Source organism: Streptomyces sp. NPDC038280 (genome assembly GCF_055600045.1).
In genome coordinates, this window is sequence record NZ_JBVJYZ010000013.1 from 167,706 (window position 1) to 209,605 (window position 41,900).

Annotated in this window: 37 protein-coding genes and 2 tRNA genes (1 of these 39 only partly in view); 14 read left to right on the top strand and 25 right to left on the bottom strand. The window is 71.1% G+C overall.

From position 1 onward, the window contains the following. On the bottom strand, nt 1-626 hold the 5' portion of the coding sequence (ehuC, locus tag ACZ7J0_RS24580; protein WP_470890697.1) for an ectoine/hydroxyectoine ABC transporter permease subunit EhuC. The gene continues 34 nt to the left of window position 1, outside the view; 626 of the gene's 660 nt are visible here — the first part of the coding sequence; the start codon lies at nt 624-626; the stop codon falls past the left edge of the window. Next, entirely contained in the window at nt 623-1,498 is an 876-nt protein-coding gene (gene ehuB / locus ACZ7J0_RS24585; RefSeq protein ID WP_470890699.1) for an ectoine/hydroxyectoine ABC transporter substrate-binding protein EhuB, read from the bottom strand. The genes ehuC and ehuB overlap by 4 nt, the downstream gene beginning before the upstream one ends. A 106-nt stretch (nt 1,499-1,604) precedes the next feature. Between ehuB and ACZ7J0_RS24590 the strand changes: the two genes are divergently transcribed. Further along, a complete protein-coding gene (locus tag ACZ7J0_RS24590; protein ID WP_470890701.1) occupies nt 1,605-2,678 on the top strand; it encodes an LLM class flavin-dependent oxidoreductase in 1,074 nt (357 codons plus the stop codon). A 221-nt stretch (nt 2,679-2,899) separates the two neighbouring features. Beyond that, a complete protein-coding gene (locus ACZ7J0_RS24595) occupies nt 2,900-4,588 on the top strand; it encodes a glycosyl hydrolase family 18 protein (protein WP_470890703.1) in 1,689 nt (562 codons plus the stop codon). 175 nt (nt 4,589-4,763) lie between these two features. Here ACZ7J0_RS24595 and ACZ7J0_RS24600 read toward each other — a convergent pair whose 3' ends face one another. Further along, nucleotides 4,764-6,695: a putative bifunctional diguanylate cyclase/phosphodiesterase gene (locus tag ACZ7J0_RS24600; protein WP_470890705.1), complete on the bottom strand. Its 1,932-nt coding sequence runs from the start codon at nt 6,693-6,695 to the stop codon at nt 4,764-4,766. 344 nt (nt 6,696-7,039) lie between these two features. Between ACZ7J0_RS24600 and ACZ7J0_RS24605 the strand changes: the two genes are divergently transcribed. Continuing rightward, nucleotides 7,040-8,284: a M6 family metalloprotease domain-containing protein gene (locus ACZ7J0_RS24605; protein WP_470890779.1), complete on the top strand. Its 1,245-nt coding sequence runs from the start codon at nt 7,040-7,042 to the stop codon at nt 8,282-8,284. Between the two features lie 109 nt (nt 8,285-8,393). Here the strand turns inward: ACZ7J0_RS24605 and ACZ7J0_RS24610 are convergent. From ACZ7J0_RS24610 to ACZ7J0_RS24640, 7 genes are all read right to left on the bottom strand, one after another. Beyond that, nucleotides 8,394-8,467: transfer RNA gene (locus ACZ7J0_RS24610), tRNA-Lys, on the bottom strand. Then, nucleotides 8,458-9,114 (bottom strand): bifunctional DNA primase/polymerase, encoded by a 657-nt coding sequence (locus ACZ7J0_RS24615; protein WP_470890707.1) that lies wholly within the window; start codon nt 9,112-9,114, stop codon nt 8,458-8,460. Before ACZ7J0_RS24615 ends, ACZ7J0_RS24610 begins: the two co-directional genes overlap by 10 nt. A gap of 145 nt (nt 9,115-9,259) precedes the next feature. Then, nucleotides 9,260-9,610, bottom strand: a complete 351-nt coding sequence (locus ACZ7J0_RS24620; RefSeq protein WP_470890709.1) for a hypothetical protein — start codon at nt 9,608-9,610, stop codon at nt 9,260-9,262. Between the two features lie 152 nt (nt 9,611-9,762). Further along, the gene (locus tag ACZ7J0_RS24625; protein WP_470890711.1) at nt 9,763-11,091 is read right to left on the bottom strand and encodes an AAA family ATPase; all 1,329 of its coding nucleotides are present in this window, start codon (nt 11,089-11,091) and stop codon (nt 9,763-9,765) included. Then, entirely contained in the window at nt 11,088-12,680 is a 1,593-nt protein-coding gene (locus ACZ7J0_RS24630; protein ID WP_470890713.1) for a hypothetical protein, read from the bottom strand. The genes ACZ7J0_RS24625 and ACZ7J0_RS24630 overlap by 4 nt, the downstream gene beginning before the upstream one ends. 34 nt (nt 12,681-12,714) lie before the next feature. Continuing rightward, complete coding sequence (locus ACZ7J0_RS24635) at nt 12,715-13,875, bottom strand: hypothetical protein (RefSeq protein ID WP_470890714.1); 1,161 nt, start codon at nt 13,873-13,875, stop codon at nt 12,715-12,717. Then, nucleotides 13,799-14,761 carry a phosphatase PAP2 family protein gene (locus ACZ7J0_RS24640; protein WP_470890716.1) on the bottom strand — a complete coding sequence of 321 codons (963 nt, stop codon included), beginning with the start codon at nt 14,759-14,761 and terminating at the stop codon, nt 13,799-13,801. Before ACZ7J0_RS24640 ends, ACZ7J0_RS24635 begins: the two co-directional genes overlap by 77 nt. Before the next feature lie 144 nt (nt 14,762-14,905). Here ACZ7J0_RS24640 and ACZ7J0_RS24645 point away from each other — a divergent pair, with 144 nt between their 5' ends. Further along, nucleotides 14,906-15,511, top strand: coding sequence for a histidine phosphatase family protein (locus ACZ7J0_RS24645; RefSeq protein WP_470890717.1), 606 nt, complete (start codon nt 14,906-14,908; stop codon nt 15,509-15,511). Nucleotides 15,512-15,637: 126 nt separating this feature from the next. On the opposite strand, the gene ACZ7J0_RS24650 is transcribed toward ACZ7J0_RS24645, so the two are convergent. Continuing rightward, nucleotides 15,638-16,984, bottom strand: coding sequence for a tetratricopeptide repeat protein (locus ACZ7J0_RS24650; protein WP_470890719.1), 1,347 nt, complete (start codon nt 16,982-16,984; stop codon nt 15,638-15,640). 237 nt (nt 16,985-17,221) lie between these two features. Between ACZ7J0_RS24650 and ACZ7J0_RS24655 the strand changes: the two genes are divergently transcribed. Both ACZ7J0_RS24655 and ACZ7J0_RS24660 read left to right on the top strand, forming a co-directional pair. Then, nucleotides 17,222-17,692: a hypothetical protein gene (locus tag ACZ7J0_RS24655; protein WP_470890721.1), complete on the top strand. Its 471-nt coding sequence runs from the start codon at nt 17,222-17,224 to the stop codon at nt 17,690-17,692. A 45-nt stretch (nt 17,693-17,737) separates the two neighbouring features. Then, entirely contained in the window at nt 17,738-18,604 is an 867-nt protein-coding gene (locus ACZ7J0_RS24660) for a spermidine synthase (RefSeq protein ID WP_470890723.1), read from the top strand. A gap of 27 nt (nt 18,605-18,631) precedes the next feature. Here the strand turns inward: ACZ7J0_RS24660 and ACZ7J0_RS24665 are convergent, their stop codons facing one another. After that, nucleotides 18,632-19,189, bottom strand: coding sequence for a hypothetical protein (locus ACZ7J0_RS24665; protein WP_470890725.1), 558 nt, complete (start codon nt 19,187-19,189; stop codon nt 18,632-18,634). Nucleotides 19,190-19,257: 68 nt separating this feature from the next. On the opposite strand from ACZ7J0_RS24665, the gene ACZ7J0_RS24670 reads away from it, so the two are divergent. From ACZ7J0_RS24670 to ACZ7J0_RS24680, 3 genes are all read left to right on the top strand, one after another. Further along, complete coding sequence (locus ACZ7J0_RS24670) at nt 19,258-19,968, top strand: response regulator transcription factor (RefSeq protein ID WP_470890727.1); 711 nt, start codon at nt 19,258-19,260, stop codon at nt 19,966-19,968. Next, complete coding sequence (locus tag ACZ7J0_RS24675) at nt 19,965-21,365, top strand: sensor histidine kinase (RefSeq protein ID WP_470890729.1); 1,401 nt, start codon at nt 19,965-19,967, stop codon at nt 21,363-21,365. The genes ACZ7J0_RS24670 and ACZ7J0_RS24675 overlap by 4 nt, the downstream gene beginning before the upstream one ends. A 135-nt stretch (nt 21,366-21,500) precedes the next feature. Then, complete coding sequence (locus tag ACZ7J0_RS24680; protein ID WP_470890730.1) at nt 21,501-22,997, top strand: glycoside hydrolase family 18 protein; 1,497 nt, start codon at nt 21,501-21,503, stop codon at nt 22,995-22,997. A 103-nt stretch (nt 22,998-23,100) separates the two neighbouring features. Here ACZ7J0_RS24680 and ACZ7J0_RS24685 read toward each other — a convergent pair whose 3' ends face one another. The 4 genes from ACZ7J0_RS24685 to ACZ7J0_RS24700 all read right to left on the bottom strand — a co-directional run bounded on the left by ACZ7J0_RS24685 (nt 23,101) and on the right by ACZ7J0_RS24700 (nt 28,048). Next, on the bottom strand, nt 23,101-24,513 hold the full coding sequence (locus tag ACZ7J0_RS24685) for a GH1 family beta-glucosidase (RefSeq protein WP_470890731.1): 1,413 nt from the start codon (nt 24,511-24,513) through the stop codon (nt 23,101-23,103). 107 nt (nt 24,514-24,620) lie between these two features. Next, nucleotides 24,621-25,466: a carbohydrate ABC transporter permease gene (locus tag ACZ7J0_RS24690; protein WP_470890733.1), complete on the bottom strand. Its 846-nt coding sequence runs from the start codon at nt 25,464-25,466 to the stop codon at nt 24,621-24,623. A 4-nt stretch (nt 25,467-25,470) separates the two neighbouring features. Then, nucleotides 25,471-26,535 (bottom strand): carbohydrate ABC transporter permease, encoded by a 1,065-nt coding sequence (locus tag ACZ7J0_RS24695; RefSeq protein ID WP_470890735.1) that lies wholly within the window; start codon nt 26,533-26,535, stop codon nt 25,471-25,473. A gap of 178 nt (nt 26,536-26,713) precedes the next feature. Further along, nucleotides 26,714-28,048 carry an ABC transporter substrate-binding protein gene (locus ACZ7J0_RS24700; protein ID WP_470890737.1) on the bottom strand — a complete coding sequence of 445 codons (1,335 nt, stop codon included), beginning with the start codon at nt 28,046-28,048 and terminating at the stop codon, nt 26,714-26,716. A gap of 249 nt (nt 28,049-28,297) precedes the next feature. Here ACZ7J0_RS24700 and ACZ7J0_RS24705 point away from each other — a divergent pair, with 249 nt between their 5' ends. Both ACZ7J0_RS24705 and ACZ7J0_RS24710 read left to right on the top strand, forming a co-directional pair. Beyond that, nucleotides 28,298-29,320, top strand: coding sequence for a LacI family DNA-binding transcriptional regulator (locus ACZ7J0_RS24705; RefSeq protein WP_470890739.1), 1,023 nt, complete (start codon nt 28,298-28,300; stop codon nt 29,318-29,320). 484 nt (nt 29,321-29,804) lie between these two features. Beyond that, nucleotides 29,805-30,023, top strand: a complete 219-nt coding sequence (locus ACZ7J0_RS24710) for a helix-turn-helix domain-containing protein (RefSeq protein WP_470890741.1) — start codon at nt 29,805-29,807, stop codon at nt 30,021-30,023. Between the two features lie 58 nt (nt 30,024-30,081). Here ACZ7J0_RS24710 and ACZ7J0_RS24715 read toward each other — a convergent pair whose 3' ends face one another. The 7 genes from ACZ7J0_RS24715 to ACZ7J0_RS24745 form a co-directional block, all read right to left on the bottom strand. Beyond that, a complete protein-coding gene (locus ACZ7J0_RS24715) occupies nt 30,082-30,558 on the bottom strand; it encodes a DUF6415 family natural product biosynthesis protein (RefSeq protein ID WP_470890743.1) in 477 nt (158 codons plus the stop codon). 118 nt (nt 30,559-30,676) lie between these two features. Beyond that, complete coding sequence (locus tag ACZ7J0_RS24720) at nt 30,677-31,900, bottom strand: helix-turn-helix domain-containing protein (protein WP_470890745.1); 1,224 nt, start codon at nt 31,898-31,900, stop codon at nt 30,677-30,679. 119 nt (nt 31,901-32,019) lie between these two features. Continuing rightward, complete coding sequence (locus ACZ7J0_RS24725; protein WP_470890747.1) at nt 32,020-32,472, bottom strand: hypothetical protein; 453 nt, start codon at nt 32,470-32,472, stop codon at nt 32,020-32,022. Nucleotides 32,473-32,817: 345 nt separating this feature from the next. Next, a tRNA-His gene (locus tag ACZ7J0_RS24730) sits at nt 32,818-32,890 on the bottom strand. A 91-nt stretch (nt 32,891-32,981) separates the two neighbouring features. Beyond that, a complete protein-coding gene (gene orn, locus ACZ7J0_RS24735; protein WP_469118734.1) occupies nt 32,982-33,584 on the bottom strand; it encodes an oligoribonuclease in 603 nt (200 codons plus the stop codon). Nucleotides 33,585-33,683: 99 nt separating this feature from the next. Then, entirely contained in the window at nt 33,684-34,892 is a 1,209-nt protein-coding gene (locus ACZ7J0_RS24740) for a helix-turn-helix domain-containing protein (RefSeq protein ID WP_470890748.1), read from the bottom strand. Nucleotides 34,893-35,244: 352 nt separating this feature from the next. Then, nucleotides 35,245-35,625, bottom strand: coding sequence for a hypothetical protein (locus ACZ7J0_RS24745; protein ID WP_470890750.1), 381 nt, complete (start codon nt 35,623-35,625; stop codon nt 35,245-35,247). 393 nt (nt 35,626-36,018) lie between these two features. On the opposite strand from ACZ7J0_RS24745, the gene ACZ7J0_RS24750 reads away from it, so the two are divergent. Beyond that, entirely contained in the window at nt 36,019-36,540 is a 522-nt protein-coding gene (locus tag ACZ7J0_RS24750; RefSeq protein WP_469118731.1) for a universal stress protein, read from the top strand. A gap of 304 nt (nt 36,541-36,844) precedes the next feature. Beyond that, nucleotides 36,845-37,411: an acetate uptake transporter gene (locus ACZ7J0_RS24755; RefSeq protein WP_470890752.1), complete on the top strand. Its 567-nt coding sequence runs from the start codon at nt 36,845-36,847 to the stop codon at nt 37,409-37,411. Nucleotides 37,412-37,637: 226 nt separating this feature from the next. Here ACZ7J0_RS24755 and glmS read toward each other — a convergent pair whose 3' ends face one another. Beyond that, nucleotides 37,638-39,455 carry a glutamine--fructose-6-phosphate transaminase (isomerizing) gene (gene glmS / locus ACZ7J0_RS24760; RefSeq protein WP_468710694.1) on the bottom strand — a complete coding sequence of 606 codons (1,818 nt, stop codon included), beginning with the start codon at nt 39,453-39,455 and terminating at the stop codon, nt 37,638-37,640. A 35-nt stretch (nt 39,456-39,490) separates the two neighbouring features. Continuing rightward, the gene (locus tag ACZ7J0_RS24765; RefSeq protein WP_470890754.1) at nt 39,491-39,766 is read right to left on the bottom strand and encodes a hypothetical protein; all 276 of its coding nucleotides are present in this window, start codon (nt 39,764-39,766) and stop codon (nt 39,491-39,493) included. A 196-nt stretch (nt 39,767-39,962) separates the two neighbouring features. On the opposite strand from ACZ7J0_RS24765, the gene ACZ7J0_RS24770 reads away from it, so the two are divergent. Then, the gene (locus ACZ7J0_RS24770; RefSeq protein WP_470890756.1) at nt 39,963-41,576 is read left to right on the top strand and encodes a beta-N-acetylhexosaminidase; all 1,614 of its coding nucleotides are present in this window, start codon (nt 39,963-39,965) and stop codon (nt 41,574-41,576) included. Nucleotides 41,577-41,900 lie beyond the last annotated feature (324 nt).

Consider the following 41,900-nt stretch of genomic DNA (forward strand, 5'->3'; position numbering starts at 1 on the left):
TTCCGTTCGAGGGCCTTCATCGAGCGTGTGAGGACGAACGCGATCACGAAGTAGATCACCAGGGTCACCGTGTAGATGCCCGCGCTCTCCTGGGTGGCGAGCCGCACCAGATAGGCGGCGAAGGACACATCGCCGACGCCGAGCAGCGACACCAGCGCCGTGCCCTTGAGCAGCTCGACCAGCAGGTTGCAGAAGGGCGGGATCATCTCGGGCACGGCCTGCGGCAGCAGGACCAGCCGCATCCGCTGCCAGGGCGTGAAGCTGAGGGCGACACCCGCCTCGCGCTGGGCCGGGGGTACGGACTTCAGGGCGCCGCGGACGACCTCGGCGCCGTACGCCCCGTACGACAGGCCGAGTGCCAGGATCGCGGCCCACATCGGGACGAGCTGCCAGCCGATGAGCGGCGGCACGACGAAGAACAGCCAGAACATCAGGATCAGCGCGGAGGTGCCGCGGAAGATCTCGGTGTAGAGGCCCGCGGCGAAGCGGACGGCGCGTGAGCGGTGGGTGCGGGCGATGCCGACCGTGAAGGCGACGAGCGCGGCGAGGGCGGCGCTGCCGACGAGCAGCTGGAGGGTGATCCAGATGCCCGGGAGGATCCAGTTCTGCCAGAGTCCGGCGGTCATCGGCACAGCTCCTCGGCGGTGAGCGTGGTCATCTCCGCCTGGGAGAAACCGAACGTGCGGAGGATCCGGAAGAGTTCGCCGCTCTTCTTCATCCGGTGGATCTCGGCGTTGAAGGCGTCGCGGAGGGCGGTGTCGGTCGGGCGGAAGGCGAAGCCGCCACCGTCGATCTTCTTCTTCCCGTCGACGACGGCGGCGAAGGGCTCGGTGGCTTCGGCCCGGCTGCTCTTGCGCACCACCTCGCGGATGGTGAGGGCGGTGCCGGCGAAGACGTCGACCCGGCCGGTCTCGACCGCGTTCAGGCCGGCGACCTGGTCCTGGAGGATGACGATGTCCTTTTCGGGGTATCCGGCGGCCATGGCGTACTCGATCTCCGCGTATCCACTGCCGGTGGCGAACCTCGCTCCGGTGCGGACCACGTCCTCGTACGAGCGCAGGTTCTTCGGGTTGCCCTTGCGGACGATGAAGGCGTCGAGCATCTGGTACTCGGGATCGGAGAAGATCACCTGCTCGCAGCGCTGCTTGTTGATGTACATCCCGGCCGACACGACGTCGAACTGCTGGGAGTTCAGGCCGGGTATCAGTGAGGCGAAGTCGGTGGCCACCGGCTGGACTCGCGCGATGCCGAGTCTCTGGAAGACGACCTTGGCCAGTTCCGGCGCCTCCCCGGTGAAGGCACCCTGGTCGTCGACGTATCCGTAGGGCACCTCCCCGGCTATGCCCAGGCGCACCGTGCGCTGCGATCTGAGCCGGTCGAGTGCGTCACCGGAGGCGACCCGGGAGCATCCGGCCGCGCCGATCGCGGCGGCCGTGCCGAGGAGCAGCGTGCGGCGCTGGAGATGGTGCGTCGTTCTCGTACGAGCTGTTCGAGCCATGGGCGCGCGGCTACCCGGCCGCCCGCAGACCATGCCAGGAATAAACGGAGACACCCTCCTGTTGTCGGGCGTTGTACGTACTTCATGCGCAGGAAGGTCTTCACCGGTGAGCGACGCGATTCGAGGCACGGCGAACGGCACCGCACCCGTTCCCCTGTCCGTACTGGACCTGGTCACCGTCGGCAGCGGACGGACCGCCACCCAGGCGCTGACCACCAGCGTCGACATCGCCCGGCTCGCCGAGCGGCGCGGCTTCCACCGCCACTGGGTCGCCGAGCACCACTCCATGCCGGGCGTCGCCTCGTCCTCGCCGGCCGTGATCCTGGCGCACCTGGCCGCCCACACCGAGCGCATCCGGCTCGGCTCGGGCGGGGTGATGCTGCCCAACCACGCTCCGCTGGTGATCGCCGAGCAGTTCGGCACGCTGGAGGCGCTCGCTCCGGGCCGGATCGACCTGGGCCTGGGCCGCGCGCCCGGGACGGACGGCGCGACGGCGGCCGCGCTGCGCCGCACGGACCGGCCGCACGAAGGCGCCGACGACTTTCCCGAGCAGCTCGCGGAGCTGACCCGGTTCCTGGACGACGACTTCCCGGACGGGCATCCGTACGCCCGGATCCACGCGGTGCCCGGGCCGGTCCAGGGGCCGTCGGGCCGGCCGCCGATCTGGCTGCTGGGCTCGTCCGGCTTCAGTGCCCGGCTGGCCGGTGTCCTCGGTCTGCCCTTCGCCTTCGCACACCACTTCTCGGCGCAGAACACCGTTCCGGCGCTCGATCTGTACCGGGATTCCTTCCGGCCCTCGGCCGTGCTGGACGCGCCGTACGCACTGATCGGCGTCTCCGCGCTCGCGTCGGACGACGAGAAGGAGGCCCGCCGGCAGGTGATGACCGGCGCCCTGTCGATGATCCGGCTGCGGACGGGCCGGCCGGGTCTGGTGCCGACGCCGGAGGAGGCGGAGGCGTACCCCTTCAGCCCCCTGGAGCGGGAGTTCGTGGACGGCTGGCTGAAGAACATCGTGCACGGCACCGCGGACGCGGTCCGCGCCGGCCTGGACGAGCTGCAGAAGCGGACGGGCGCGGACGAGCTGATGATCACGGCGAACGCGCACGGCGCAGAGGCGCGTGTACGTTCCTACGAACTCATCGCCGATGCCTATGACTTGCCCGGAGTGGTCCAGTCCTGAATCATCCCGCACAAGATCCATAAGAGAGCCTTAAACCGCTCGTCACCGATGGTGGCGGGCGGTTCTTCTGTATGTCCCGACGCCTCCGCACCCCTCTGACAAGGGCTTTCTCAAGAGAATTGGTCTAGTCCTCAATTTGGTTCAGACCATTGACCGGGTGTTCGTCCGGCGGTTATCACTTCTCCAACTCCCGTACCGCGCATCCCCTTCGGAGGCCGCTCGTGCACCGCCGCAGACCCCTCATCGCCGCGCTCGCCACCACGGCACTCGCCGCCGGCGCGCTGGCCGCCTTCGCCGGCATCGGCCCCGCCCAGGCGGCCGCCACCGCATCCTCGTCCGGGGGCGTGAAGATCGCCTACTACGACCAGTGGAGCGTGTACGGCAACGCCTTCTACCCCAAGCACCTCGACACCCGCGGCATCGCGGGCAAGCTGGACGTCATCAACTACTCGTTCGGCAACATCCACCCCACGGACCTGACCTGCTTCGAAGCGAACAAGGCGGCCGGCGACGACAACAACCCCAACGCCGGTGACGGCGCGGGCGACTCGTACGCCGACTACCAGAAGTCCTTTTCGGCGGCGGACAGCGTCGACGGCGTCGCCGACAAGTGGGACCAGCCGATCGTGGGTGTCTTCAACCAGTTCAAGGAGCTGAAGGCGAAGTACCCCAAGCTGAAGATCAACATCTCGCTGGGCGGCTGGACCTACTCCAAGTACTTCTCGGACGCGGCGAAGACGGACGCCGGCCGCAAGAAGTTCGTCGCCTCCTGCGTCAAGCAGTACATCGCCGGCGACCTGCCGGTCGAGGGCGGCTACGGCGGCGCGGGCAGCGCGGCCGGGATCTTCGACGGCATCGACATCGACTGGGAGTACCCGGGGTCGAGCGGCGGCCACCTCGGCAACCACTACGCGCCCGAGGACAAGCAGAACTTCACCCTGCTCCTCGCCGAGTTCCGCAAGCAGCTCGACGCGTACGGAAGCGCCAACGGCGGCAAGAAGTACCTGCTGACGGCGGCCCTCCCGGCCGGCCAGGACAAGATCAAGTACATCGAGACGGACAAGATCGGCGCGTACCTCGACTACGCGAACATCATGACGTACGACATGCACGGCGCATGGGACGGCGACGGGCCGACGTACCACCAGTCACCGCTCTACTCGGGCGCGAACGACCCGACCGACCCGATCGCGCCCGGCACTGAGAAGTACTCCATCGACAACGCGATCGACGCGTGGATCGACGGCAAGCCGGCCTACGGCATCGCCGGAGGCTTCCCGGCCAACAAGCTCACCCTCGGGTACGAGTTCTACTACCGCGGCTGGAAGGGCGTCCCGGCCGGCACGAAGAACGGCCTGGCCCAGCCCGCGACCGGCGCCTCGGCGGTCCGCCCGGTCAGCCAGCAGGCGGGCATCGCGCACTACAAGGAACTCGGCGGCATCGTCGACAACACGGCCACCACCTTCTGGGACGACGACGCCAAGGCGTCCTACTTCTACAAGGACGGCGAGTTCTTCACCGGTCTCGACAAGCGCGCCATCCAGGCCCGGGCGGACTACGCGCACCAGCGGGGTCTGGCGGGCGCGATGATGTACTCGCTGCTCGGTCTGGACGCCAACACGACGCTGCTCAACGACATCGTGACGGCGGTCGGATCCTCCCCGACGGACCCGACCACCCCGCCCACGACCCCGCCGACCACTCCGCCCACCACGCCTCCGACGACACCGCCGACCACTCCTCCGACGACGGGCTGCACGGCTCCGGCGTACGTGGCCGGCACCGTCTACAACAACGGCAACCAGGTCTCCCACAAGGGTCACACCTGGAAGGCCAAGTGGTGGACCCAGAACGAGGAGCCCGGCACGACCGGCGAATGGGGAGTCTGGCAGGACCTCGGCGCCTGCTGACGCGGCTGCGCGCCGGCCCCTGCCCCACCGGTGACCGCCGCACGCGGCAACGCCGGCGCTCGACCACTGCCCCCGCCCGGAATCACCTTCCGGCCGGGGGCAGTTCCATGCCTTCGCCCGGGTTCCCGTCGCTCGCTGCCGCTGCCGCTGCCGCCCGGTGCCGTACGCCGAGTGGTCACACCGTCAGCGGACAGACCCCGATCATGCCCGCGATCCGTTCGGGGGCGACCGCCCGTGAGTAGAGCCAGCCCTGGCCCGTGTCGCAGCCGATGCGGCGCAGCCGGGTCGCCTGGCCCGAGGTCTCGACGCACTCCGCCGTGACCGTCAGGCCCAGCCGGTGGGCCAGCTGGACCAGGGCCTCGACGATCAGCTCGTCCGCCGGGTTCGCGTGCGCCTCGTCCTGGAAGCCGCGGACGAACGAGCCGTCGAGCTTGAGGACCGAGACCGGCAGACGGCTCAGATAGGCCAGGTTCGAGTACCCCGTGCCGAAGTCGTCGATCGCGATCTGGACGCCCATGTCGCTCAGCGCCTGGAGTGCCTGGAGCGGCCGGCCGGCCGAGCCCATCACCGCGGACTCGGTGAGCTCCAGCTGCAGCAGATGCGGCGCGAGGCCTGTCTCGGCCAGGATGCCGGCGACGTCCGCCACCAGGTCGGAGTCCCACACCTGGCGTACGGCCACGTTGACGCTCACGAAGATCGGCCGTTCGCGCGGGTGGTCCTGCTGCCACTGGCGGGCCTGGCGGCACGCCGTCCGCAGTACCCAGCGGCCGAGCTGGACGATCGACCCGTCCTCTTCAGCAATTCCGATGAACCGATTCGGCGCAAGTGTTCCGAACTGCGGGTGGTTCCACCGGACCAGCGCCTCGACGCCGCGTACCGAACCGTCCGCCATCCCGACCAGTGGCTGGTACTCCAGCGCGAACTCCCCGCGCTCCACGGCAGGTCGCAGCGTGGAGGACAGCGCCTGCCGGGTCATGCGGTGCGCGTTGCGCTCGGGGTCGAAGAGCGTCCAGCGGGCCTTCCCGTCCGCCTTCGCCCAGTACAGCGTGGTGTCCGCGGCCTGCATCAGCCCCGTCGCGGTCGTCCCGCTCGCGTCCCTCTCCACCACACCGATCGACGCCGACACCGACAGGCGCTGCCCGGCCAGGTCGAACGGCCGCTGGAGCGCGCAGAGCACCGACTGCGCGAGATCGGCGACCTGTTCCGTGCCCGTCGAGTCCTCGACGAGGATGGCGAACTCGTCGCCGCCCAGGCGCGCCACCAGATGACTGCCGCCGCCGCGGGTGTATCCGTCGCTGTCGGCGCACTCGGTGAGCCGGGCGGCGACGGCGGCGAGCAGCCGGTCACCCACGCGGTGGCCGAGGGTGTCGTTGACCGCTTTGAAGCCGTCGAGATCGAGGTAGCACAGGCCGATCCGCCCTGTTCCGCCATGCCCGTACGACTGATGCGATTCGTCGGACCGGGGCGGCCGTCCCGGGTCGCCCGGCTCCGTTGCCAGGTCCGGCCGGCCGGGCCGGCGCGCCTGGCAGTTCTCCAGCGCGGCCGTGAGGCGCTCGAAGAACAGCGTCCGGTTCGGCAGCCGGGTCACCGGGTCGTGCATCTGCAAGTGGCGCAGCCTGGCCTGGAGTTCGCGGCGGTCGCTGATGTCCGCGATCGACAGCAGCACCCGGCGGCTGTCCGGTACGGGCGCCACCGTGACCTCCGCCCACAGCGACCGCCCGTCGGGGTGCTTGAGCCGGCGCGTGCAGCGGAACCGTGAGCGGCGGCCCCGGAGCACCTCGCGGTACGCGTGCCAGGTCCGGCCGTCCGAGGCGAGGTCGACGAGGTCGGCGGCGGCCTGCTCGTGGAGCGAGGCGGGTTCGGTGCCCAGGAGCGTGGCGAGCGCGTCGTTCGCGGCGACCACGACACCGTCCTGGTCGATCACGGCCATGGCGAGGTGCGCGGCGCGAAAGGCGGCGCCGTAGTCACGCAGTTCGGCGGCGCTGCGGCCCACCCTCTCCCGCGCGGACGGTTCATGACGCTCCGTAACCGACGGCAGGGTGGCGCCGGGCGGTGTTCCGGCCGCGGGGACGGCCGCGGGTCCCGGTCCTTCGGAGGTTCCGCTCACCACTCGCTCCCGCAGTGCAGTTGGGTCGTACGGATGTGGTCCGGATGGTCGGCCAAGGAAAGTGTGCCGATCATAGAGGCTGCCCGGGCGGCCATTCCAGCTCCGTCGCGGCGGGGGAGCCGGGCGGACGGCCCGAGGGGCCATCCGGGGGAGCCGGGCCGATCGTTTCTGCACGGGTGTGGCCCGGCCTCGGCACCGGGCTGACCGATTGTGACTTTCCGTGAGCTGTTGCTGTGCCACGTCGTGTCGCCTCCTCACCCGAGTGGGGCAGCGGAACAGGGCGTAACACCTCAAACCATCACAAGGTGGGTGGCGAGCCCTGCATTCGGCAGCCGGAGGTCTACGTGGAGGGACAGCAGACACCCGAGGGAGTGGACCGACCGCGTCTGCGTGCCGGCGCGGCGGCCTTCACGTCCTTGATCGCGCTCGCCGCCACGGGCCTGGTCGCGGGCCCCGCCGAAGGCGTGTCGTCGGCGGGGCCCTGCGCCCTGCCACGCACCCAGGCCCACCACTCGCTGGGTGTGGACACGTGGAACGCGTCCTACGCCAAGCCCGCCCGGACCCTCAACGCGGTCATGATCTTCCTGTCCTTCCCGGACTCGACCCCGGTGATCACTCCCAAGGAGCTCGTCGCCGACTACTTCCCGGAGACCAGCCGCTTCTTCCTGCGCGCGTCCTACGGCCGGTTCGCCCTGCGCCCGCATCCGCAGACCGAGTGGATCCGGATGCCCAAGGCCTCCACCGCGTACGCCATACAGCGCGACTGGTCGCTGGAGCGGCGGACCGCCTATCTCCGCGACGCCGTCGCGGCCGCCGACCCGAAGGTCGACTTCTCCCGTTACGACGTCGTGTACCTGGTCGCCGACCCGGACGCGCCCGGCGTCGACTCCGACGCCACGAAGGTCGTGAACCTCGACCGGCCGCTCAGCGCCGACGGTACGGACATCCGGCGTGTCGTCACCGTCTTCGAGCGGCATCCCCCGGACCGCAATGTCCTCGCGCACGAGACTGGGCACGTCTTCGACCTTCCGGACCTCTACCACCGGCCGACGGACGGCAAGGGCGACTGGGACACCCACGTCGGGGACTGGGACGTCATGGGCAGCCAGTTCGGGCTCGCCCCGGATCTCTTCGGCTGGCACAAGTGGAAGCTGGGCTGGCTGGACGGGCGCCAGGTCCGCTGCGTCCAGGGGGCCGGCACGAGCATGTTCACCCTGGAGCCGCTGGCGGCCGCCCCCGTGCCCGGTGGCTCGGTCGGCACCAGGATGGCCGTGGTGCGGACCGGGGCGGGCAGCGCCCTGGCCATCGAGGCGCGCGGCTCGACCGGCAACGACGAGCAGACCTGCACCGAGGGCGTACTGATCTACCGCGTCCGCAATGAGACCGCGTCCGGAGAGGGGCCGATCCAGGTCGTCGACACGCATCCGAGGACCGAGGCCTGCTGGGACCGCTCGGTGTATCCGCCGCTCGCGGACGCGCCGCTGGCCGAGGGGGAGACGTACACGGTGCCGGGAACCCGGACGCGGGTGGAGGTGGCGGACCGTACGGCGACCGGGGCCTGGACCGTCAAGATCACGGTCGAGGACTGATCGCGCGAATGGCCGGCCCACCAGGGACCCGAGAAGGTCACCGGTCCCGCCTCGTGGGGGAGTGGGTACGAAAAAGCCCCCCGCTTCCGCGAGGGGCTTTTCCCGTCTGTGCGCCGCCAGGGACTCGAACCCCGGACCCGCTGATTAAGAGTCAGCTGCTCTAACCAACTGAGCTAGCGGCGCCTGCTGACGTCGTAGACCTTAGCATCCTGATCGGCGGGAGGAAAAATCGATATCCGCACGTCGGCGGCGGACGCCGCGCGGACGGCCCGGACGCAGGCCCAGAGCACCACCTCGGGTCCCGGAAGCCAGGGATGGCGGGTGTCGGGGGCGACCACCCAGCGCGGCTCGGCCGGCGTGCGGGGCGTCAGCGGCGGGATGGTCACGGCGTCCCCGGTCCCGTGGCAGAGGATCGGCGGTACGGCGTCGCCCCACTCCTCCCAGTGGAGGAGGGACGGTAACCGCTGGGCCGTCCCCGGGGCGGTGAAGAGCAGCATCCGGCCGCGGTGGAGGGCGACCGGGCCGGAGCCGGGGCCTTCCGACCAGAGCCGGTCCAGCATCCGGCGGCCGAAGATCGACTCCACGTTCACCACGTCGAACGCCGTGCCGCAGGGCAGGACCGCGGGGGCGCCGGGCCGGTTCTCCCACAGCGCCAGGGTGGAGCGGGGGTGGGACGAGGCGGACGCGAGCCAGTCGGCGCCGGCGGCCGTGACCTGTGCGGTGTGGTGCCGGCCCTCCTCGCGCAGCAGCCGGAAGACGTCCAGCCGTCGCTCGTCGGTGTCGCCGTGGGCCGGGCTCAGGGGGGATTCGTCTCGCAGCCATGCGCTCATGGCATTTACATGTACCGGGAGTGACAGCGCCGTTTCGTAGGGTTGGCGGAAACCGGGACACGGTGAGGCGGGGAGGAGTATCTTTCGCCCCGGCATATGCCAGAACACTTGTCCACTGGCGAGGAGCCGGACGGGCCGGGGCCGGCTAGCGCTCGTCGGCCCGGCCGCCGCCGAGCAGGTCCTGGCCGAACTCGATCATCTTCCGGGCATAGTCCTCGGTCCACTCCGCCCGCTCGGCGATGTCCGCCGGGGTCAGCCGGTCGAACCGGCGCGGGTCGCCCAGTTGCGCCGCCGCCATGGCCTGGAACTCGGTCGCCCGGTCCGTCGCCGCGCGGAACGCCAGCGTCAGTTCGGTCGCCCTGGCCAGCAGCTCGCGCGGATCCTCGATCGACTCCAGGTCGAAGAAGTGCTCGGGGTCGGCGGTGGCCTCGGCAGGCTCGAAGATCAGCGGCGCGGGTTTCAGTCGCCGCCGCTCGCTCCGCTCGGGTTCCGCCATCTCAAGCTCCTCCTCGCACGACATGGCCCGAGGTCCGGACCACCCTCCATTGTCCCTTGCTCCGCAAGGGGGGCCCAAGCTTCAGGGGGCGCACACCTCCCGGTTCACGCGGGCGTCCCGCTCATGGCGCCCAGCTCAGGCGGGCGTCCCGCTCATGGCGTCCAGCTCACGCGGTGCTCGGCCAGACGGGACAGCACCGCGTGGTTCGCCTCCCAGCCGTCCGGGAACTTCACGGTCACACCCAGCTGCACCGGCTCCGTCGACGGGTGCTCGTCGAGCAGGTCGGCGACGCCGGCGCGGCACACCACGATGCAGGCGTGGCGGTGGCGCGAGGCCAGGACGCACAGCCGGCCCGTCTCCAGGTGGAACGCCGTCGCGTCCGGGCGCCCCGAGAGCGGGTGGAGGACGACGGTGACGTCGTACTCCCTGCCCTGGAGACGGTTGGCGGTGTCGACCGTCACACCCGTCACGCCCAGTTCCGCCAGCGCGGCCCGTACCGCGGCCGCCTGGTCGCGGTGGGCCGTGCCGACCGCGATCCGGTCCGGCGTGAGCGGTGCGGGGTCCGGGGAGCGCTCGCTGGTCGCCGCTCCGCCCCGGTCCAGGAGGCGGCGCACCACCAGGGCCACGGCCCGCACCGCCTCGGGGTCCGTGCGCGGGGTGTGCCGCGCGGGCAGCTCCAGCAGGCCCCAGCCCGCCCCGGCCGCCTCGTCGATCACCCGGTCCGGGCCCGAACCGTCCGAGGGAACGCCGAAGGACAGGCGCCGATCGCCGTGGTCCGTCCCGCTGCGGAAGGGCGTGTACGGATAGAACGCGTCGGAGACGAGCTGCGCCGCCGACGCCGGAAGCCGCCAGGACACCGGCAGCCGGTGCTGCGGCAGCTCCGGATTGTGGGCGAGCAGCGTGGAGACCGCGCTGGCGGACGGATCGTAGGAGAGCCCCGCCCACTGGTCGGCGCCCACCACGCTGAACGGGTCCAACTGGCCCGGGTCGCCCACGAACAGCGCCCGCTCGAACAGCCCGGCCACGGCGAGCAGTGCGTCCGAGCGCATCTGGTACGCCTCGTCGACGATCGCGTGCGGCCAGGGCTCCACGCCCTTCACATGGGCCCACTTGGCGGCGGTCGAGATCACCACGCCCAGCCCGGCGAGATCACCGGCCTTCGCGGACTTCCGTACGCTCTCCAGGTCGTCGAGGGCCTTGTCGTACGGGTCGGAGTCATTGCTGTGCAGCCGCCCCACCGGAAGCCCGGGCCGCTTCTCGGCGAGCCGCAGGACCAGGTCGTCCACCTGGGCGTTGGTCTGCGCGATCACCATCAGCGGGCGTCCCGCGTCGGCGAGTTCGAGCGCGGCGCGCACCACGAGCGTCGACTTGCCGGCGCCGGGCGGGGAGTCGACGACGACGCCCCGGGTACTCCCGCGCAGGGTGTTCTCGAGAATCTCGGCGGTGGCCCGCGCGGCCTCCGCGCCGGGATCGAACGTCACAGCAGGTCCTCCGGGGTCACGGGGTCGGGGCTCTCGCCGGCGTCGGAGCCGGAGTGAGGCCCGCCGTGCGTCCACGGCGTCTCCTCCGGCTCCGGAAGCTTCGGGCCGCCGCGCTGGTCGTGCTCGAACAGCGTCCAGGCGAGCCGCTCGCCCTTCTGCGGAACTGTCCCCTCCGCCGGGTCCTTGGACCGGCCCATCCGGTCGAGGAGCCGCAGCACGAGAGCACCGTCCCCGTCCCGCCGGACGAACTCCGCCGTCTGCGGCTTCCCGTCCAGCGAGCGGTACACCTTCACCGAAGGATCCAGATGCGGCTGGTCGTCCGTGCGCACGGTGAGCAGCGGCCGCGGCGAGGGGCGCTTCGACTCCGTCCACGCCATCGTCACCTCGACGACCTCCGCAAGGAACGCCTCGCCCGACAACCTGCGCCCGGCCAGCACCAGCGGATCGTCCAGCGCCTCCTGGGCCTCCAGCTGCGCCTGCGCCGCCTCGCGCGACGCCAGCTTCCGCGCGGCCGTCACCGCGTCGTCGCGGCGCGGCTGCGGCGGCTCACCCGCGCGGACCCGGTCGCGGTGGCCGGTGAAGGACCACCGGTCCCGGGTCCACCGGTCGGCCACCCGTGCGCCCGCCGGAAGCGCGCGCAACAGGTCCAGACCCCGCCACACCGCGTCCCAGGTGGGCCTGAGCTGAGTCATCAGCAGACGGCGGATCTCCCGCTCGGCCGCCGACAGTTCGCCCAGCGACCGGTCCCCCTCCAGACCGTCCTCGGCGGCTGCCAGCGCCTGCCGGGCCCGGTCGTACCGCTCGATCGCGGGCGCGAGCAGCCGGTTGTCGAACGCCGGATCCGTCGCCGGACCGGCCGGCGGGCACACCAACTGGCCGTGCCGATCCCGGCCGAGCTCCGCCCGCAGCGCCGCGTCGGCCCCCGACTCACCCTCGCCCGCGTCGATCCAGGCGAGCAGCGCCCCCAAATGCTGGTCCTCCAGCGACGACTGTCCCGTCGCCCAGTGCCGGCCCAGCAGATCCGACGCCGACAGCAGCAGCGACGATCCCGGCACCCGCGCCCGCTCCCCGAAGTGCGTCAGCCAGCGCCCGAGCAGCGGCACGCGCGGCGGCGCCGGATAGGGCGTGTCCGGGTCCTGATCGGCCGTACGCCGGAACCGCATCGACCGGCCGAGCAGCCGTACGTACTCGACACCGGCCCTGCTCGGCACGATCAACTGCGGCGCGTCCGCGCACAGATCCACCTCGACCTTGACCTTCTTGCCGGTCTCCGGGTCCGTCTCGGCCCTCTCGGCGGCCTCCACGTCGTCGCCGTACCCGTCGATGTACGGCAGGACCTCCTCCGCGAGATCCGCCAGGAACGCGAACCGCAGATCCCGGTCGCGCGGCTGCGCCACGGCAAGGAAGCGGGGCGCCTCCCGGTCGGTGCCGACCAGCGCGCCCAGCGGCGCCCCGGCCTCACCGGCCGTGGTCAGCGGTACGAAGACCAGGGGCCGGTCCGACAGATGGCGGTGGCGGACCGTGGTCAGTGGCTGGGCCCGCCCCGACTCGACGGCCTCGAGTCGCGCCAGCGTTCCGATCAGCGACACGCGCGCACCTCCGCGGCGGCCGGGAAGAGCTCGGTCAGCACGGGCATTCGACCGTCTCCTCCGGTGTCCGTGTCGGTGCGCCCGCCAGGGCCTCGGCCCGCAGGCCCGCCGCCCGGCGCAGCGCCGCCACCGCCGGGTCGTCCGGATCCCCGGCCTCGCCGCGCGCCGCCGAGAGCACCGCGCCCACGGTGGTCAGTCCGCCCAGCTCGGCACGGACCGACCGGCCAAGGGTCTCCACCGCGCCTGCCCCGCGGGCCCGGTCACGGCAGTGGAAGGCCAGCTCGCAGGCGGACAGGCACTCCGGCGCGTAGGCGTGCGGCACCGACTCGACCGCCGCCGTCAGCTCGTCGGCCGAGCACGCCTGCAGATCGAACGTCGTCCCCGGCGGCAGCCCGTCGGCGATGTCCTCGACCCTCGTCAGCCGGGCCAGTTGCCGGCGGGTCACGGACACCTGCTTGCGCACGTCGACGACCGAGGCGGCCGGCAGATTGGAGAAGTCCTTGGGGCACACCAGCAGCACCGAGCGCGCCACCGACGCGCCCTCCGTCACGGCGGCGACCCGCTCCAGGGCCAGGACGTACACCGCCGCCTGGCGGGCCGCCGCGCCCACCTTCGACGCGTCCGCCGCCCCGTCGATCATCGGGAACGACTTGATCTCCACGACCGTCCACCGGCCGTCCGGATGCACCACCACCGCGTCCGGCTCCAGATAGGCGGGGGAGCCCGCGACCTCCAGGGCCAGCATCGGGTGGTCGAGCAGCGCCCAGCCGCCGGCCGCCGTGGCGTCGCGCAGCGCCAGCGCCGTCCGGGCCGCGCGGCCCTCCGGTCCGGCCGCCGCCAGATCCGGCACGGCGACGTCGCCCGGGTCCTCGGGGCCGAGCAGCCGCAGCAGCTCCCGGCCGCCGTCCGCCTTCACCCGGGCCTCGAAGGCATTGCCGCGCATGAACGCGAACTGCGACTGCCCGAAGGCCCCGGGAGAACCGAGCGCCTCCGCCAGAGCCGACTTGTCGACACCCGCCCCGTCGAGCAGGGCGCGCCGTCGGCATCCGGGGTTGGCGGCGAGCGCCGCCAGCGCGCGGGCGTCCAGTGGGTGCGGGACGGTGGCGGGACCGCGCAGCTCAGCGAGCCTTCCCCACGCTCTCGGCTTCGCCTGAGCTGGGGAGGCCCCATGCCGGAGAGTCGTCTGCGGCGGCACTGTCGTCCGCGGAGGACGAGGTCCGCTGCCCAGGGATTCGCTCACCCGCGGAAGTCTCGCATCCGGCACTGACAATCGGGGACGCCACCGCCACCCCGCCACCCGTCACGCGGTTCCGCACCCGGCCCATGAGCCGGGTCACGGGGCCGGTGAGCAGCAGTCCGATCCCCATGACGGCGACGCCGGCGACCGCGTCCAGGAAGTAGTGGTTCGCCGTGCCCATGACCACGATCACGGTCAGCAGCGGGTAGGCGACACCGAGGCCCTTGAGCAGCGGCGTCCGCCCGTACCGCCACAGCATCACCCCGCACCACAGCGCCCAGCCGACGTGCAGGCTCGGCATCGCCGCGTACTGGTTGGTCATGCCGCCGAGGCCGCGCGGGGCGCTCGCCTCGCCGCCCCACCAGCCGTAGGCGCTGAACTGGGCCATGGTGTCGACGAATCCATGGCCGGCGGCGAGGAGGCGGGGAGGGCAGGTGGGGAGCAGGGTGAAGCCGACGAGGCCGCAGAGGGTGGAGAGCATCAGCCAGGTGCGGGCGGCCCGGTAGCGGGTGGGCCGGCGGCGGAAGAGCCAGATCAGGATGGCCGGGGTGACCAGGTAGTGCAGGGAGGCGTAGGCGAAGTCGGCGGGTATGCCGAGGGCCGGGCTCCCGGTGAAGAGCCGGTTGAGCGGATGCTCGGCGTTGAGGTGGAGGCTCTTCTCCACGCGCAGGATCGCCAGGCCGTTGTCCACGGCCGTGGAGACATCGCCCCGGGCCAGCAGCCGGCCGCACGAGTACGCCGCGTACACGACGGCTATCAGCAGCAGTTCGGCCCACCAGCGGGGCCGGAACCGCGCGAGCGCGGGTGCGGACGCGGATGCGGGCGCTATCGCAGGCTGTGGCATCCGGACGTTCCCCCAACAAGTTGCTCATGCGGCCCTGGCCCCCTGAGGGACGCAGAGATCCTCACTCAGGTTGCCCGTCGATGCCCGCCGTTTACGTGCGCGATGATGGACGGGCACCGAATGTGAACCTCAGGGAGAGCCTCCATGGCACCGCGCATCCTGCTCGCCCGGCACGGCCAGACCGAGTGGTCGCTGCTCGGAAAACACACCGGCAGGACCGACATTCCCCTCCTCGACGAGGGCCGCCGCGGCGCCAAACTCCTGGGCGAGCGGCTGCACCGGGCGCCCTGGGACGGCCTGCCCGACGTCGAGGTCCGCACAAGCCCCCTGTCCCGGGCCCGCGTCACCTGCGAGCTGGCCGGCTTCGGCGACCGGGCCGAGGACTGGGACGCCCTGATGGAATGGGACTACGGCGCGTACGAGGGGATGACCCCCGCCGAGATCCACGCGACCCGCCCCGGGTGGCTGATCTGGCGCGACGGGGTCCCGGACGGCGAGACCATGGCCGAGCTGTCGGCCCGCGCCGACGAGGTCGTGACCTGGGCCCGCTCCGCCGAGCGCGACGGCCGCGACCTCCTGGTCTTCGCCCACGGCCACATCCTGCGCTCGATCGCCGCCCGCTGGCTCGGCGAGGACGTCTCCTTCGCCTCCCGCATCCGCCTGGACCCCACCAGCCTCTCCATCCTGAGCTGGGCCTACGGCGCCCCGGCGATGGAACGCTGGAACGACACGGGCCACTTGGAGGGCTAGTCCCCGCCCGGCCCCCGGGCGTCATCGGGGCCGGCCTCGATGACGACATCGGAGCCGAAGCCGCCGGTGAACGCGCCCCCGGCGCGCGGCTCCCGGCACGGTCGCCCCGGTCCCCGCGCCCCACCGCTACGCGTCGATCGAGGCCCGGCGGTCCAGGAACGACGAGACGCCCGGGGCGCCTCGTTGGGTGGTCAGGACCTCGACCGTGTCCGAGAGCATCGCGCGGATGCGGCTGGACTGGACCTCGTCCAGCAGGTCCAGGACCCGGTGGCCCGCCACCGCGGCCTCCTCCGGGGAACCGCCGCGGGCGAGGTCCGCCGCGAGTTGGGCGCGGTACAGCGCCAGGTTGCGGGCGAAGTGGGGGTTCTGCAGGACCGTCGCGCGGTGGGCGTGCCGGGCCGCGCGGCCCCACTCGCCCAGCTTCGACCAGCACTGCGCCTCCAGCGCCTCCAGCTCGGGCTCGCCGAAGAACGACATCCACTCGGGGTCCGCGTCGTCGGCGCCCCGGTCGAACAGCGTGTGCGCCCGGCCCAGCGCCTGCTCGCACGCGCTCCGGTCGCCGAGTCCCGCCCACGCGCCGGCCTCCCGCAGGGAGAGCAGCGACAGCAGCCGGGCCGACGGCAGATGCCGCGCGGCCCGCTGCCCGGCCTGCGCCGCCCGTACTGCCTCCCGGTACCGGCCCGCGTCCCTGGCCAGGAACGACGTGTTGCAGAAAGCATGCGCCTCAAGAGCCGGATCGCCGGCCACACGCGCGGTGGCCAGAGCCTCCGCGTAGTGCGAGCGGGCGTCCTCGAAGCGGCCCGAGTCATGGGCGAGCCACCCGACGGAGATGGCCAGTTCCCCCGCGCCGGCGTGAAGCCGGTCGGCGGTCGCGCGGCGGGCCGTGGTGCCCGCGTCGAGCAGTGCGTACGCGGCCCGCAGGGGCTCCGCGGCCCTCCGGTACAGGCCTTCCGCGCCATGGCGGTCGTCGAGCAGCCGGATCTGGCGCACCGCCTCCTCGACGGCGTTCACCTCCGCCTCGCCGATCCTGCGCTGGGCCGGGATCTGGCCCGTGAACTGGGTGGAGCCCGCGGCGAGGATGCCGCCGAACCCCAGCGAGGCCGCCGCCACGGTGGCGGTCCCACTCGTCATGAATGCGCGACGCAGCACGTCGCTCTCCTCATCGTTCCGGATCGAAGGGGGTGGCGCGGCGGCCGTGGTGCGCGCACCGCGGCCGCGTACGGTCTCCCGCGCCGAGAAGCCCAGGTCCGCCAGGGTCAGACCGGGGAACATATGCAGGAACACCCGCTCGTACGCGTAGTTGGGACAGCGGATCTCGCCCGCCTCGACGCGTCCGATGTAGCGGGCGTCGCAGGCGACCTGCTCGCCGATCTCCCGGGCGGCGCGGCGGACCACCGCGGCGAACTCCGCCGGGGAGTGCTGCCCGCGCAGTCTGCGAAAGGCGAGATTGGGAACTGCCCGTGACATCGCCATGGCCGAGCCCTCTCCTGTGCTGCCGGTGTTCCGGCGGGCAAGAACGTACCTGCTGTGACCGAATGCTCACGCAGTGTTTAGCTACAAACGGGATATCTCACCCGCGATCTGCCATGAACTGCCATCCTTTGCGGCGGCGTGCCGCCGTAGCTGTTGACGCCCCCGGACGTTGAACCATGTGGAGAGACGGAACGTGTCTCCATCAAGCGAGGAGGGGATCCCTTGTTGGAGGTCGGCATGGAGACCAGCCCGCGAACCGATGGCGGATCGCGTACGACTGCCCAGCACTGGCCCACTCCGGATGCGTCCGCGTCCCCGGTCGGTGCCGAGGGCGCGCCCTGTGACCTGGTGACCGTCCCTGCCCGTCAGGGCCTGGAGGCCGTCGACATCCTGCGCCGGGGCGGCGCCCCCGCCGTCGGCCCGGTGCTCCACGACGGGGCCTGCGACACCCTCGGCTTTCTGGTGCCGCCCGGCACGGCCGAGGGCTGGGACGTGCCGGGCAGCGCCTGCACCCAGACCTCGGGCCGCGGTCTGCGGATCCCCGACCTGCCCGACCTGCCGGAGGCCCCCGGGGCGCCGGCCGCCGCGGAGGCGTCCGGCTGGCTGCTGCCGCCCGACGACACCGGGGCGGTCACGGACCCGGTGGTCCTGCGCGAGGCGCTGGACGAGGCCGCCCGCATGATCGAAGCCGCCGACAACTGCCGCTGACCTCCGGCGGCGCGCCCCCCTGGCTCACGGGCCGATAATGGTCACGTGGCAAGGAACAAGCAGCGTGGCCGGGCGGCGGCCGTCGAGTCGGTCGTCGAGACCGTGGACGGCGGGCTCGCCGAACTCATACCCGACCGCGAGCGGCCCCGCGGCTGGACCCTGCTCATCGACGGCGCCCCGCAGTCCCATGTCGACCTCGACGACCCCGCCCATCTCGAATTCGCGTACCAGCGTCGCCTCGGCCACATCGCCGACCTCGTGGCCCCGGCCGGCCGCCCCCTGCAGGTCGTCCATCTCGGCGGCGGTGCCTTCACGCTCGCCCGGTACGTCGCCACCACGCGGCCCCGCTCCACCCAGCAGATCGTCGAGGTGGACGGCGCCCTGGTCCAGCTGGTCCGGCGCCGGCTGCCCCTGGACTCCGCAGCCCGGATCAGGGTGCGCTCCGGCGACGCCCGCGACGGGCTCGGCCGGATCCAGGACGGCTGGGCTGATCTCGTCATCGCGGACGTGTTCAGCGGGGCCCGTACACCCGCGCATCTGACCAGTACGGAGTTCCTGGCCGAGGTCCGCCGCGTACTGAAGCCCGGCGGGCACTATGCGGCCAACCTCGCCGACGGCCCGCCGCTGGCCCATCTGCGGGGCCAGATCGCCACCGCCGCGGCCGTCTTTCCCGAACTCGCCCTGGCCGCCGACCCGACCGTCCTGCGCGGCCGTCGTTTCGGCAACGCCGTTCTGCTAGCGTCCGATGTGCCGCTTCCCGTCGCCGAGCTGACGCGCAGGGTCGCCAGTGATCCGCACGCCGGACGGGTCGAACACGGGCGGGCGCTCAGCGACTTCACCGGCGGTGCGAGCGTGGTCACCGACGCGAGCGCCAAGCCCTCGCCCGTACCGCCCGCCTCCGCCTTCAGCTGACGACGCCGGCCGGGCGACTCCCAGCGCTCAGCGCTCGTCGATTTCGACCCTCGGCGCGGTGTCGTGCCAGACGCAGAAGACCGAGATCTCCCGGCCGCCCTGCGTGAAGGTCACCCGGATCCACGTCGGCTGCTTCCAGACCTGCATCTGCCACCCGGAGGAGGGCGTCGCCGAGACCAACTCGGCCGACCGCGTCCCCATGTCGAAGACCACCCGGCCGCCGTCGACGGTGTAGCTCTTCACCTCACCGCCGCTCGACGGGGACGCGTCCGCGCCGCGGGACGGCTTGTGCGACGGGGAGGGCGAGGCGGACGGCTTGCGGCTTCTGCCCGGCTTCGCCGACGGCGTGTCCGAGGGGGACTTCACGGGTGACGACTCGGGGGGCCGGGGACGACGGGTGGAGGACGACAGTGGGCGCGCGCCCTGGGAGGTCGGGCTGTCGGCCGTGATCGGCAGGGCGGTGGGCGGGTCGTACGCGGTGCCCGACATCACGGTGTGGACACCCCACCACGAGAGCGTGACCGCCGCGCCGGTGGCGAGCGACCACGCCAAGACGTGAACAAGTCCTCTACGCATCCGGGCCATAGTGCACCACTGGTCACATCGGCGTCCCAGGGGGTTCCGCATCCCCCGTATGGCGTACGGTGCCGCCCATGGCAAGTGTGCTCGTGGTCGAGGACGACCAGTTCGTGCGCTCCGCCCTCATCCGGCACCTGACCGCGCTTCCGGGGGAATCCCACACCGTACGGAGCGTCGGCACGGCCCTCGAGGCGCTGCGCGAGGTGGCCCATTTCCGTTTCGACGTGGTCATCCTCGACCTCGGCCTGCCCGATCTGGACGGGGCCGAGGCGCTCAAGATGCTGCGCGGGATCACCGACGTACCGGTGATCATCGCGACCGCGCGGGACGACGAGGCGGAGATCGTGCGGCTGCTGAACGACGGCGCCGACGACTATCTCACCAAGCCCTTCTCGGTGGAGCACCTGTCCGCGCGGATGGCCGCGGTCCTGCGCAGGTCCCGGGTGGCCGCCGGTGAGGTACCGCCGTCGCGGGTGATCCAGGTCGGCGGGCTCTCCATCGATCCGCTGCGGCGCCAGGCCGAACTGGACGGGGTACGGCTGGACCTGACCCGGCGCGAGTTCGACCTGCTGGCGTTCCTGGCGGGGCGGCCCGGTGTGGTGGTGCCGCGCAAGGAGCTGCTCGCCGAGGTGTGGCAGCAGTCGTACGGCGACGACCAGACCATTGACGTCCATCTATCGTGGTTGCGGCGCAAATTGGGGGAAACAGCGGCCAAGCCCCGCTATCTGCACACCCTGCGGGGTGTGGGAGTGAAGCTGGAGCCGCCGGCCGTGGATCCGCGATGAGGTGGGCGCTGGTCAAGGTGTCCCTCGCCGTCACCGCGATGGTCGTCGTGGCCTTCGCCGTGCCGCTCGGGCTCGTCATCAAGGAGATGGCCCGCGACCGGGCGATCACCAACGCCGAACGGCAGGCCGCCGCCATCGGCCCCAGCCTCTCCATCACCACCGACCGCGGCCAGCTGGACCGGGCCGTCGCCTCCACCGCGGCCGGGGCCGCCGGGCGGATGGCGGTGCACATTCCGGCACCGGACGAAGCGGGCGGCCAGGCGCTGGAGATCGGCACGGGCCGGGCCGCGCCGAAGGACCTGGAGACCGTGCAGCGGCTCCCCCGGGCGTCGATCACGGAGGTGGAGGGCGGCTCCGCGCTGCTCCAGCCGATCGCGCTCGGCAGCGGCCAGATCGCGGTCGTCGAGGTCTTCGTGCCCGAGGGCGAGGTCTCCAACGGGGTGGCCACCGCCTGGCTGGTGCTCGCCGGTGTCGGTGTCGCGCTGATCGTCGGCTCCGTGGCGGTCGCCGACCGGCTCGGCGTACGCATGGTCCAGCCCGCCCAGCGGCTCGCGGGCGCCGCCCACGACCTCGGTGAGGGCAGGCTCGGGGCGCGCGTCCCCGAGGAGGGGCCGCCCGAGCTGCGGTCGGCCGCGATCGCCTTCAACTCCATGGCCGACCAGGTCGTCCAGCTGCTCGCGAACGAACGGGAGCTGGCGGCGGACCTCTCGCACCGGCTGCGTACCCCGCTGACCGTGCTGCGGCTGAACGCCGCCTCCCTGGGGGAGGGGCCGGCCGCCGACCAGACGCGTGCCGCTGTCGAACAGCTGGAGCGGGAGGTCGACACGATCATCCGCACCGCGCGCGAGGCGAAGCCACAGACCCAGGCGACGGGGCCCGGCGCCGGCTGCGACGCCTCCGAAGTCGTACGGGAGCGGATGGACTTCTGGTCCGCGCTCGCGGAGGACGAGGGACGCAAGGTGCGGGTCGCGGGCATCGAGCGCCCGGTACGCATCCCGGTCGCCCGGCCCGAACTGGTCGCCGCTCTGGACGCGTTGCTTGGCAACGTCTTCCGTCACACCCCCGAGGGCACCGCCTTCTCGGTCGACGTCCACAACGGCGACGACGCCGTGATCGTGCTCGTCTCGGACGCGGGACCGGGCATCGCCGACCCGGAGGCCGCCATGACGCGCGGCAACAGCGGGGCCAGGGACGGCTCGACGGGTCTCGGCCTGGACATCGTGCGCCGGGTCGCCGAGTCCACCGGCGGAGACGTACGGATCGGGCACTCGGTGCTCGGCGGTACGGAGGTGCGGATCTGGATCGGCCTGGGGCATGACGGGCGGCACGGTACGGAGGGGCGGCGCGGGCACCGGGTCGGGCGACGCCCGGTCCGCCGCAGAGGTCTGAACCATTAATCGGTCCCGATGGCTCCCTTAAGCGGACCCTAAGCTTCCCAACCACCGCCCCGAAGCGGCCGTTTGTCCGTTTCGCTGTCGCTAGCGTGCTGCCCGTTCAACCCCCCACCCCCGTAACGCAGAGGCAGGGCACCGATGGGCACCAGGACGGGCACGAGTTCGCACCGGCGCAGGACGAGCGGCAGGACGAAGGCGGTCGGCGCGGTCGTGGCGGCCGCGGTGATCGGCGGCGCGGCCTTCGCGCTCACCGGTACCGCGCAGGCCGCGGCCGTCGGCGCCGCGTACACGAAGACCAGCTCCTGGACCGGTGGGTACACCGGTCAGTACGTCATCACCAATGAGACGGACAAGGCCCAGTCGGACTGGACGCTGGAATTCGATCTGCCGGCCGGTACGGCCATCGGCTCCCTGTGGAACGGTGAGCACACCGTCTCCGGGCGGCATGTGACCGTGAAGCCCGCGAGCTGGAACAAGCAGCTCGCACCCGGCGCGTCCGTCACCGTCGGCTTCGTGACCTCCGCCTCCGGCGTGGCGGGCGACCCGTCCGGCTGTCTCATCAACAAGGCCGCCTGCTCGGTCGACGAGGGCGGCACCCCGCAGCCCAGCGGCCGCCCCACCGAGAAGCCGACCGCCACGCCCACGCCCACCGCGAAGCCGACGGCCAAGCCGACTCCGACCCCCACCGTGACGGCCACCGCCACGCCGACCCCCACGGCTCCCACGACACCGCCCGCCTCGGGCGGCGCCCGGTTCGCCCCGTACGTCGACACCTCGCTGTACCCGGCGTACGACCTGGTCGCCACCGCCGCCGCCACCGGTGTGAAGGAGTTCAACCTCGCCTTCATCACCTCCGGTGGCTCCTGCGCCCCGCTGTGGGGCGGGGTCACCGACCTGGCGAGCGACAAGGTCGCCGCGCAGATAGGCGCACTGCGGGCCAAGGGCGGTGACGTCCGTGTCTCGTTCGGTGGCGCGGCGGGTCACGAACTGGCCCTGAACTGCGCGTCCGCCGGTGACCTGGCGAAGGCGTACGGCAAGGTCGTCGACCAGTACGAGCTCACCAAGGTCGACTTCGACATCGAGGGCGCGGCGCTGCCCGACGCCGCCGCCAACACCCGCCGCTCGCAGGCCATCGCACAGCTCCAGAAGTCCCACCCGGGGCTGGACGTCTCCTTCACGCTGCCGGTGATGCCCGAGGGGCTGACGCAGCCCGGCGTGGACCTGCTCGCCGATGCCAAGAAGAACGGTGTGAAGATCGCCGCCGTCAACATCATGGCCATGGACTACGGTCCGGCGTACAGCGGTGACATGGGCGCGTACGCCATCCAGGCGGCGACGGCCACCCAGGCGCAGATCAAGGGGGTCCTCGGTCTTTCCGACGCGGCCGCCTGGAAGGCCGTCGCGGTGACTCCGATGATCGGTGTGAACGACGTCACGACCGAGATCTTCAAGGTCGAGGACGCGACGCAGCTGGTGGACTTCGCGAAGTCGAAGGGGCTGGGCTGGCTGTCGATGTGGTCCTCGACGCGGGACAAGCAGTGCGCGGGAGGTGCGGTGAACCACGCGGACGCGACCTGCAGTTCGATCCTCCAGCAGCCGCAGGCCTTCACGAAGGCGTTCGCCGCCTACAAGTAGAGCGCAGCGCGTCTCAAGACCCTCGCGCCCCCCACACCGCGTGCCCCGGCCGGGCCCACCCCCCACCCGGCCGGGGCACGCCCCCGTTCCCCCTCGCGGTGCCTCACTCGAGGGGAGGCTCCGGCAGCACGCCCGAGCGGGCGAGCCGCGCGTACCAGTGGGCGCTCGACTTCGGTGTGCGGGCCTGGGTGGCGTAGTCGACATGGACCGCGCCGAAGCGCTTGCCGTAGCCGTAGGACCATTCGAAGTTGTCCATCAGCGACCAGAGGAAGTAGCCGCGGACGTCCGCGCCCTCCGCCATGGCCTGGTGGACGGCGGTCAGATGGGCGTGCACGTAACGGATCCGGTCGGGGTCGTGGACCGTGCCGTCGGCGGACGGCTTGTCGGGGTACGCGGCGCCGTTCTCGGTGATCACCAACGGCAGGCCCGGCGCCTCCCGGGTGTAGCGCAGCAACAGGTCGTAGAGGCCGCTCGGGTCGATGCTCCACCCCATGTCGGTGACGTCGCCCGGCGGTTGGTGGAAGGCCACGGAGCCGGCGGCCGGCCAGGGCGAGTGGTCGGACGAGCCGTGGCCGTCATGACGGTCCGCGGGCTCGTTGTCAGTGGCGGCCGATACAACTGACGGTGCGTAGTAGTTGATGCCGAGCGAGTCCAGGGGGTGTCGGATGACGGCCGGATCGTCGTCGTGGACGAAGGACCAGTCGGTGAGGCGTGCGGTGTCCTCGATCAGGTCCTGGGGGTATGCGCCGTGGAGCAGGGGGCCGGTGAAGATCCGGTTCGCGAGCGCGTCGATACGGCGCTGGGCGTCCAGGTCCGCCGGGCTCTGGGTCCTGGCCCTGACGGCACTGGGGTTGAGGCTGATGGAGAGCTGGGCGCCGGAGGGGAGCGCCGAGCGGAGCGTCTGGGCGGCGAGACCGTGGCCGAGGTTCAGGTGGTGGGCGGCGCGCAGGGCCGCGACCGGGTCGGTCCGGCCGGGGGCGTGGACCCCGGAGCCGTACCCGAGAAAGGCGCTGCACCAGGGCTCGTTGAGGGTGGTCCAGCGCTGGACGCGGTCGCCGAGGGCGTCGGCGACGATACCGGCGTAGTCGGCGAAGCGGTACGCGGTCTCCCGCTCCGGCCAGCCGCCGGCCGACTCCAGCTCCTGGGGCAGGTCCCAGTGGTAGAGGGTGAGAACCGGCTCGATGGAGTGTGCGAGCAGATCGTCGACGAGGGCGCGGTAGAAGTCCAGGCCCCGCTGCTGGGCCGGACCCCGGCCGGTGGGCTGGACGCGCGACCAGGACACCGAGAAGCGGTAGGCGTTGAGGCCGAGATCCGCCATCAGCCGGACGTCGTCGGCGCGGCGGTGGAAGTGGTCGGTGGCGAGGTCGCCGGTGTCGCCGTTCTCGGTCCTGCCGGGCGTGTGACTGAAGATGTCCCAGATGGAGGGCGTGCGTCCGCCTTCGGACACCGCGCCCTCGACCTGGTACGCGGCGGTGGCGGTGCCCCACAGAAAGCCGTCCGGAAAGCTGACGGGCATGGTCGTCGACTCCCAACGCGAGAGGGATGGAGGAATGGAGGAGTGAGATGAGGTGAGCTGAGGAGGTGAGGCCGGGGTCCCGGAGGCCGGAGCGGGGAGCCGGCGGGTCAGCCCTTGACCGCGCCCTGCATGATGCCGCCGACGATCTGCTTGCCGAAGATCACGAAGGCGATGAGCAGCGGCAGCGTGCCGAGCAGCGCACCAGCCATGATCACCGACTGGTCGGGGATGTACCCCCGGCCCAGACCGGTCAGCGCCACCTGCACGGTCGGACTGCCGTTCTGGGTGAGCGCGATGATCGGCCAGAAGAAGTCGTTCCAGGCCATGACGAAGCTGAGCATGGCGAGGACCGCCATCGCCGGGCGGGCCACGGGAAAGACCACGTGCCACACCACGCGCCAGCTGCTCGCGCCGTCCACGCGGGCAGCCTCGATCAGCTCGGTGGGCAGCGCCTCCACCAGGTACTGCCGCATGAAGAACACACCGAACGCGCTCACCAGGGTCGGCAGGACGACCGACTGCAGCCGGTCCGTCCAGGAGAGCTCGGCGATCAGCATGTAGAGCGGTACGACGCTGAGCTGCGGCGGCACCATCATCGTGCCGATCACCAGCAGCAGAAGGAGGTTCTTGAGACGGAAGCGGAGCTTGGCGAAGGCGAAACCGGCCAGCGTGGAGAAGAGGACCGTCCCGGCCGCGACCGAGGTCGCGGCCACCGTGGTGTTGAGCAGGGCCGTGCCCATGTTGGCGTCGGTCCACGCGGTACCGAGGTTCTTGAAGAGGTTCCCGCCGAACCAAAGGGGCGGCGGAGTCTGGGCGAGCCGGGTGTTCGACCGGGAGGCCGCGATCGCCGTCCACACCAGGGGGAGGAGGGAGCCGGCGGTGAAGACGATCAGTACGGCGTAGGTGAGGCGGCCGCCGTACCGCTGACGTCCGGCGCGCTTGGTGTCCAGCATGTCGTCAAACCCCCTGGGAACTCGTGCGCAGACGACGGCCGATCAGCCAGTTGACCGCCCCCACCAGCAGCAGGATCAGGAACATCGTCCAGGCGATCGCCGAGGCCCGGCCCAGATGGAGGTTCACCCAGCCCTGCTCGTACAGATAGAGCCCGAGCGTCTGGAACTGGTGCTCGGAGCCACCGGTCGCGCCCGCGCTGCCGTTGAACAGCAGCGGCTCGCCGAACAGCTGGGTCGCGCCGATCGTCGAGACGACACAGGTGAAGAGGATCGTCGGCCGCAGCGAGGGGAGGGTGACATGTCTGAACTGCTGGAGACGGGAGGCGCCGTCCAGGGCGGCCGACTCGTACAGGTCGTGCGGGATCGCCTGCATCGCCGCCAGATAGATCAGCGCGTTGTACCCCGTCCAGCGCCACACGACGATCGTGGACACCGCGATCTGCGAGGTCCAGCGCCCGTTCTGCCAGTCGACGGCGTCCAGACCGACCAGTCCCAGGCCCCAGTTGACCATCCCGTAGTCGCGTCCGAAGAGCAGCACGAAGACGAGCGTCGCGGCGGCGACCGAGGTGGCGTACGGAGTGAGGACCGCGACCCGGAAGAACGTCGAGCCGCGCAGCTTGAAGTTGAGCAGATGCGCGATGCCCAGGGCCATCAGCAGCTGCGGCACGGTGGAGAGCAGTCCGATGGTGACCGTGTTGGTCAGCGCGTTCCAGAAGAACTCGTCGTCCAGGAGCCGGGAGAAGTTCCGCAGCCCCACCCAGTCCATGTCGGTCGGCGCGGTGAGCTCCACCCGGTGCAGGGAGGCCCAGCCCGTGTAGAGGAGTGGAAACAACCCGAAGGCCGCGAAGAAGAGGAAGAAGGGAGCGACGAAGGCGTACGGACTCCAGCGCATGTCGCGCCGGTACCAGCGGCTGCGCCGGGCGTGACGCCGCTCCTCGGCCGTCCGGTTGCCCGCCGCCGCGCCCTCCCCCTTGAGGGAAGGCGCCGCGGCGTCGTCACTCGCCGGGCCGGCGCCGCCCGCGCCCGTCGTCACCTCGCCCGCGTCCGTCACCTCGGTCACGTCGGCCATGGCGTTCTCCGCTTACTGCGGATCAGGCTCCTGGGTTCCCGGTCATGGGGTTCCCAGGCGCTGGATCGCGGGTCAGTGGTTCTCCGGTCACCGGGTCCCGGGTCACCGGGGCGCGGGTCGTTGGGCCTCGTGTCCTTCGGTCCGGGGTCGTTGGGCGGCGCCGGCCGCCGGACGCCGCTCACTGGTCCAGCGCGTTGTCGATCGCCTTCACCGCGGCGTTCCAGCCCTCCTCCGGGGACCTGCCCTTCTGGTCGACCTGGAGCATGCCGACGTCCGCCAGGTTCTGAGCGATGACCAGGTCCTTGGGGCCGACGACGGTCACCGGGATGCCCTCGGCGGCCTTCGAGAAGATCCGGCCGATCGGCGCGTTGCCGAAGTACGCGTGCTGGGCGCCGGAGACGGCCGGCAGGCCGTAGGCGGCGGACGCGCTCGGGAAGCTCCCGCGCGCCGCGAAGAGCTTCGCCTGCTGTTCGGGCGCCGTCAGCCAGGCCGCGAGCTTCGCCGCCTCCGCCTTGTTCTTCCCGGCCGAGGGGACCACGAGGAAGGAGCCGCCCCAGTTGCTGGGCCGGGGAGCGGACGCCACGTCCCACTTGTCCTTGCCGGCCGGCCCCGTCTTGTCCTGGATGTAGCCGAGCATCCAGGCCGGGCAGGAGACGGTGGCGAAGGTCGCGTTCGCGTAGCCCTGGTCCCACGCCGGGGTGAACTGCTGGAGCTTTCCGGTCAGCCCCTCGGTGGCGAAGGAGGCCGCGATGTTCCAGGCCTGCTTCACGGCGGGATTGGTCTTGTAGACGACCGTGCCGTCCTCGTCGTAGAACCGCCGTGCGCTGCTTCCGGTGATCGCCGCCATCACTCCGGACGCGGAGTCCACGAACGCCGTGCCCTTGGGGGCCTTCTCCCGGTAGCGCTTGCCCGCGTCGAGATACTTCGTCCAGTCGCCCGCCCACAGCTTGCCGACCGCCTCCCGGTCGGTGGGCAGCCCCGCCTTGGCGAAGAGGTCCTTGCGATAGCAGATGCCCTGGGGGCCGATGTCGGTGCCGAGGCCGACGGTCCTGCCGTCCCTGGTGGTGGCCTGAGCCCACTTCCACGGAAGGAAGCCGTCCTTCCGCACTCCCTCGGCCTTGGAGAGGTCCTCCAGCTTGCCGGCCTGGGTGGCGGTGATCTCGGCGATGTTGTTGACCTCGACGGCCTGGATGTCGGCGAGGCCGCTGCCGCTGCCGAGATGGGTGAGCAGCTGCGGGTAGTAGTTCTCGTTGCGCTCGATGGAGGTCTGCTTGATCACGACGTTCTTGTGGAGCTTCATGTACGCGTCGTAGAGGCCGGCCTCCTTGAGGCCGAAGGCACCGAAGACGCCGACGGTGAGAGTGACCTTTCCGGTGCTGTCGCCGCTTCCCTGCGAAGCCCGCGCGGAGGTGTCGTCCGCGTCCTCGGCGCAGCCGGCCAGCAGCCCGGCGCCGAGTGCCGCGACGACTGCGATGACCACCCCCGGGCGTGCTGTGCGGGTACGTGTGCGCATCGCGTCCTCCTAGGACCGAACGTGCGGATTCCTTATGGGCAAGGTGGTATGGGAGCGCTCCCACGCCATCTGCCGGAAGGGTGCTGTCTGGCGGAGGGACTGTCAAGGCAAGCGGACGGATTCGTTGCGCGGCGGCCGGCCCGGGTCAACCCCGTGCTGCCGGGCGCCGGTTGGTGTCACTTCCTGAAAAGCGGTCGCAGCCTCTACGTTTGGCCGGACCATCACCACATCCGACGGGAGGCCGAGGCGATGAGCGGACGGCGCACCGGCATGCCCACGCTGGAGGAGGTCGCGATCAGGGCGGGGGTCGGCCGCGGCACGGTCTCCCGCGTGATCAACGGCTCTCCGAGGGTGAGCGCACACGCGAGAGCCGCCGTGGAGCGGGCCGTCGCCGAGCTGGGGTACGTGCCGAACCGGGCGGCCCGGGCGCTCGCCGGCAGCCGCACGGACGCCATCGCGCTGGTCGTCCCCGAGACCGAGGCCCGGCTCTTCGCCGAGCCGTACTTCCTGGACATCATCCGTGGTGTCGCGGCCGAACTCTCCGACGCGGACAAGCAGTTGTTGCTGACGCTGATCCGCACGGAGAAGGAGCGCCGGCGGTTCGCGCAGTATCTCGCCGCCCACCGCGTCGACGGCGTGCTGCTGGTCTCGGTCCACGCCGACGATCCGTTGCCGGACCTGGTGGAGGAGCTCCGGCTGCCCGCCGTGCTCAATGGCCGCCGGTCGGAGACGGAGAGGCTGGCCTACGTCGACTCGGACAACACGGGTGCGGGCCGCTCGGCCGTGGACCATCTGGCCGGGCGGGGCCGGCGGAGCATCGCCACGATCACGGGGCCGACCGACATGTACGCCGCCCGCTGCCGTCTCGACGGCTACCGCAGGGGCGTCGAAGCGGCGGGCCTGGCGCCGGACGACGGTCTGGTCGCGGTGGCGGACTTCACGGAGGAGGGCGGCCGCCGGGCCATGCGCGAGCTGCTCGCCCGCCGTCCCCGCCTGGACGCCGTCTTCGCGGCGTCCGACGTGATGGCCGCGGGAGCCCGCTCGGTGCTGCGCGAGGCGGGCCGCCGGGTCCCCGACGACGTGGCCGTGGTCGGTGTCGACGACTCCGCGGTGGCCCGCCACATGGATCCGCCGCTGACCAGCGTCCGCCAGCCGATCGAGGAGATGGGCCGCACCATGGCCCGCACTCTCCTCCAGGAGATCGGATCGCGCTCGGCCCTCCCGCCGCAGCGGGTGCTGCCGACGGAACTGGTGGTGCGGGAGTCGTCCTGAGCTCCTGCGGAGGTCGCGGATGGCCCGGGAAACGACCGATGCCCCGGTTCCGAAGAACCGGGGCATCGACCCGAAGGGTGAGTAACGGGACTCGAACCAGTTTTGTTACCCACTTTTGACCTGCGGTGATGCTGAAAACCCACTCAAATCGGGACCGTTCGATACCAGTGCGAGCCACTCGGGGGCGCCGAAAGGTGGTCCGTTTGGCCATGGCCACACGGGCAGAGGAGATCATCCGGGCATCGCTGGGAGTGAGTAGCAAATGCCCTGACCGCGATGGGTACATGGCAACGCCCCCGCCCGTGAGGGTGGGGGCGCGCCTGGCGTCTCCCGAAGCCTGGGGGGCTGGACTGGAAGCGCCGTTTGTGGAGTGGGGGGTTCCGCATTCTTACCCCACCACTTCAAGATCACGCAATGTATCGTCAACAGCACAGTGATTTGATCTTGATCCCGCGAGCGTGGACAGGTGCCACGCCCGACCGAAATGCCCGAGTGGGTTGCCGCCCGTCGGCGACAGATCGGCGACCAGATCCGCGCCGCGCGTCTCCAGGCGAACCTCACGCAAGAGGCTGTGGCGAACCGGGTGGGTATGGAGCGGCCGAACTACGTCCGCATCGAGCAGGGCCAGTCATCCGCCACCCTCGACACGCTGATCCTCATTGCCGACGCCATCGGCGTACCGCTCGCCCAGCTTGTGAGGTAGCCCCGGCCGAGCATGGCGGCGACGATCAGGCAGTACGCCGCCTGGCGCTGCCATTCGCTCACCAGGCGTCGGGGCGGCTGAGCACGGGCGGGAGTGGGGGAAGCCCGGGCCGGGCGACGAACGCGGCCTCGCGCTGCTGAGCGCGGTGTCCCTGGATCTCCCGGAGCATGTCCCGCGCGGCTTGCGCGAGGTGGTGGGCGTGGGACCAGTTGCCCAGAGGGCCGTCCGCGGGCCCATCGTGGGCGAGCGTCTCCCACGTCTCCAGCGCGGTCAGGCCACGCACGGTCCGGCGGCGTTCGGGAATCTCGGTGACGCCGGTTGCCAGCGTGGCGCACGTGGTCAGCAGCTGGTCGATCAGGTACGCGAGCGGCTGGGCGCCGGGGTGGGCGCGCATCTTCATGGCCCGGGCGATGACGTGCTCCGCGTCGTCCTCGACACGCGCCTCTATGGCGTCGGCGGCCTGGGCGAGGAGCGGCCCGAGGGGCACCTCTACGGTGTGCTCATCCGGCCGGTCGTGCCGCTCTGCTTCCTGCATGACCCCGCTCCCTACCGTCGTGACCTGCGGTACCAACGACGGTAGGGCCAGGGTTATCTGACGGAGGGTAGGGTTCTTACCCCCTTGCGCAGGGGTAGGGTTCCTACCCCTTCCGTGATCACACGGCTACACCCAGTTCCAGTGCCAGATCGTGCGCGTCAGCGCGGACCATTCGAGGCCCGGTCTTGGCAAGCTCCGGCAGGACCATGCGGGTGTGCATGTTGTAGCGGATCGTCTCGGGGGACTCGCGGTGCGCCTTCTGCAACAGGGCCACCGCCGCTACGCCCTCATCCTGCATGCCGTACGCGCGAGCCGTCTCAATCAGGTGGTACGAGCGGCGGGTAGCCGACGGCACCTTGTCCAGGTCCAGAGCCCCTGCGACCTCCAGCGCGCGGCCAGGCTGCATGAGGTCGTTGTGCATCGTGAGCGCGTAGGCGTCAACGATGCCCTGCCCGAAGATGAGCCAAGGGTGAGCGTAGTCCTCACCCAGGCGGCGGGCGGCGTCGTTAGCGCGGTCCCAGTATTGCCACGCCTGGCCCGCGCGCCCCACCTTCGCGAAGGAGAGTGCGACCGCGAGTTGGAGCAGGCCCCATCGGGCAATGTCCTCCGCGTCGTCCTGGCGCAGTAGCGCGGCGGCCTGCTCGGCGAGTTCCACCCGAGCGTCGGCGGCCTCGTTGGCGTCGCGGTAGACGTGGTTCATGTACCAGGCCGCGCCCGCGATGGCGCGCGGACTGTCAGCGTCCTGGGCGGCGGTCATGGACCGGTCGCCGGTAAGCATCACAAGGTCCGGCTCCGGTTGGAAGCTGAGGAAGAGCTGTGTCAGGTGATAGGTCTGCCCCTGTGAGATCAGGGCGCGTCGTCGCGCGTTCCCCTCGAGGGCTCGGGCGGAGTGCTGGGTGTCTGAGAGAAGGTCTGGAAGGAGCGTGGCGACGCGGGAGCGATGGTCCCCGGGGCCGTGCCACAGCTTCCACGCCTGCCGCACACGAGCGGCGAGGACTTCGGCGGACTCTGGCTCGGCGTCCGACGGGCTCAGTCGGTAGGTGGTCAGGGCGCGCTTGACCGCGGGCAGGTCTGTGTGGGCGGCCTTGGTGTACGCGGCGGCGGCGATGCGGTCGTCGCCGGTGAGATCGGCGATGTCGCACTCGTAGACGGTGGCGAGTCGAATGAGCATGGGCAGACGGGGCATTCCGATCGTTCCGGTCTCGATTCCCTTGACCCACTCTGTGGACCGGCCCATGAGGCCGCCGGCGACTGGCCGTGTGAGCCCGGCTCGGTCCCTGGCTGTACGGGCGCGCTGGGCGAATGTCTGCTGGGCCGGTGCGGTGTCGTGCTGCTCGGGCATACTGGACTCCGTTCCGTTCTGACCTCAACACTCAGAACGCTACTCCCCCCCAGCGAAGGGGAAATGACGAAAGCGCCCCCTGCCCGGCCCGAAGGCCAGGCAGGGGGCGTTGTGCTTGGTCAGGAGACGCCGTACCACTGCGATCCCCAGCCCGTGTTGATCGTGCTGGTCGACTGATTCGCCATGGTGATGGAGGTAGGCAAAGCCGTTTGGCCGGTCAGAAGGTTGGAGTAGCGGAGGCCGGGTGGCGCGAGCCCGGCATTGACTGAGATGCCGGCGCCGGTTGCCTTGAAGTGCAAGACGTTGGTGAACCAGGTGCCGTTCAGGAGCATCGCGATCCAGTAGAAGCCCGGGGCCGCTGCGAACGGTGTGACCAACGGGAACGGCTTCGCCACCGCGCCCGTCATGAGCGAGGACGAGATGTCCGCCGTAACGCCGAGCCGGGCACCGGCACTGTCGTACACGCCCAGGTAGCAGTTCGACAGCACGGCGGCCGCGTCGATCCCGGACAAGCCGAGCCAGATGTTCGACCACGTGATCTGCTGCCTGATCGGAATCCGTACGAGCGTCACCCGGCCGGTGACCCCGCCAACGGACTGGGCGGTGACGTGCCCGGCGTCGTTCGGATCGCCTGTCCAGGCGAGGAGGTAAGGACCGCCGCCGCGTGCTCGGCGGAATCATCTGCGGAACGGTGATGGCCGCGCTGCCGGCATCGCGGCTCCCACGACCCGCCCCGTCCGCCTTCAAGCCAGCGGACTTGGTAGGTCGCGGAGCCGTCCTTCTTCTCACGCTTCCTGATGCTCGCCATGGCGGGACTGTACGGCCGTTCTGACGCCCGGGTTTGGCCACGGTTTGGCCAAAAACGAAAAGAGATCAGCCCCTGACCTGTTTTCCCAGGTCAGGGGCTGATCGTTCAGGGTGAGTAACGGGACTCGAACCCGCGACATCCTGGACCACAACCAGGTGCTCTACCAGCTGAGCTATACCCACCACGACCGGTCTTTTTCCTGACCGGCCGAGAAAAAGTGTACAGGGTCCGAGAGGGTGCTCGCGCCCGCATTGACGCGGGCGCGAGGGGGCCTCACTCGGTCGGCAGGACGTGCCGGGCCGCGATTCCCTTCGCGGTCTCCGAGTCGGGGCCGGGCTGCGGCACGAAGATCGCCTCGCGGTAGTAGCGCAGCTCGGCGATGGATTCGCGGATGTCGGCCAGCGCCCGGTGGTTGCCGTTCTTCTCCGGACTGTTGAAGTACGCCCTCGGGTACCAGCGGCGGGCCAGCTCCTTGACCGAGGAGACATCGACGATCCGGTAGTGGAGGTACTCCTCCAGCGCCGGCATGTCCCGGGTGAGGAAGCCGCGGTCGGTGCCGACCGAGTTCCCGCACAGCGGGGCCTTGCCGGGCTCCTTGACGTGTTCACGTACGTACGCCAGGACCTGGGCCTCGGCGTCGGCGAGCGTGGTGCCTCCCGCCAGTACGTCGAGGAGGCCCGAGGCGGTGTGCATCTGGCGCACCACGTCGGGCATCGTTTCCAGTGCTCGCTCCGGCGGGCGGATCACGATGTCCACGCCTTCGCCGAGCACGTTCAGGTCCGAGTCGGTGACCAGTGCGGCCACCTCGATGAGTGCGTCGTCCGTCAGCGAGAGCCCGGTCATCTCGCAGTCGATCCACACCATGCGGTCGTTCATGCGTCCTACCTTAGGCCGACCGGCGGCCGGGGGCGCCGCCCCCGACCGCCGGTTCATCTCACGCCGGACCCGCGCCCGGCCCGATCCACAGGACAGGCCCTATGTCGCGCTCCGCTGGCCGGGCAGGCCCGACCGGCCGGAGGCGTACAGGTCCGCGTGCGCCTTGCCCGGCTCCGAGGACGTCAGGACGCCCCCGCCCGGGCCCGCCGGGAGTGCCGCGGCCGCCCGCCTCGCCGCGGGCGAGACCTGCGGCGGCACGATCGGCTCCGTGAGCCCCGAACCGGTGGGCTCGCCCTGCGGGCGCCGGGCCCGGTAGGCGGCCCGGTAGGCCGCGGGCGAGGAGCCCAGCTGGCGCCGGAAGTGCCCGCGCAGCGCGACGGGGGAGCGGAAGCCGCACCGGCCCGCCACCTCGTCCACCGAGTAGTCGGACGTCTCCAGGAGCCGCTGCGCCTGCAGCACCCGCTGGGTGATCAGCCACTGGAGCGGGGCGGATCCCGTCAGCGAGCGGAAGCGGCGGTCGAACGTGCGCCGGGACATGTACGCGCGCGCGGCCAGGGTCTCCACGTCGAACTGCTCGTGGAGGTGCTCCAGCGCCCAGGCGACGACCTCGGCCAGCGGGTCGGCGCCGATCTCCTCCGGTAAAGATCTGTCGAGATAGCGCTCCTGACCGCCACTGCGCCGCGGCGGGACGACCAGCCGACGCGCCAGGGCGCCCGCGGCCTCCGTGCCGTGGTCGGTCCGCACGATGTGCAGACAGAGATCGATTCCGGCCGCGGTGCCGGCGGAGGTCAGCACGTCCCCGTCGTCGACGAAGAGCTCCCGCGGGTCCACATGGACCGACGGATAGCGCTTGGCGAGCGTCGGCGCGTACATCCAGTGCGTCGTCGCCGGCCGGCCGTCGAGCAGCCCCGCGGCGGCGAGCACGAACGCGCCGGTGCACAGCCCGACGATGCGGGCGCCCTCTTCATGCGCCCGGCGCAGCGCGTCGAGCGCCTCCGGCGGTGGCGGTGAGGTGATCGACCGCCAGGCCGGTACGACGACGGTGCCGGCGCGGCCGATCGCCTCGAGGCCGTACGGCGCGGTGAGTTCGAGGCCCCCTGTGGTCCGCAGCGGGCCCTCTTCACCGGCGCACACCAGCAGCCGATAGCGCGGAACTCCCGCGTCCTGTCGGTCGATTCCGAACACCGAGAGCGGGATGGAGCTCTCGAAAATGGGGCCACCGCTGAACAGCAGCACTGCGACGACTTCGCGACGGCGGCGTCCGGACAATTTCCGGACGGCCTCCGGTGCGGCGGAGTCCTGGCTCATGACGCTAAGCCCCCCTCGGTGTTCGCGTCTCCCTGGTCCTGTCGCTCCTGCACGTTTCCCCTCGGTTTTGCACGAGACCCCAGTCTTCGATACTCATGATCGAATCTACTGCGTCCGATGGCGCCGGCGTGACAAGTTCAGCAACCGGCACATTGTCGACAAGGCAACTTGGCGCGAAGCATTCGATCACGAAGCGTTCCACTCCCGGGGCGCCCAGGGAAGTGGGCGTTTCGCTCATGGCCCGTCCCCGTAGGGTGCGAAGGACCGCCTCAGGGCTTTCTTGCCTGGTCGCACGGGGGTTGACGGGCCGTTTCGGCAAGGACGCGCCGATGTCTTGAACTTGGCTGAAAACCTACGGGTGCGTGTGTACGAAGCTGTCAGTCTCCCGACGCGCTCCGGGGGCGTTTCCGGTGCCGTGGCGCGCTCCCCGCCGCGCCCCGGGTGCCGTACGGGAGTGCCGGGTGCGCGGCCCGGGCGGTTCGGCGGGCCCGGCCGGTGGGCCGGCGAGCAGCCGCGCCGACCCGCGCTCGGAGCGGCGCAGCAGAAGCCGGCAGACCATGGTCACGGCGGCGAGGCCGAGTGCCGTCACGGTCGCCCCGCCGACGGAGGTCCCGTAGACGACGAGGACGACCGGGACCACTCCGCAGCTGAACGCTCCCCAGCGCACGACGTCACCCGCCGACTCGGACGCGGCGTACGCGGGCGTGGACGGGACGGTCGGTGATGCGGGCACGGGGGCGTCTCCCTGGGTAGTGACCTGGTTCGGTTCGGTGCGCGGGCCATGGCCAACGAGGGGTGAAACGTTCCGGTCACTGAGCGGGCGGCCGTTTGGTCCTTCTTGCTGCCGTACGACACCTATTCATCCGGTATCTGTACCGTGCCGGGGTGCCCTACCCCTGCGGTATCCCCTCATGAGCCCCGTGGGGACGCCTGTAGGGCACAAGCGGCATTGCCATACCGGGCGGGCTCGTGCATGCTCCCTGGGACGCCCTGTGCGGGCGAGGAGTGCCGCCGTACCCTCGGGGGTATGGGGTTGGGAAGACGATTCCCGGACACCGCTCCGCCGCCAACCGCTGTTCTGCCCTTCCTTTCCCTTCCCACGAGGATCTTCTTCGCCGAGACACCGATGGCCGGTCACGAATTCTTCGAACCCGCGGACCGCAGGCAGGTCGCCGATCCCACGGTCGACCCCCTCGCGGCGGAACAGACACGTCACTCCTGCGATCCGGCGTTCCGGCACGGGGTGGTCGTCGGCTTCGACGGCTCGACGTCCAGTGAGCGCGCCCTCGCCTATGCCATCGGCATGGCCCGCAGGTCCGGCTCCGGCCTGATCATCGTGCATGTGGCCAATCGACTTCCCACCACTGTGTGGGCGGGCTGTGAGCCGCCGGTCTTCGTCGACGTCCCGGATCACCGCACGGAGGTCCTCGGGCTCGAACTGGCCTGCGCGGACTATCTCGCCGAGGTGCCGTGGATCCTCGTGGAGCGTGGCGGCGACATCTGTCATGAGCTGGAGGAGGTCGGCCGGGAGTACTCGGCCGACGCGATCGTGGTCGGCTCCACGCACGGGATCGTCGGCCGGATCTTCGGCTCGGTGGCCGGACGGCTCGCGCGGCGCGCGAAGCGCCCGGTCGTCGTCATTCCGTAGCACCCGGCGTTCCGTGGGGCGCCCCGGGTCCCGTAGAGCCCCGGTCCCTGAGAGCTCCGCCTTCCGTGAAGCCGCCCCGCGCGCGTCGTCACACGCGTCCCGTAATCCAGTGGCGGCCGTTCCGTGTCCGTCTCGTCATCCTGCGGTGGTTTGAGCGTCGTCGCAGGTGAGGGACCGTCAATTCCCTTGCCCGGCAGCGGAATCTACTCGCGCGTAGAGGTGGATTGTGCGTTTGTGAAGGGTACATAAGGGTCGCTGGGAAGCAGCACAGGAGCAGCACAACTGCAGATGAAGGGAGCCCGCCGTGGACAACGACGTCTCTACGGGGAGCACCACCTCCACCCTCGGACACCTCGCGCTCGGACTGACCCTGTTGGCATTCGGCATCGGCACCACCGGTGTCCTCGACAAAGTCGCGGCATCCGACGCCGCCGCTCTCGCGACCTGGGTCGGCGGGGTCGCGCTCTTCATAGCCGGCCTGCTGGAGTTCCGCGCGGGCAACGGCGGTACGGGTACGGCCTATTCGGGTCTCGGCGCCTTCTGGTTCACCTGGGGCACCGGCGTCGGCGCCGACGCGTCGGCCGAGGCGAGCGGACTGTTCCTGCTGCTGTGGGCGCTCCTCGCGCTCACCCTGACCGCCGCGTCGGCAGGCAGCGGAGTGTTCGGACAGGGCGTGTACGGACTGCTGTTCGTCTCGCTGCTGCTCCTCGGCGTCGGGTCCCTGGTGGACAACGGCGGGCTGGCCAAGGTCGGCGGCTGGGTCGCGGCGGTGGCGGGCCTCGCGGCCTGGTACGGCGCGACGGCGGCCGTCGCCAAGTGGCCCACGTCCCTCGGGCGGGTCGGCCGCCGCCGGGCGGCGGCCACGGGCTGAGAACGCCCGAGCGGGCCCCGAAGGGGGCTGCCGAGAAAGCCATGAGGCCGGCGCATTGGGCGGCGCCGGCCGTACGGAAAAGCGGTCCCTGTGCGTAGGTGGCACGCACAGGGACCGCTTTGTGTGTCCGGTCCGGCCCTCCGGGGACAGGCCGGAGGGCCGCTCGGCTTCCCGGGGACAGGCCGGGGAGCCACCGGAGGTCCGAATCGACCGCCGGCCGGGGGTCCTACTCGACCGTGACGGACTTCGCGAGGTTCCGCGGCTTGTCGATGTCACGGCCCATGGCCTTGGCCGTGTGGTACGCGAAGAGCTGGAGCGGGATGCCCATCAGGATCGGGTCCAGCTCGTCCTCGTTCTTCGGGACGACGATGGTGTGGTCGGCCTTCTCCTGGACCTGGTGGGCGACGGCGAGGATCCGGCCGCTGCGGGCCTTGATCTCCTCAAGCGCCGCGCGGTTCTTCTCCAGCAGGTCGTCGTCCGGCACGATCGCGACGGTCGGCAGCGCGGGCTCGATCAGCGCGAGAGGACCGTGCTTGAGCTCGGAGGCCGGGTAGGCCTCGGCGTGGATGTAGCTGATCTCCTTGAGCTTCAGCGACGCCTCGCGGGCCACCGGGTAGCCGCGCACCCGGCCGATGAACATCATCGAGTTGGCGCCGGCGTAGAGCTCGGCCAGCTTCTGGATCTCGGCCTCGTTCTCCAGCATCTCGGTGATCTGGCCCGGCAGCTTGCGCAGACCGGCGATGATCCGCTTGCCGTCGGCGACCGACAGGTCGCGGATGCGGCCGAGGTGCAGGGCGAGCAGCCCGAAGGCGACGACCGTGTTGGTGAAGCACTTGGTGGAGACGACGCAGACCTCGGGGCCGGCGTGGACGTACACGCCGCCGTCGGTCTCGCGGGCGATGGCGGAGCCCACCACGTTCACGACACCCAGGACGCGGGCGCCCTTGCGCTTGAGCTCCTGGACGGCCGCCAGCACGTCGTAGGTCTCACCGGACTGGGAGACGGCGATGTAGAGGGTGTCGGGGTCCACGACCGGGTTGCGGTAGCGGAACTCGGAGGCGGGCTCGGCGTCCGCGGGGATGCGGGCCAGCTCCTCGATCATCTGGGCGCCGATCTGGCCGGCGTGGTACGAGGTGCCGCAGCCGAGGATCTTGACCCGGCGGATGCCGCGCGCCTCGCGGGCGTCCAGGTTCAGACCGCCCAGGTGCACGGTGGAGAAGCGGTCGTCGATGCGGCCGCGCAGGACGCGGTCCACGGCGTCGGGCTGCTCCGAGATCTCCTTGTGCATGTACGTGTCGTGGCCGCCCATGTCGTACGACTCGGCCTCCCACTCCACGGTGGTCGGCGTCGCGGTCGTGCGGGAGCCCTCGGTGGTGTACGTACGGAAGTCGTCGGCCTTGAGGGTCGCCATCTCGCCGTCCTCCAGGGTGACGACCTGGCGGGTGTGGGTGACCAGGGCGGCGACGTCGGAGGCGACGAACATCTCCTTCTCGCCGATGCCGAGGACGACCGGCGAGCCGTTGCGGGCGACGACGATGCGGTCGTTGAAGTCGGCGTGCATCACCGCTAGGCCGTACGTGCCCTCGACGTGGCGGAGGGCCTCGCGGACCTTCTCCTCCAGCGTCTCGGCCTGCGAGCGGGCGATGAGGTGGGTCAGGACCTCGGTGTCGGTCTCGGAGAGGAAGACGGTCCCCTCGGCCTCGAGCTTCACGCGCAGCTCGGAGGCGTTGTCGATGATGCCGTTGTGCACGACGGCGACCTTGTTGTCGCCGGAGAGGTGCGGGTGCGCGTTCTCGTCGCTCGGGGCGCCGTGGGTGGCCCAGCGGGTGTGCGCGATGCCGGTGGTGCCGGTGAAGCGCTTGGGGACACGGGCCTCCAGGTCACGGACCCGGCCCTTGGCCTTGACCATCTTCAGGCCGGCCGACTTGGGGCTGGTGATCACCACGCCCGCGGAGTCGTAACCCCGGTACTCCAGCCGCTGCAGGCCTTCCAGCAGCAGCGGAGCCACATCACGCTTGCCGATGTAACCGACGATTCCGCACATAGAGTCTCTGCCCCTCCGAGTTCTTGGGTGTGTGCTCAGCCGTAGACGATGCGGCGCAGCTGCCGGAGCGAGAGCTCCGGGGGCGCCACGGCGCGGTGCGGCAGCTCGGCCGCGATCCGCTCGAAGATCGAGGCGTTCACGTCGCCGCCGGACTGCAGTTCGCGGTGGCGGCGGCGGACGAACTCCTCGGTCGTCTCGTCGAAGTACGCCAGCACGTCGAGCACCACCCGGGTGGCCTCACCGCGCTGGAGCGCGGTGCTGCGCACCAGGTGGTCGACGAGGTCGTCATGCGACGGGCGGCGTTCGAGCACCCGTAGATACTGAGGTGTAGTCGTCGTGCTTTGCAAGAATTCTGCCCGATTCCGGGCAGGGCCCTGGAAAGGTATGGGCCTTCGAGGGTCCGAATTGGTCTACACCCTTGACCCGCCGTGTGGCGCGCGGTACGGATGGTGACCGTTCGGTTGCGCAAGCCCACAGGTGTGACGCCCGTCGAAAGGGACCCAGCTTGTGAGACAGCACAGAACGCTCCCCCGCCTCTTCGGCTCGCTGCTGCTCCTCGCGGCGGCCGGCGTCCTCGCCCTCGGAGCCGCTCCCTCCGGCTCCGCCGCCGCTGGGGCGCCCGCCACGCGGCCCCTCGGGCAGGTCGTGCCCGCGCCGTCCGCCGTGAGCCCCGGTGGATCCCCGTACACCCTCACCGCCGCCACCCGTATCCGCGTCGACGACGACCACAGTGAGGCCCGCGCGATCGGGGGCCAACTCGCTCAGGTGCTGCGGCCCTCCACCGGCTACCCGCTGCCCGTCACCGACGACGACGGCCGGGACGGCATCCGGCTGCGGCTGAGCGGCCGGGAGAAGTCCCTGGGCGACGAGGGCTACCGGCTGGAGTCCGGGCCGCGCGGGGTGACCATCACCGCCCGCAGGCCCGCGGGCCTCTTCCACGGCGTCCAGACCCTCCGCCAGCAGCTGCCCGCGTCCGTCGAGAGGGACAGCCGCCAGCCCGGCCCCTGGACGGTCGCGGGCGGCACGATCACCGACGTCCCGCGCTTCGCCTACCGGGGCGCCATGCTCGACGTCTCCCGGCACTTCTTCACCGTCGGACAGGTCAAGCGCTACATCGACCAGCTGGCGCTCTACAAGCTCAACAAGCTGCATCTGCATCTGAGCGACGACCAGGGCTGGCGGATCGCCGTCGACTCCTGGCCCCGGCTCGCCACCCACGGCGGCTCCACCCAGGTCGGTGGCGGCCCCGGCGGCTTCTACACCAAGGCCGACTACAAGGAGATCCTGCGGTACGCCGCCTCCCGCCACCTGGAGGTCGTCCCGGAGATCGACCTGCCCGGCCACACCAACGCGGCCCTGGCCTCCTACGCCGAGCTGAACTGCGACGGCGTCGCCCCTCCCCTCTACACGGGCACCGAGGTGGGCTTCAGCTCGCTCTGCGTCCCGAAGCCGGTGACGTACGACTTCGTGGACGACGTCATCCGTGAGCTGGCGGCGCTCACCCCCGGCCGGTACCTCCACATCGGAGGCGACGAGGCGCACTCCACCAGCCACGAGGACTACACCGCCTTCATGGACAGGGTCCAGCCGATCGTCGCGAAGTACGGCAAGACCGTCATCGGCTGGCACCAGCTCACCGGGGCGACACCGGCCAAGGGCGCGCTCGCGCAGTACTGGGGTCTGGACGGCACGAGCGCGGCGGAGAAGGCGCAGGTCGCGAAGGCGGCGCAGAACGGCACCGGACTGATCCTCTCGCCCGCCGACCGGGTCTACCTCGACATGAAGTACACCAAGGACACCCCGCTGGGCCTGGCCTGGGCCGGATACGTCGAGGTGCGGAAGTCCTACGACTGGGACCCGGCGGCCTATCTGCCCGGCGCGCCCGCGTCGGCGGTCGAGGGTGTCGAGGCGCCGCTCTGGTCGGAGACCCTCTCCACCAGCGCGCACATCGAGTACATGGCCTTCCCGCGCCTGCCCGGGGTCGCGGAGCTGGGCTGGTCGCCGGCCTCCACGCACGACTGGGAGACGTACAAGGTGCGCCTGGGGGCTCAGGGGCCGAGGTTCGAGGCGCTGGGGATCGGCTTCCACCGCTCGCCGCAGGTGCCGTGGGCCGATCGGTAGGCGCCCGAGGGGGCCCGGCGGAGGACCGTACTCCGCCGGGCGCCCGGTCTAGGGAGTGTCCGGAAAGTCTTGCCTGGCGTGCGACGCCCTGCACGCACGCTCGCCGCGTTGCCGACATGCCCGAGTAGCTCCGCTACGAGGGCATTCCGGCGCCTTGCGATCGCACGCACCGGACGCCGCGCGCCCCGCCCTTCGGGCGGACGGCCATACTTTCCGGACACTCCCTAGCTGTATTGATCACGAGCGTTGTTGACAGTCGCGGGTCTTGATCATGGCGAAGACCTCCGGTGTGGTGGAGCTGTCTAGGAACACACCACGCACGGA

Coding starts and splice junctions, on each gene's coding strand:
- ehuB (WP_470890699.1), bottom strand. CDS start 1,498: ATGGCTCGAACAGCTCGTACGAGAACGACGCACCATCTCCAGCGCCGC.
- ACZ7J0_RS24615 (WP_470890707.1), bottom strand. CDS start 9,114: ATGAGCGCATGGCTGCGAGACGAATCCCCCCTGAGCCCGGCCCACGGC.
- ACZ7J0_RS24715 (WP_470890743.1), bottom strand. CDS start 30,558: ATGCAGGAAGCAGAGCGGCACGACCGGCCGGATGAGCACACCGTAGAG.
- glmS (WP_468710694.1), bottom strand. CDS start 39,455: ATGTGCGGAATCGTCGGTTACATCGGCAAGCGTGATGTGGCTCCGCTG.
- ACZ7J0_RS24670 (WP_470890727.1), top strand. CDS start 19,258: ATGGCAAGTGTGCTCGTGGTCGAGGACGACCAGTTCGTGCGCTCCGCC.
- ACZ7J0_RS24690 (WP_470890733.1), bottom strand. CDS start 25,466: ATGCTGGACACCAAGCGCGCCGGACGTCAGCGGTACGGCGGCCGCCTC.
- ACZ7J0_RS24720 (WP_470890745.1), bottom strand. CDS start 31,900: ATGCCCGAGCAGCACGACACCGCACCGGCCCAGCAGACATTCGCCCAG.
- ACZ7J0_RS24665 (WP_470890725.1), bottom strand. CDS start 19,189: ATGGCCCGGATGCGTAGAGGACTTGTTCACGTCTTGGCGTGGTCGCTC.
- ACZ7J0_RS24675 (WP_470890729.1), top strand. CDS start 19,965: ATGAGGTGGGCGCTGGTCAAGGTGTCCCTCGCCGTCACCGCGATGGTC.
- ACZ7J0_RS24710 (WP_470890741.1), top strand. CDS start 29,805: ATGCCCGAGTGGGTTGCCGCCCGTCGGCGACAGATCGGCGACCAGATC.
- ACZ7J0_RS24700 (WP_470890737.1), bottom strand. CDS start 28,048: ATGCGCACACGTACCCGCACAGCACGCCCGGGGGTGGTCATCGCAGTC.
- ACZ7J0_RS24740 (WP_470890748.1), bottom strand. CDS start 34,892: ATGAGCCAGGACTCCGCCGCACCGGAGGCCGTCCGGAAATTGTCCGGA.
- ACZ7J0_RS24680 (WP_470890730.1), top strand. CDS start 21,501: ATGGGCACCAGGACGGGCACGAGTTCGCACCGGCGCAGGACGAGCGGC.
- ACZ7J0_RS24695 (WP_470890735.1), bottom strand. CDS start 26,535: ATGGCCGACGTGACCGAGGTGACGGACGCGGGCGAGGTGACGACGGGC.
- ACZ7J0_RS24645 (WP_470890717.1), top strand. CDS start 14,906: ATGGCACCGCGCATCCTGCTCGCCCGGCACGGCCAGACCGAGTGGTCG.
- ACZ7J0_RS24650 (WP_470890719.1), bottom strand. CDS start 16,984: ATGGCGATGTCACGGGCAGTTCCCAATCTCGCCTTTCGCAGACTGCGC.
- ACZ7J0_RS24640 (WP_470890716.1), bottom strand. CDS start 14,761: ATGCCACAGCCTGCGATAGCGCCCGCATCCGCGTCCGCACCCGCGCTC.
- ACZ7J0_RS24685 (WP_470890731.1), bottom strand. CDS start 24,513: ATGCCCGTCAGCTTTCCGGACGGCTTTCTGTGGGGCACCGCCACCGCC.
- ACZ7J0_RS24705 (WP_470890739.1), top strand. CDS start 28,298: ATGAGCGGACGGCGCACCGGCATGCCCACGCTGGAGGAGGTCGCGATC.
- ACZ7J0_RS24655 (WP_470890721.1), top strand. CDS start 17,222: ATGGAGACCAGCCCGCGAACCGATGGCGGATCGCGTACGACTGCCCAG.
- ACZ7J0_RS24750 (WP_469118731.1), top strand. CDS start 36,019: ATGGCCGGTCACGAATTCTTCGAACCCGCGGACCGCAGGCAGGTCGCC.
- orn (WP_469118734.1), bottom strand. CDS start 33,584: ATGAACGACCGCATGGTGTGGATCGACTGCGAGATGACCGGGCTCTCG.
- ACZ7J0_RS24620 (WP_470890709.1), bottom strand. CDS start 9,610: ATGGCGGAACCCGAGCGGAGCGAGCGGCGGCGACTGAAACCCGCGCCG.